Below are 55,610 nucleotides of genomic sequence, written 5' to 3' on the forward strand. Positions count from 1 at the left end.
GGACCAGCTTGTTGATCGTTTCGATCATGTGCACCGGAATACGGATCGTGCGGGCCTGATCCGCGATCGAGCGCGTGATCGCCTGACGGATCCACCAGGTCGCATAGGTCGAGAACTTGTAGCCGCGGCGGTATTCGAACTTGTCCACGGCCTTCATCAGGCCAATGTTACCTTCCTGAATAAGATCAAGGAATTGCAGACCACGGTTCGTGTACTTTTTGGCGATCGAAATCACCAGGCGCAGGTTGGCTTCGACCATTTCCTTCTTGGCCTGCCGTGCCTCTTTCTCGCCCTTCTGAACCTGCTGCACAATGCGGCGGAATTCAGAGATATCGAGACCAACATACTGACCGACTTGCGCCATATCGTTGCGCAGTTCTTCGACCTTGGCAGTTGAACGTTCGATGAACATTTGCCAGCCGCGGCCCGGCTTTTCAGCCATATCCGACATCCAGTTCGGGTCCAGCTCGCGCCCGCGATAAGCGTCGATGAATTCGCGGCGGTTGATACGGGCCTGGTCGGCCAGTTTCACCATCGAACTGTCCAGCGACATAATCCGGCGGTTGATGCCATAAAGCTGGTCAATCAGCGCTTCGATCCGGTTGTTGTGCAGATGCAAACCGTTCACCAGTTCGACAATCTCGGCACGCAGTTTCTGATAGGTCTCTTCGTCCTTTGCGCTGAACGTGCCGTCTTCGTTCAACGTAGCCGAAATCCGGCTGTCCTGCATCTCTGACAACATCGAGAAGTCGGTCGAGATACGTTCCAAAGTAGTCAGAACCTGATCTTTCAGCGCCGCTTCCATCGCGGCCAGAGACATGTTGGCCTGATCATCATCGTCGTCGTCATCATCGTTGTTCAGCGGGTTGCCATCCGCATCCAGCTCTGGGCCGGTGTCTTTGGCCGACTTCGCCGCCTGCACCGTCGACGTATCAACCACCGGTTCTTCAACATCGCCATCTTCGTCCAGCTGGTTGCCGAACGTGGTTTCCAGATCAATGACATCCCGTAGAAGAATGTCTTCGGACAGCAATTCGTCATGCCAGATGGTGATCGCCTGGAAGGTCAGTGGGCTTTCGCACAGACCGGCAATCATGGTGTTGCGACCGGCCTCGATCCGCTTGGCGATGGCAATCTCGCCCTCGCGGCTCAGCAGTTCAACAGACCCCATCTCACGCAGATACATGCGGACGGGATCATCAGTGCGGTCCAGCTTTTCGGTGGCGGCCCCGGCCAACACAACCTCGCGGTTGCTATCGGTAGTGGTCAGTTCGGTCGAGCTTTTGTTCTCTTCCTCTTCGGCTTCTTCATCTTCGATAATGTTGATGCCCATCTCGGACAGCATCGACATGACGTCTTCGATCTGTTCCGAGCTGACCTGATCAGGCGGCAGAACCTGATTGAGCTGGTCGTAGGTGATGTAACCTTTCTCGCGGGCCTCGGCGATCATCTTCTTGACGTTGGCCTGGCTCATGTCCAGCGAGATTTCCTGTTCCTGCTCGTCGGATTTGCGGTCTTCGTTTGTATCCTTGGCGGCCATTCAATGCTCCTGCAGGGATGGGTGATTCGTTTGAACCGAATCATTAGCGCGTTGAAGTGATTCGGCCACCCGTTTACCCGTTTTTCTTTTCCAGTGCCTTACGAAAACACCATTTTACCGACGTTTCCGTTCAAAATTGATGCCGGACATGATTGCCTTGAACGCGTCTTTCTCGTCGCGGTTGATTCGCGCGCCATTGTCGGCAATGTCGAACACGGCTCTGTCCTCGTTCTGGCTGCGGCTTGTGCGGTTGCGCTCTTCGGCGGCTTGCGCCAACCGATATGTCAGCGCCTCATCGGCCAGATCAGACAATTCCTCTGCCGCTTCGGCAATCTCGGCATCCAACCCCTGGAGCGCTTTGATCTTTGCGAGTTCCTCGGCCAGCGTCATCTCGGCCTTTTCAACGTCGCCCGGTTTGTACACGCAGGGGATCACTGCGACATGGCGAAGGGCCAGCAGGTTTTCAAGGGGCTGGGGGCCTAAAGACTCCATAATATGGTCTTTCAGGTGGTCCGGGTCATCGATCGCATGACGCAGGACAACGTCGCGCAACGCTGCGTGATCTGGATCGTGACACTCCATATCCTCAAGCTGGTGCTCGAACTGCACGACAACTTTTGGGTTGAGGATGGCGATGGCCAGAATGGCTGCCTCGCGCAGTTGGATATCAGCCGTCTCGGACGAGGCCAGGAAAGATGAACGCGCACCCGGCGTTGCCGATTGGGGCGGCTTCCATTTCCCACGCGGTTGCCACTGTCGGTTCTGCGGCTGGCGTTGGGGACGGAAAAGCTGCCAGCGCAAATCCTTGATCTCTTGCCCATAATGCGAGCGGATCGACGGGTCGCGGATCAGCTTAATCTTGTCCCGAAGGGATTTGTCCAGCGCCGCCTTGCGCTCTGGGCTGTCAAAGATCTTTCCCTCAGTCTCCCGCTGCCAAAGCAGTTTGACCATCGGAATGGCACCTTCCAGTACAGTCTGAACAGCGCCCGGCCCCTCTGCCCGCAACAGATCATCAGGATCTTTGCCTTCGGGCATCAGCGCAAAGCGCAGGGATTTTCCCGCTTCGAGCAACGGCAAGGCCAAATCGACCGCCCGCATCGCAGCGCGTAAACCTGCCGTGTCGCCATCCAGCGCAATGACCGGCTCATTGGAAACGCGCCAGAGCAATTGCAGCTGATGCTCGGTGATCGCGGTGCCCAAGGGGGCAACCGACGCGCCAAAGCCCGCCTCGGCCAGCGCGATCACGTCCATATACCCTTCGGCCACGATCAGCGGCTGCCCTTTCCCTGCCGCCTGCCGCGCGGGTCCATGGTTGTACAGGCTGCGCCCTTTGTCGAACAATTCGGTCTCGGGCGAGTTCAGGTATTTGGCGTTGTCATTTGGGTCCATAGCCCGCCCACCAAACGCGATGCAACGCCCGCGCGGATCGCGAATAGGAAACATGATGCGGTTGCGGAAGGTGTCATACGGCTTCTTTCCCTTGTTCGAGGGCTTGACCAGCCCTGCCCCAAGGATCAGATCATCGGCCACATTCTTGCCGCGCAGATGATCCCACAAGGCCTGCCAACCATCCGGGGCAAAGCCAATCTCCCACCGATCCAGTGCTTGTGCATCCAGACCACGGCTTATCAGATAATCACGTGCAGATGCCCCCGCCCCGGTCTTGAGTTGCAGGCGGAAGAATTGCGCCGCCTGCTCCATCACATCGGCCAATTGCGACCGGCGGTCCTGCTTTTCTTGCGCTTTGGGATCACGGGCGGGCATGGGCATTCCAGCTTCACGCGCCAAAATCTCAACCGCTTCTATGAACGAGACATTCTCGGTCTCTTTCACAAAGCTGATGGCGTCACCTTTCGCATGACAACCGAAGCAGTAATAAAACCCCTTTTGATCGTCCACGTGGAACGAAGCTGTCTTTTCATGGTGAAACGGGCATGGGGCCCACATATCGCCCTTGCCCTGATTTGACTTGCGCTGATCCCACATGACTTTGCGCCCAACGACCTGAGACAGGCTTAGCCGGGTGCGCAACTCATCCAGAAATCCGGGGGGCAAAGACATGGATCAAACCTGCCAGAAATGACAACCCGCGCCAAGGGGACGGCGCGGGCTTATCCACAGAGAATTGGCTTGGTTGTGGATTATTGCTGCAGACACAGCTCCAACCACGCCGCGCCCAGGTCCTTCTTGCGCACATCGCGCATCTTTTGTTCATAGACCCAAGGCGCAATCAGCGGAATGGCCGCGTTATAGTTTTCCGGCCACGTTGGCGAATTGTCCGTAATCGCCTGCGCGACGTCGCGCTCTTTGACCTTGTCCAACCGCGCCTTCTGGATCGCGGCCACCACATCGGCCTGATATTTACAGCTTTGCTCGGCGCTGTCCTGAGCCAGTGAAGGTGTGGCAAGCAAGGCCGCGACGATGGCGATACGCAACATGGGGTTCTCCCGGATTCGTTTCTTTCGGCACAGTTTACCCGTCAGAACTTTGGGCTGCCATCATCCATTTCGACACTTGACATCACGGCAGCGTCAGAGCGGGGCAGCCGACCTGCCCCACTCAATTTAAGATCAGAGCCCTTTGGCGCGATAGCTTTTCGCAACGCGGTCGATGGCCACGATATAGGCCGCCGTCCGCAGATCCTCGACATCATCGCGGCTGTGCCAGACCTCGCGCATCGACTGGTATGCAATGCGCATGGTGTCATCCAGACCGGACCGAACCAGCTCCAGCTCATCGGCCCCCTTCAGATATTGCGACTTAAAGTCGGGCGACATGGTCCAGGCATCACCCAAATAGCGGTCCAGCCTCTCCAGTTCGCTGACGATCAACTCATGCCGGGCTTCTTCCTGACGGCGCTGCATCCGGCCAAAGCGAATATGGCTGAGGTTCTTGACCCACTCGAAGTAAGAAACGGTCACACCACCTGCGTTGGCATACATGTCCGGTATGATCACCGTGCCTTTCTTACGCAGAATTTCATCCGCACCCGCCGTCACCGGCCCATTGGCTGCTTCGATGATCAATGGGGCTTTGATCCGTTCGGCATTGGACAGGTTGATCACCCCCTCCAAAGCAGCCGGGATCAGGATGTCGCAATCCGATTCCAGCACGCTTGCACCTTCGGCCGAATGCGTTGCATCGGGATAATCCTTGACGCCGCCATGTTTGACGATCCACTGCCGAACGGCTTCGACGTCGATACCTTCGGGGTTATAAAGCGCGCCGTCCCATTCGATGATACCAACAATGATTGAACCGTCCTGCTCACTTAGGAACTTGGCCGCGTGATATCCCACGTTGCCCAATCCCTGCACGACGACGCGTTTGCCGTCCAGTTTGCCCGACAGACCGGCTTTCTGGACATCTTCGGGATGACGGAAAAACTCGCGCAGCGCGTATTGAATGCCGCGTCCCGTCGCCTCAACCCGACCAGCAATGCCGCCCGCGTTCAAAGGTTTCCCGGTCACACAGGCGCGCGCGTTGATATCAGTCGTATTCATCCGTGCGTATTGGTCGGCCATCCATGCCATCTCACGCTCGCCCGTTCCCATATCCGGGGCCGGGACGTTCTGGGACGGGTTGATCAGGTCACGCTTGGCCAACTCATAGGCAAAGCGCCGGGTGATCTGCTCCATCTCATATTCTTCGTATTTGCGTGGGTCGATGCACAATCCGCCTTTCGATCCGCCAAAAGGCGTTTCAACCAGAGCGCATTTATACGTCATCAGAGCGGCCAGCGCCTCAACTTCGTCCTGGTTCACCGCTGTTGCGTAACGAATGCCGCCTTTGACAGGCTCCATATGCTCGGAATGCACGGAACGATACCCCGTGAATGTGTGAATTTCACCGCGTAAGCGTACACCGAACCGAACGGTATAGGTCGCGTTGCAAACCCGGATCTTTTGCTCCAATCCCGGCGGCAGGTCCATTAGGGACGCCGCCCTGTTAAACATCAGATCAACGCTTTCACGAAAGCTGGGTTCTTTGATGCTGGTCATACAATCCTCCGATTAGGTATCAGACGCGACGTCATGTCGTTTTGTCGCACCAGTTAGAACAGGCTGCAATCAAACAATGCACTTTTTTTCATCATTTCCGTCATAAAGTTCTGATCGGCTGAGGATGAGTCGCCCACTCTTTCTCAAACCTTAACGGATTGTTTTCAATTCATTGACAGATGGCGCGTGGCGGCCGTCTTTATAGCTGAAACGTGCGCAAAAAGGCCAAAACCAAGCCTTTTCTGCCTAATTCGCGCCACGATTGAAGGCTAGTGTTAACGCAAAGTTCTTTTCTTGACCGCATGAAATAAACGCGGGGCGGAGTCATCACAATGAACACATTTTCAACTCAGAAGAATGGTTTGAAGCCGAAGCTTCAGCCTACTTATATTCGTAAGTTTGCCAAAGAAGAAGACGGCACGTTTACTATTTTCGTGCTGTTCATGGTAGTCTTGATGCTTGCGATCACCGGCATGTCAATGGATGTCATGAAATATGAACGCGACCGTGCAAGCCTTCAGTCCACCCTGGACCGTGCTGTGCTGGCGGCCGCCGACCTTGACCAGAAACTTCCAGCCAAAGAGGTTGTCGATGCGTACATGGACAAGGCCGGGCTGGGCAATCTTGAAGCCGTTACCACGGTTACAGAAGGTTTTGGCTCCAGAAGCGTAACGGCAACGGCCGATGCTGTCATGCCAACGCGTTACCTACGGTTTGGCAAGGTTACAGAATTGGCGATGCAAGCGAATAGTGCGGCTGAAGAATCGATCGGCGCGGTGGAAATTTCGCTAGTTCTCGATATTTCTGGGTCCATGTCTCGCGTTTCGGCCACGCCTTCGAAAACCAAGATCGCTGTGCTGCGCGAGGCCGCCTCGGAATTTGTCCGTCTGATGTTAGACAAACCAGGGGAAGGTCAAATTTCAATCTCGATCGTCCCATATGCAACTCAGGTAAATGCTGGTGCTCCAATTCTGGACAAGTTTACTAACGTAACGCAGGAGCATAGCTATTCGCATTGCGTAAACTTTATTCCGGAGCAGTACAGCGATGCTGACTTGCACGTAGGTGATACGTTGGAACGCACGGCTCATTTCGATCCCTTCACCTATTCTGAAGGTTCAATTGACCTGCCCGTTTGCCCAGTTCGCGCAGGCAGCGCAATCACACCTGTGACGGACAATATGAATAAGCTCCTTGGGCAAATTGCATCGCTCACGCCGGGCGGGAACACATCAATCGATATCGGAGTGAAGTGGGGAACTGCCCTTTTGGACCCCAGTACTCGGTCAATTGTACAGCAACTATCGACAGAACAAGACCCGGCATATGCACCGTCAACGATCGTTCCAAGCAAGTTTTCGGTGCGCCCGACAGACTATAATTCGGACGTCTTGAAAATTATCATTGTCATGACCGACGGGCAGAACACAGACCAATATATGCTCAATCCCTCGTTGCGCGAAGGTATGTCGGACGTTTGGTACAATTCCGAAGCAGGCGAATATACCGTTTACCATTCTCAAGGCCGTCCGAACTTTTTCTGGCCCCAGCAAAACGTGTGGGCGGATCACCCCTTCGGAAACCCCGAGCCTGAGACACCTTTGAACGAGGAAACCGGGACGGCGGTTCGCTTGACCTATCCCGAACTGTTTAACCGTACCTCATTGGCCTGGAACGCCAGATACAATTACTACTGGCAATCCAGCGGTTGGGCGGAATGGTATTCCAAAGCTTACTCCAAGGTAGAAACTTCGGCAAAGAACCAACACACAAAACACGTGTGTGGCGCAGCGAAAGACGAAGGTATCATTGTCTATGGAATCGCATTTGAAGCACCGCGTGCTGGCTTCAGAACGCTCCAAGACTGTGCCAGTTCGGATAGCCACGTCTATGACGTTAGCGGTCTAAATCTTGAAAAAGCATTCGAATCAATTGCCTCATCCATCCACAAATTGAGACTGACCCAATGATCCGGAAAATGCTGTCAAAGCTCGGCCCCTTCCGGCGATCCGAGACAGGAAATGCAACGATCGAGTTTGTCATGCTCGTTCCGGGCTTCCTAGCTCTTCTTGTGGCAGGAACCGAGCTGTCGATCATTACAATGCAGCACGCTGCCCTTGAACGTGGTGTAGATTTGGTCGTACGGGACATTCGACTGGGTACAGGCACCAACTGGAATCATGATGAGATCAAGAACCGGATTTGTAATGTTTCCGGTATCAAGGACTGTTCAGGCAACCTGCGGCTGCAGATGGTCCAACAGGACGCATTTGCAGGCATCGTTCTTTCAGATGATGTCCCCTGCACGGACAGTTCCGAAGATCCCAAGCCTGTCTTGGATTTCAAAAGTGGCCAATCCAATGAACTAATGATTTTGCGGGCCTGCCTTCGCATTGATCCAGTTCTTGAGACGTCGGCCATTGCAAAAGTTGTCCCTGACGGGTCCGGCCACTACGCGGTAACCGCGACAACAGCATTCGTACAGGAGCCGATTTAAGATCATGTCTGTACTCAAAAACCTGAAAAGCCGCGTCAAAGCCTTCAAGAACGACGAAAGTGGGATTCTGACGGTAGAAGCACTCATGATTTTCCCGCTGATGCTTTGGACAATCACGTTCACCTTCACGGCTTTTGAAGGATTTCGTCAAAGTGCGTCCAACCTGAAAGCAGCCTACACGGTCAGTGATCTGATCTCGCGCGAAACGCAGGCTGTGACAGATGTGTACTTTGACTCGCTGCACGACTTGGCAGGGAAGATGATCAACAACCGGTCTGAAATAAAGATGCGGGTTTCGCTGATCGTTTACGACGCAGACGATGACCGCCATTATGTGCGTTGGTCAACCGTGCGCGGCTTTGATAAGGAATGGAACGACAATAGCATCCAGGGTATCGAAAACCGCCTGCCTCCGATGACTAATCAGGACACGGTAATTTTAGTTGAGACTTCCAACGAATACATTCCAACATTCAAACCGGGTTGGGATTTTGCGACGGGTATCACTTTTGAAAACTTCATTTTTACCCGCCCCCGCTTTACCAACGAAGTCGCTTGTAACCTAGCGAAGACACCTTTCGTCTGCGATAAGAACGCTTAAAGCTTCCGACATAAACTTGGCTTCGGCGGCAGCTGTCATGCCGCCCACGCCAACCCTGCGGCCCACGCGCCACCACAGACCGGGCGCCCAACGGTTCGGCATTTTGTGGCGCATACGAACCAGAAAACCATTTGACGGTTTGAATGCGAAGACACCCCGATCCACGGCCTCGATGTTTTCCACTTTTGCAATGACTTCACCGGACCCCGAACGTATCTCGGTCTGAGTCAGTTCTATGCAGTCTTCGGTTGCGCGCCAGACTGAATATGCCAGCCAAAGCGACGCTCCGCCGATTGCAAACAGGAAGATTTGCCACACCGGTTCGGGTGGCGATACCACGGCGACGTAAGTCACCAAGACCCCGACCGTCGTCAGCATCCCTACCCCGGCCCAACGTCTGGGCGTGGATGCCTGAATCGTTGCCAGCACTTCGTCCTGCATGGAAGCCTCCTGTTTCATCCCACTCGACTTAGCTACTTTGAACGGGAAACAACAGAGGTTTGCGTGCGCCGCAAATTCGCACAGGTTTGGTTTATTTTCGCAAATTGACTGCATGAGCGCAGAACTTAAATGCTGCTCAAACGAACCGGAGGTTACCATGTCTCTCAGACCTACATTGGAAACGCGCAAGGCTATTCCCACGATGGAAGGGGCCGGAGTAAAGCTGCATCGTGCATTCGGGTTTCAGGATCCATCGGAACTGGATCCTTTCCTGCTGTTCGACGATTTTCGAAACGATCAGCCGCAGGACTATCAGGCCGGGTTTCCCTGGCATCCGCATCGGGGGATCGAAACGATCACCTATGTTCTGGCTGGATCGGTCGAGCATTCCGATTCATTGGGCAACACTGGCACCTTAGGTGCTGGCGATGTGCAATGGATGACGGCGGGCTCAGGTATTTTGCATCAGGAAATGCCGCGCGGAAACGCCTCGGGCCAGATGCACGGATTCCAACTGTGGGGCAACCTGCCTTCAGACCAGAAGATGACCACCCCTCGGTATCAGGATGTTCAAAGCAAGGACATTCCCGAAATCACCGATGACGACGGCACGACCGTGCGGGTGATTGTCGGAGAATTCTGGGGCAAAACCGGGCCTGTAGATGGTATCGCGGCAGACCCGCAATACCTGGACATCTCTGTCCCGGCAGGTGTGAAAAAGACGTTTCGGATCGACACCTATCGCCGGGCTTTCGCCTATGTGTTTCAGGGCCAGGCCGCCTTTGCCGACGCATCGCAGCCGGCAGGAGTGCTCTTGGAGAAAGAGGTCGCAGGGCAAGAGGTCAACATCCGCGACATGTCCGGCGACAGAACCCTTGTTCGTTTTGGCACCGGGGATGAAATCACGGTTCAGGCAGGCCCGGAAGGTGTTCGGTTCCTGTTGATCTCTGGCGCTCCAATCGATGAGCCAGTCGCATGGCATGGTCCCATCGTGATGAACACCCGGACCGAACTGGAACAGGCGTTTCGGGAACTGCGAAACGGGACGTTCATTCGCCCCGCGCACTAGCATAATGGCGGTCTGACCTTGTTAGGCCGTCACCGCTTTGTGCACCATGCTCCAATAGATCTGTTCGACCTCATCCAGCGACAGTCGGCCACCGGATCGGTACCAGGTCATCACACCGTTCAACATGGCAATCACGGCAAGCGTTGCAATCTTGGTATCCGGTATCGCAAACTGACCGGCCTGTTGTCCGGTGTGAAGGATGTTTTCCAGTGCGTTTTCGTACTGTCGGCGAAGGTCTTCAATTTCAGCAAAGTTCTCAGGCGTAAGGTTTCGCAACTCCATATACGCGATAAAGACTTCATCGGGGCGTTGCAGGTGGAACCGGATATGGAACCCCACGAACTGGCGCAGTGCTTCTTGTGCGTCTTGGCCTTGCTGCAAGTCTACAAATGCCGAAAGCAGTTCTTGCATATGTTCCCGCATCAACCGGAACAACAAGTGTTGCTTGTCAGGTGTGTAGTTGTACAACGCCCCGGCCTGCACGCCGACTTCTTTTGCGATTTGCCGCATAGAAACAGCCGCATAGCCGTGACGCGCAAACAGGTTCAGTGCGGCCTTGCGAATGCGTGGGCCGGTTATGTCGGAATGAGAGCCTTGAGTTCGTGCCATGCACCCACAATATATGAACAATCGTTCAGATAGAACCCCGCTTGATCGACGGTGCCAAAACGTGCATCACAATGGGGAACGTAACACCAGAAAAAGCGCACCCAATGAAACTGCTGCCATTACTGCCGTTTGTTCTTCTTTGCGCCGGATGCGCAGATTTCCCCGAGTTGGAAGGCAGCGAAGCGGTCTCGGTCAAAAAAGCCCCCTACCCGCGCCTTGTTCCATTGCAAGAAACACTAGGGCCTGCCATTGATCCGGTCAGCGAGGCTGCAGCGGTTGAAGAAGACCTGACACAGCGCAGCGAAACATTGGCGCAAAAGGCAGAAGCGCTGCAAAACGCACCCACCAACTAAAGCGCGGTATTTCCCCCCTACAATTGCCCGGTGACGGATTGCACCCTTGGTCCGAACCCGATAAGGCAGCGCTGATCGGACAAACGTCCGAATTCAGTTAGATTCCGGCGGAAAGGGACACACGACATGACACAGGCACTGCGGCTGGGAATTGCGGGCTTGGGAACAGTCGGCGTCGGTGTCGTCAAGATTGTCCGCCGCCATGCCGACTTGCTGAAAGCGCGCACAGGCCGTTCGATTGAGATCGTGGCAGTGTCTGCACGAGATCCCAACAAAGATCGCGGTGTAAACCTGTCGGGTTATGCCTGGGAAACCGATCCAGTCACGTTGGCGAAACGCGACGATATCGATGTTTATGTCGAGTTGATGGGTGGCGAAAACGGCCCTGCCAAAGCTTCGGTCGAGGCGGCCTTGGCCTCGGGCAAGGATGTTGTCACTGCCAACAAGGCATTGTTGGCCATCCACGGTCAGGAGTTGGCAGAACAGGCCGAGGCCGCGGGTCGTGTCATCCGCTTTGAGGCTGCAGTTGCTGGCGGCATCCCGGTGATCAAATCCCTCACCGAAGGTCTGGCCGGAAACGAGATCACCCGCGTCATGGGCGTGATGAACGGCACCTGCAACTACATCCTGACACGGATGCAATCGCAGCGTCAGGGATATAATGCCCTGTTCGATGAGTGCGCCGAACTTGGGTACCTGGAAGCCGACCCCAATCTGGACGTGGGCGGTATCGACGCGGCGCATAAACTGGCATTGCTGGCCTCAATCGCCTTTGGCACCAAACCGAATTTCAACGGCATCGAGATTGAAGGTATTCAGCAAATCAGCCTCGACGATATCGATCAGGCCGAGGACATGGGCTTTCGCATCAAACTGCTGGGTGTCGCGCAGCGCACCGCGCGCGGACTTGAGCAACGTATGCAACCTTGCCTCGTACCCAGCGACTCGCCGCTAGGTCAGTTGGAAGGTGGCACCAATATGGTGGTGATCGAAGGCGACTCGGTCGAACAGGTCGTGTTGCGTGGTCCCGGAGCAGGCGAAGGTCCAACAGCCAGCGCCGTGATGGGCGACGTTTGCGATCTGGCGCGTGGACTGCAAATCCCGACCTTTGGCCGGCCTGCCACCTCGCTCGAGGCCGCCAAACCGGCCGTCACCGGACTGCCTGCGCCCTATTATTTACGGCTGGGCCTGTTGGACAAGCCAGGTGCACTGGCCAAGGTGGCTGCCATTTTGGGCGATGCCGGTGTTTCGATCGACAGGATGCGCCAGTATGCCCATGCTGAAAGCACAGCGCCTGTACTGATCGTCACTCACAAAACCACCCGCGCCGCACTGGACGTTGCACTGGACGGGTGCCGAAACACGGATGTGGTGGCAGGTGAGCCTGTTGCTTTGCGGATTGAAGAGGTTTGATCTTGCGGCCTGCATGAAACGCAAGCTATGCCGGTAGAACCGGCTTTACTGATCAAGGGATACTGAACAATGAGTGCTGCCAGAACCGATTTTAACGACCGCCTGCTGTCTCTGGGGCTTGCAAGGGTGGCGGAACAGGCTGCACTGGCCTCGGCCTCGCTTGTTGGGCGTGGCGATGAGAAAGCCGCCGATCAGGCAGCCGTAAACGCCATGCGCGAACAGCTGAACCTGCTGGACATTGCCGGTGTTGTGGTGATCGGTGAAGGTGAACGCGATGAAGCACCGATGCTGTATATCGGTGAAGAGGTCGGCACCGGAAGCGGCCCCGGTGTGGACATCGCGCTGGACCCGCTGGAAGGCACCACGCTGACTGCCAAGGATATGCCCAACGCGCTGACCGTGATCGCAATGGGCCCTCGTGGATCGATGCTACACGCGCCGGACGTTTATATGGACAAGCTGGCTGTTGGTCCGGGTTTGCCCGAGGGCGTGGTCGACCTGGACATGTCCCCGCGAGAACGGGTGGAAGCTCTGGCAAAGGCCAAGGACTGCAAACCGGCCGACATCACCGTTTGCATTCTGGAGCGCCCCCGCCACGAAGCGATGATTGCCGAGGTACGCGAAACCGGTGCCTCGATCCGCCTGATCACCGATGGTGACGTGGCTGGCGTCATGCATTGTGCCGAAAGTGAAGTGACCGGCATCGACATGTATATGGGTCAGGGTGGCGCACCCGAAGGTGTTCTGGCTGCCGCAGCCCTGAAGTGTATGGGCGGTCAGATCTTTGGTCGTCTGGTGTTCCGCAACGATGACGAACGTGGTCGGGCCGCCAAGGCAGGCATCACCGATCTGGACCGTGTGTATGCGCGCGATGAGATGGTGACTGCGGATGTCATTTTTGCCGCAACGGGTGTGACTGGCGGTTCGTTGCTGCCGCGCATCAAACGCGAACCGGGTTGGGTGGAAACCACGACGCTGCTGATGCGGTCGAAAACCGGGTCGGTGCGCCGCATGTCCTATCGCACACCCACATGGCCACACGACGAGGCGTAACGGCTTGCGCCATTGCCTTCGGCGAGAGTATTTCTGAAAAGATGAAGAGGCCGGATCCGCAAGGGTCCGGCCTTGGCGCATAAGAGGCGGGACATGAGTTTTCTTGGGGTTGAGCAATCGTTGACAGGGCGGCGTTGGGTTGGTCCCACCGCCGAGGTAGAGCGCGCCTCTGAGATGATGGCACAACAGACCGACCTGCCACGCGCGGTGTGTCAGGTTCTGGCCCGGCGCGGCGTGCCGGTTATGGAGGCACGCAGCTTTCTGGACCCCAAGCTCAAGGAATTGCTGCCTGACCCTCGTGCGATGAAAGACATGGAGGCTGCGGCGGCACGCTTTCTGGCAGCTGTTCGACATGGCCAGAAGATCGCCGTGTTTGCGGATTACGATGTCGACGGCGGCAGCTCTGCCGCGTTGCTGCTGGTCTGGCTGCGGCAGATGGGCCTGCAGGCGACGCTGTATGTGCCCGACCGGATAGACGAGGGGTACGGCCCCAATGTGCCCGCCATGCGGGACCTTGCGGCGGCGCATGACCTGATCATATGCGTCGATTGCGGGACGCTCAGCCATGATCCGATCGCAGCGGCCAAAGGGGCCGACGTAATCGTGCTGGATCATCACCTTGGCGGCGAGACGCTGCCGGATTGCGTCGCTGTCGTGAACCCCAACCGTCAGGATGAAAGCGGTGATCTGGGCTATCTGTGTGCGGCGGGCGTTGTGTTTCTGATGCTGGTCGAAGCCGGACGCCAATTGCGCGAAGCAGGCACAAAAGGGCCGGATCTGATGTCCATGCTGGATCTGGTGGCGTTGGCCACTGTGGCCGATGTTGCACCTCTGATCGACGCCAATCGCGCTCTGGTTCGGCAAGGCTTGAAGGTGATGGCGCAGCGGCAGCGCCCCGGTCTTGTGGCCCTGTCCGATGTCTCACGCATGGATACGGCGCCGAACAGCTACCACCTTGGTTTCCTGCTTGGCCCCCGCGTAAACGCAGGTGGGCGGATCGGTCAGGCCGATTTGGGTGCGCGATTGCTGAGCACCGAGTCCCTGCACGAAGCACAGGCCTTGTCCGAACGTCTGGATGCTTTGAACACGGAACGTCGTGACATTGAAAACGCGGTTCGCGCCGCTGCGATGGAACAGGCCGAGGACCGCGGTATGGACGCGCCATTGGTGTGGGCAGCAGGTGAAGGCTGGCACCCCGGCGTGGTGGGGATTGTGGCCTCGCGCCTGAAGGAAACCGCCAACCGTCCGGCCATCGTGATCGGCTTTGACGGCGAAGAAGGCAAAGGTTCCGGACGATCGGTTTCGGGCGTTGATCTGGGGGCTTCAATCCAGCGCCTCGCCACCGAAGGGCTGTTGGTTAAGGGCGGCGGTCATAAAATGGCGGCAGGTCTGACGGTGATGCGCGACAAGCTTGAACCTGCCATGGAACGTCTGAGCGAATTGCTGGCCAAACAAGGGGCCGGTCAGAGTGGCCCGGCCGACCTGAAACTGGATGGCACGCTCATGCCCGGTGCGGCAACGGTTGATCTGATCGAACAGGTTGAACAGGCAGGCCCATTCGGGGCTGCGGCCCCTGCCCCGCGCTATGCTTTGCCGGATCTGCAGGTGCGCTTTGCCAAACGTGTGGGGGAAACGCATCTGAAGCTGTCGCTCGCCGATGGCATGGGTGGTGGGCTGGACGCAATTGCCTTTGGTGCCTTTGATGGACCGATGGGTGAGAAGCTGTCAAATCATGGTGGTGCGCGCTTCCATTTCGCGGGTCGGCTTGAGGTGAACACATGGGGTGGACGTCAATCCGTGCAACTCAGGCTGGAGGATGCAGCAGAGGCCAATTGACACTCTGCGGCAGTGGCCCAAAAAACTTTCACATCCCTGCATTTTTCCGCTTGCGGGGGTCACGGTGAAACCGTAAAAGGCCCTCCACAAGCCAGCGTGGCCCGTTCGTCTATCGGTTAGGACGCCAGGTTTTCAACCTGGAAAGAGGGGTTCGATTCCCCTACGGGCTACCACTTGTGCTTGTGCCAGTACCATATGGCCCGTTCGTCTATCGGTTAGGACGCCAGGTTTTCAACCTGGAAAGAGGGGTTCGATTCCCCTACGGGCTACCATTTACTTCTCTAAATTTCGAACTTTTCGCGACACAGATCTTCGATCTGCGTCCAGATCGATTTGTATTCCGGCGTGTTTTCCGCCGCATAGTGGAAATTCTTCATCAATCCGGTCAGCTGCGTAAACACTTGTCGCACTTCGCCCTTGTCCGAGAAGGCGGCCGTGGATTGTGTGACGCCATAGACAAGTTTGAACGTCATTTTCTGCCGCTCCAGCGGTACGGTCGCATCAACCTTGTCGAAGGCGTCCTGCTGCAGATAGACCATATCGACAAACAGCGCCTTTTGCTGCGTAACAAAATCGTCGATTGTGACGCCCTCTTCCCCCGTGACCTGCATCATCTGATCAACCTGTTCGCCCTTTTCGATCAGGGCGAGAAGGGCGCGCACTTTGTCTGTCCAGCCTGGTTCGGCATTCTTGTCGTACCAGTCAGACAACTGGTCCGTGTACCGAGACCAGCTGAGCATCGGATCAACGGCTGGATAAAAGCGCTTATAGGCGCGCTCGGACGACAGGCCGAGGAAGCACTTGACCGTGGACAGTGTGGATTGCGTCACCGGCTCGTCAAAGTTGCCGCCAGCAGGTGAAACCGTTCCGATTAGCGTCAGGCTGCCCAGATCACCGTCATTGGTTTTCAAAGCCCCTGCGCGCTCGTACAACCCTTTGATCGAGCTTTCCAGATAGGCGGGGAATCCTTCCTCACCCGGGATCTCCTCGAGCTTGCCAGAGGTTTCACGCATGGCTTGTGCCCAGCGGCTGGTACTGTCCGCGATCAGCAGCACGTCATAGCCCATCTGACGGTAGTATTCGCCCAACGTTATGCCGGTGAAGATCGATGCTTCGCGCGCAGCAACGGGCATGGAGGACGTGTTACAGATGATGATCGTTCTGTCCATCAGGCTGCCGCCCGTGGTTGGATCGGTCATCTTCGGAAATTCCGCGATGGTCTCAACCACCTCACCCGCGCGCTCACCGCAGGCCACAACGATCACGATATCCACTTTCGCATTCCGCGCGATCAGGTTCTGCAGCACGGTCTTGCCTGCCCCGAAAGGCCCAGGAATACAGGCGGTTCCGCCGCGGGCGATCGGGAAGAATGTGTCGATCAGACGTTGCGAGGTCAGAACGGGTTCGGTCGGATACAGGCGCTCTGACAAGGTGCGTTTCAAGATGTTTTCCGGCAATGGCCGCCGAACCGGCCATTTCTGCGAAAGTGTCAAAGTATGCTCGCCGCCGTTTTCGTCTTCCAGACGGGCCACAATGTCATGGATCGTGGCCGCACCCTTTTGCACCCAGACGACCTTGTAAGAGCCGGACCAATTGAACGGCAGCATGATCTTGTGGCTAAAGTGGCCCTCGGGCACTGTCCCGATACTGTCCCCGGCAGTTACTGTGTCGCCAACCTTGACCGAGGGCGTAAAGGACCATTTTGCCAGCTCATCCAACGGTGCCACATCTGCGCCGCGCGGCAGGAAGGTGCCGAATTCGGCGGCCACTTTGGGCAGAGGCGACTGCAACCCGTCAAACACCTGCCCCAGAAGTCCCGGCCCCAGCTCAACCGACAGCAACTGACCCGATTGCTCAACCAGATCGCCAACGGCCACCCCGTCGGTGCTTTCATAGACCTGTACGTCCGCGGTGTCGCCACGCACACGCAGCACCTCGGCTTTCAGACGTTCCTGACGCCCACCGGGGCCGGGACGTGATGGCAGGATGAATACAACTTCGTTTTTGACCAATTGGCCGGGCTGACCGGTCACGTCCGGGTTGGCCTGTATCTTCACAAGCCCTTCCTGAACCGAGACGACACGCGCGGTCGACGTTTGCTTAGCTGAGGTTGGGGCCGTCATGCGCTTGCTCCCTCAAAATCGATATCGGCGACATCGGCCATCGCCTGCTGCGCCAGTTTCTCAAATCTCTTGGCCGCTTCCGTGGCGCTGCTTTGCGCCCAGCGGTCAAAAATGTTCCAGATCAGGACGTAGATCGCGACCGCCTCAAAATCGAACATGTGGCGAGCTGCATATCGCTTGAGTTGCTTGTGGCTGATCGACAAAAGCAGACGTTCCAGACCAAGCGGATCTCCGTCTTCGAGCAATTGGTGCGCCTCTTTCAACCATGGCATCGGGGTATCAAGCCCAAATGTAGGATCGGCCCAGTGGGCTGGAATATGGCGGCTCCATCGTCCCACGCCGAATGATCCTGAAGGCGCGGGGTCTCCGCGTTTTCTCAGGCGCAGTGCTGCAACTACCGAGCGTAGCTCCATGCGTTCCATAAAAAGCTTGCGCAATGTGGGTTGCGGGATGTTTTGCAACGCCTGTTTGCAGCGCTGGATCGCCTGAACGTCTGTGACATCCATGTCATAGGCACTCCAGCTCAGCGTATGCTCCAGCACATTCAAGACCTCGGCATCTTTTGCTGTCAGAGCCGTCAACCGACGCTCGAGCCTGATACGCGACAGCGGCGGCTGTTTGGCAACGAACAACCGTTCCGATCCCGGAAGACTGCACATCAACGCGATATAGGCGTCCTGCCCTGACATCTCAGCGGATGACCCCTTCCAGCACCGCACGGAACCGGGGTTGCAAATGCTCCATCAACAACGAAGCGACAGCCTTGTCGGTCAGGTCCAGCACGACTCCCTGATCTTCCGCCCGAACGCGAATACCTTCCTGAGTGTTGTCTGCCACGTGCAGTTCAACATTCTCGCGAAGCATCTTCGCCGTCAGTCCAAGAACGTACTTCGTCAATTTGCCCGATTGAATGTCATCAGCGTTTTGCTTGATGTCTTCCTGCGTGGCGACCTTGGTGGGCAAAATGACCTGAACCTTGCCGTCAAGGTTGGCACCTTCCCCGGCCCGGCCGACAACCTCAAGTATCATTTGCTTGAGAAGCTCAGGATCGGACATTTCTTTGGTGACAAGACGTTCAACATCTTCCTTGAAGCGATCCGTCAGGCCGGCCTTCATGGTCAACACGGCATCCCGCATCGCGGTGTTCAACGCTTCTTCACCCGCAGACCGATAGTTGTCGGATTCTGTGCGCGCCTTCTTTTTGAACTCTTCAGCTTCGCGCTTTGCATCCGCTAAAATGCGCGCAGCCTCGGCCTTGGCATCGTCGCGCAGCTTCTCGGCTTCGGCCTGACCGGCAGCTACCCCATCATTGCGCAGCTTGTCGATCAGGGCGTCAACGCCATGCGAAATCGTTCCGTTCTGTGCCATCAGCTGATCCCCGCACTAATGACCAAAGCGAACACAAAGGCAAAAACACCAAAGCCTTCGATGATCGCTGCCGGTGCAAGCGCGAGGCCAAATATCTCGGGCTTTTCCTTGGTGGCGTTGATCGCAGCGGCACAAGCCCGGCCCTGCCAGATGCCGCAATACATAAGGGCAATTCCAGACAAAATGCCGATGCCAAACAGACCTCCTGCGTTTTCCGGCGTCACGTCACGGTTCAGGGTGAACATGATGACAATTCCATAGATCACCATCGTTGACGGAAAGGCTGAAACACCAACAAAACGGCCATAGCCACCTTCGGTTTCTGTCATGGCCCCGATGCTGGCCATCCCGGCAATCGAGCACCCTATGGCGCTTGACGCAGCCCCCAACGCCATTGGCGCGTAGATGCCCAGCCAACCCAGTGTGAGAACAAGCTCATTCATTCCTGAACCTCCTTGCGGGCAAACGGACGAAAGACGATGCCTTCATCCGGCAGACCCCATTTAAAGAATTCGATGTAATTGAGACGTAAGCCGTGGACGACGCCGCTCATCATGGCGAGGGCGAAATTCAAGACGTGACCGATGATCAGGATCAGCAACCCAAACAGAATGCCCGGCCCTTTGAGCGCGTGCATGACGGAAACGGCCAAATCGTTGAACGTGATCGCCAGTGAGGCCGAAGCAAGGCCCAGCGCGAACAGGCGCATATAACTTAGCACGTCGCCAAAGGCGCCCATCGCCCCGGCAAGGCTTTGAAATCCTTCGATCAGCCGCCAGATCCAATCTGTCGGCTTTCGGATGATCCTTTCGCTGGAAAACAAAACAATCGCGACAACACCAACGATCAGAGTAGATGTGCCGGGCACAGGTGATTTGCCGTTCATATAGCTGAGCCATAGGGCAAACCCGCCGATCAGAGCAGCAATCCAACCCAGATTGGCGATCGCCTTGCGTTGCCCCCACGCGGCACGGGCCGCCAGCGCGTTGGCCAGAACCAGATGCAAGACACCAACCACAATCGAGACCATCATCATTGCGCTGAAATTGTTCAAATCCAAAACCTTGAGCTTTGCCCAAATCGAGCCAGCAGACGGGGACGCCCCAAAATAGCTCCCAACCATGACGCCGTACAGAATCGTAGCCCCCGAAATAATCAGACCAAAGCGGCGCCAGGACCTTAGTCCAGCTGTGCCATCCATCCGTTTCCAAAACGCCAGCATCCCCAGCAGGATGACAGCGCCATATCCGGCATCCGCGACAATCATGGCAAAGAAGATCGCGAAGGATGCCGAGACGATGACGCTGGGGTCCCAATCCTGATATCCGGGCACCTGATAAAACAGCGCCAGATCGACCGCAGCGCTGCGCTTCTCAGGCTGCTCCAACAATGTCGGAGGCGTGTCGTCCGGGCCCGGTTCTTCAATCAATGCAGCTGACCCTTTGGAATGCGCCATGTCCAGAACTGCGTCGATCCGATCCTCAGGCACCCACCCCTGCAACGCAAACATGGCTTCTGCGTCGCGTATTTTCTGCTTTGCATGGGCCAGTTCGGCGGCGCTCTCGGCGACGGACAGGTTCTGACGCATAAGGGTCAGATAGCGGGTTTGCGCCACACGCTCAGCCTCGAGCGCCTCCAGCGCGATTTCAGCCTCTTCCAGCTGCGCTTCAAGCTCGTGAATGGGCAACGAGCCAACATGCGTGCGCGGGATCGGAAGAATATCGTCGTCAGGTTCATCGGGCGAGATCAGCACAGCGTAAAGAAATCGGTGGTCCTCTTCCAATATGGCCCAGGGCAGTTTGACTTCTGACAAAGCCTCACGATGCTTCAACGGAAGCTGATAGAACCACAGACGATTACCAGCCAAAACATCTGTTGGCGGGAAGTCCAAATCGCCCCACGGCCGCACCTGAGCGATACGGTGTGCCAGAAAGTCCCGTTGGTCCATCGTATCCCGAGTGCGCTGCATGAGGTCAGTCACTTCATGCACGAAACGGTCCATGTCAAAGTCGGGGTCTCGCTGAATCTGACGCCGTGGTTCAGGAACTTCTGCAAGGAAACGCAACGCTTTATACGCTTCTCTTGCACCACGCTCGCTGATCTTTTCAGGTTCATTCGGTGGCGGAACAAGCGGAAGAACGTGCATACAGCCGAGGTCCTGTAACGCCTCAAGCGTGTCCGCCTTATGTGTTGCCGGACCTACCAGAGACATCTTTTTCAAACGCGCCACACTCATGCCAAAGCCTCCTGCGCGTGTTTGCGCTTTGAAATCTTCGACCGCACCACCGCCTGCATCTGTTCGTCGCTCAGATAGATGCGAATCTTTTTGATATTGGCTTTGGCGCGCGGGATCAGAACCTTTTCGAATAGGTTGACCCGCTGCGTAATCGTGGCCACTGCCTTGTCGAAAATGCGTACACGTTCTTCGGCAATTTTGACCCGCAGGCGCGCTTCGATCATGTCGTGCAGCAACTGCGCGGCGGTATCAACCCAATGGGGTTTGGCAAGTACGGAATACGGACGGACGACAACTTCGATCCGGTCCAGGTCGGGCATCTTGACGCCCACTACGTTGACCTCTTTGACCTTGTAATCCCTAAGCTCAACCAGCCCATCCAGATCAATGCCCTGCTGGGCCAGCATCGGAAGCTTTTCGCCAACCTGCTGCGCAAGGGCCTGCACCTCATCCTGAAGACGTTTGACATCCTCGCGCGCCTTCACCCGTTCCGCCATTAATTGCTGGCGCTTCAGGTCCAGCGACGGCAGAAACCGCTCATAGCTTTTCAGCTGTGTCTGCTGGCGCGCCAGTGACGATTTATTCAGCTGCAACCGCGCCATCGGTATCCTTTGGGAAATACTTGTCGATCAAGGCCTGTTTCATTAGCAACTGTTCCGGAGCGAAACATTCGGCCAGCGTTTTCCAGCCCAGATCCAGCGCCTCCTCCAGCGGGATCGAAACGTTGATGTCCATGAACCGCGCACTGAATAAGGCGCCAAATTTCAACAACTGATGGTCATAGTCTGACAGATCAAACGCCATCGCCTGTTTTTGCGCAGCGTCGCGACTTTCGGAGTAGAAACGGATCATCGTGTTCATGATCTGACCGTGATCTTCGCGCGTGGTCTTGCCGATCACATTCTGCTTCAGGCGCGACAGGCTGCCAAAGGGATCAATCACACCCGAGTGCAGATAGATCTGCCCTTCAGTGATATAGCCGGTATTGTCAGGTACGGGGTGGGTTACGTCATTGCCGGGCATTGTTGTCACAGTCAGAACCGTGACCGATCCGCCCTTGGCATAGTCACATGCCTTTTCATATCGGCGCGCCAACTGGGAATAGAGATCCCCCATATATCCGCGCTGCGACGGCACCCTTTCCTGGCTGATCCCCACCTCTTTCATCGCGTCGGCGTATGCTGTCATGTCAGTCAGCAGGACCAGGACACGCTTACCCTCTTCCACCGCAAACTTCTCGGCCACGGCCAAGGCCATGTCGGGCACCAGCAAACGTTCAACCAGAGGGTCCATCGCCTGATTGACGAACATGACAGAACGCGAAAACACGCCCGCATCCTCAAACGAAGTTCGGAACGTGTAATAATCATCAAAGATCAGCCCGAGCCCGCCAAAGACCACGATATCCGCGTCCGCCTGAATACCGATTCGGCTCAGGAAGGCGTTGAATGGCTCGCCCGAAACCGAAAAGATCGGGATCTTCTGGCTTTCAACCAGCGTGTTGAAAACGTCGATCATCGGCACATCGGTGCGGATCATTTTGTTGGGCACTGCTCGTTCAGCCGGGTTTACCGTCGGTCCACCGATGTCGATTCGCGGCTCGGAAGACAGATCTGGGCCACCGTCTATCGGCACCCCAGCGCCATCAAAGACCCGCCCCAGAATATTGGCCGAATACGGTGTTTGCATGGGGTGGCCAAGAAAGGTCGCTGTCGCCTCGGTCGAGATTCCCTTGGTGCCGGAAAACACCTGAAGCGTGACAACATCCCGGTCGATGAAGATCGCCTGCGCCAGCGTTATACGGCCATCAACGGTCTCGATGACGGCGAGGTCGTTGAACCGAACAGCAGGGTTTCCGTCACTCTCAACCGGCACCCGAACCTTGATCGTGTCCCCAACAATTTCCAGAACTCGCGTGTACTTCAACAGGCTTCGGGACATCATCTATCCTCGCTGGTTCAAGTTGTTTTTTTAAAAGCGCGCCGCGTCGTTCACCGGCATTTTTTATAATAGTAGCTCCAGCTTACAACGAATTCACAAATTGGCAAATGAGTTCTATTTCACCCTTCCTCGGATGCTTGATCGTCAATTACTAAAAATTTAGTTTGACACATACGCAAAAAATCGCTGATGCTGTCCGGCATCCGGTTTACGCCGGAAACCACAATCTTTGGGAGGAGACAGATGCGGAGACATCTACTTTCCGCAGTGGCGGCGGCTGCCGTCATTGCGGGGCACGGTCCTGCTTGGGCCGACGAAGCCGCAGCACAACGTTGGATCGACGACGAATTCCAGCCATCGACCTTGTCGAAAGACGAACAGATGGGTGAAATGCAGTGGTTCATCGAAGCTGCACAACCCTATGCTGGCATGGAAATCAACGTCCTGTCCGAGGGCATCCCGACCCATTCTTACGAGTCCGAGGTTCTGACCAAGGCATTCGAAGAAATCACTGGAATCAAGGTCAACCACCAGATCCTCGGTGAGGGCGAAGTGGTTCAGGCCGTTCAGACCCAGATGCAAACGGGCCGGAACCTGTATGATGGCTATGTCAACGACAGTGACCTGATCGGTACGCACTCGCGTCTGCAACTGGCCTACCCGCTGACCGACATGATGGGCGGCGACTGGGCGGGTACGACCTCGCCGACGCTGGATCTGGATGACTTCATGGGCATTCAGTTCACCACTGGTCCGGACGGCAAGCTGTATCAGCTGCCCGACCAGCAGTTTGCGAACCTCTACTGGTTCCGCAAGGACTGGTTCGATGATGAGGCCAACAAGGCCGCATTCAAGGAAAAGTATGGCTATGATCTGGGCGTTCCGGTCAACTGGTCGGCCTATGAGGACATCGCCGAGTTCTTCACCAATGACGTGAAAGAAGTCGACGGTGTGACGATCTACGGCCACATGGACTACGGCAAGCGCGCGCCTGACCTGGGCTGGCGTATGACCGACGCCTGGCTGTCGATGGCTGGTGCTGGCGATGTGGGCGAACCCAATGGCATCCCCGTCGACGAATGGGGCATCCGCATGGAAGCGGGCACCTGTAACCCGGTCGGCGCTTCGGTGTCGCGTGGTGGTGCAGCGAACGGTCCAGCGGCGGTCTATGCGATCCGCAAATGGGACGAATGGCTGCGGGCCTATGCGCCTCCGGGTGCGGCGTCTTATGACTTCTACCAGTCGCTGCCCGCGCTCAGCCAAGGCAACGTGGCCCAGCAGATCTTCTGGTACACTGCCTTTACCGCCGACATGGTGAAGCCGAAGTCTGAAGGCAACAACACCGTGGACGACGAAGGTACGCCGCTGTGGCGGATGGCACCCAGCCCGCATGGCCCATACTGGGAAGATGGCCAGAAAGTTGGGTATCAGGACGTGGGTTCTTGGACGTTCCTGAAATCGACCCCCTCAGATCGTGCGCAGGCAGCTTGGCTTTATGCCCAGTTCGTGACGTCCAAGACTGTCGATGTGAAGAAGTCCCATGTGGGTCTGACCTTCATCCGCGACAGTTCGGTCAACCACGAGTCGTTCACCGAACGTGCACCCAAGCTGGGTGGTCTGGTCGAGTTCTATCGTTCGCCTGACCGTGTGGCATGGTCGCCGACCGGCATCAACGTTCCTGATTATCCGAAGCTTGCCCAGATCTGGTGGCAGCAGATCGGTGACGTGAACTCGGGTGCCTTCACCCCGCAAGAGGCGATGGATCGTCTGGCTGAAGAGATGGACATCACCATGGGCCGTATGCAGGCCGCAGATGAGGCTGCCAACGTCTATGGCGGTTGCGGACCGCGCCTGAACGAACCACAGGATCCCGCCTTCTGGCTGGAAAAAGCAGGTTCACCCAAGGCCAAGCTTGAGAACGAAAAGCCGCAGGGCCAGACCGTCAACTATGACGAACTGGTTCAGCGCTGGCAGTCTCAGTAAGCTGTTGAAACCGGGGGTGCCGTTTGCGGCATCCCCACACCAAGGCCAGTGCGGTGCACTGAAGGACCGGAATCCACGGACATGATTGAACTTCAAGACGCGACCAAACGGGTCGGTAACGTCATCCATATTAAGCCCACGAACCTGGCGCTACAAACCGGCCATTTCAATGTGCTGCTGGGCGCGACGGGATCGGGCAAGACCTCTCTTATCAAGATGATGGCCGGGCTAGACCCGATCGCCTCGGGCAAGGTCCTGATGGATGGTCAGGACGTCACACGGCTGAACACGCAAAAGCGGCAGATCAGCCTGGTGCACCAGTTCTTCGTGAACTACCCGCATATGACCGTATTCGACAACATCGCCTCGCCGCTACGTGTGGCGGGCATGGCGAAATCTGAGATCGAAGGTCGCGTGGAAGAGGCCGCCGATCTGCTTCAATTACGCCCCATGCTGCACCGCCGCCCTCATGAGCTGTCAGGCGGGCAACAACAACGAACGGCACTGGCCCGCGCAATTGCGAAAGAGAGCCGCGCCGTGTTCCTTGATGAGCCGCTGGCCAACCTTGACTACAAACTGCGTGAAGAACTGCGCGAACAACTGCCTGATTTGTTCGCAGGCCGTGGCGCAGTCGTGGTTTACGCCACTTCAGAACCCGAAGAGGCCCTTTTGCTGGGCGGTTACACTGCATTGATGGAAGATGGCCGTGTGACCCAATTCGGTCCAACCGCAGACATATACCGCAACCCTGAAAACATCGCCGCCGCGCGGGTGTTCTCGGACCCGCCGATCAACGTGGCGCAAATCACCGTATCAGACGCTCGGGCGCAACTGGCAGGCGGTGGTGGTTGGGCAGTTTCTGACATGGCCGATGGAAAGTATATGGTCGCCGTGCGCCCTCATCGCGTGACGCCGTTCCGTACGTCTGACGCTGATGTGGAGCTGACGGGCCGCGTGATCGTGACGGAACTGTCCGGTTCGGATTCCAGCGCGCATTTCCAACATGGGGATGACGCCTGGGTTTCATTGGCTACCGGTGTACACCCCTATCAGGTCGGCGAGGATCACAGTTTCTACATGAACCCGGCCCATTGCCGGTATTTCGACCAAGACGGCAAGAGGGTGGTCTGACATGGCACAGATAAAGCTTTCAAACCTGCGACACAGCTATATGCCCGCACCGAAGGGCCCCGAGGACTATGCGCTCAAGGAAATCGACGTCACATGGCGCGACGGTGGGGCCTACGCTCTGCTCGGGCCGTCGGGTTGTGGCAAATCCACGCTGCTGAACATCATCTCGGGCCTGCTGATGCCCTCCGAAGGGCAAATTCTGTTCGACGGTCAGGACGTCACCGCCCTGCCCCCGGATCAGCGCAACATTGCACAGGTGTTCCAGTTCCCAGTGATATACGACACGATGACCGTGGGTGAGAATTTGACCTTCCCGCTGAAGAACCGAGGCGTTGACCCCGCGACGATCAAGCGTCGCGTCGATGAGATTGCCGAGATGCTGGACGTCACGGACATGCTGAACACCAAGGCTTCGGGTCTGAGCCCGGACAACAAGCAGAAGATTTCGATGGGGCGCGGTCTGGTCCGTGACGACGTAAACGCGGTGATGTTTGATGAACCGCTGACTGTGATCGACCCGCATCTGAAATGGAAACTACGATCGAAGCTGAAAGAGCTGCACCAGCGCGTCAAAGCGACGATGATCTACGTGACCCACGACCAGACCGAGGCGCTGACCTTTGCAGACGAAGTGGTCGTGATGCAGGAGGGAGAAGTGGTTCAGATCGGCACACCGGTCGAACTGTTCGAACGCCCTCAGCACACATTTGTCGGTCACTTTATCGGTTCGCCCGGAATGAATGTCCTGCCCTGTGAGGCAAAAGGCGACCGTGCCTTGTTTGAAGGGCACGAGGTGTTGCTGGAAGGCCCATCCCACGGCGACGGCGGTCGCACTGATCTGGGTATCCGCCCCGAGTATGTGGGCTTCGGCGACACGGGCATCCCGGCGCATGTAACCAAGGTCTCGGACATTGGCCGTCACTTTGTGGTCAGCGCGATGGTCGGCAACACCGCCCTTAAGGCCGTTACGGAACACGAGGTCCCTGAACCCGGGTCGCAGGTCTTCCTGCAATTCAAACCAGAACAATCCCGCGTCTACCGTGACGGCTGGATCGCAACTCAGGAGCGGGCGCAATGAGAACGGAAAACCAAAGGGCATGGTTCTTTGTCCTGCCGGTGCTGGCGCTGGTCGCGTTCAACGCACTTGTTCCGATGATGACGGTGGTCAATTACTCGGTGCAGGAAACCTTCGGCAACAACCAGTTCTTCTGGGAAGGACTGGGCTGGTTTGAACAGATTCTGCGGTCCGACCGGTTTCAGGCTGCTCTGGGGCGGCAATTCCTGTTCACCTTCCTGATCCTGATAATCGAGGTCCCTCTGGGCATCATCGTGGCCCTGTCAATGCCGCGCAAAGGCTTTTGGGTGCCGGTTTGCCTGGTCCTGATGGCCCTGCCCATGCTGATCCCTTGGAACGTGGTCGGCTCGATGTGGAACATCTTTACCCTGCCCAAGATCGGCCTGCTGGGATACTTCCTGAATGATGTCCTTGGCATCAACTATGACATGACGCAACAGCCATTGTCGGCCTGGATCACCGTCATCGTCATGGATGTCTGGCACTGGACTTCACTGGTGGTGCTGCTGTGCTATGCGGGCCTCGTCTCGATCCCGGACGCCTACTATCAGGCGGCCAAGATCGACGGCGCCAGCCCGTGGTCCGTGTTCCGCTACATCCAACTGCCCAAGATGAAAACCGTCCTGACCATCGCCATTCTGCTGCGCTTCATGGACAGCTTCAACATCTATACCGAACCCTTCGTTCTGACCGGCGGCGGCCCCGGCAACTCCACCACCCTTCTGTCGATCGACCTTGTGAAGATCGCGTTGGGACAGTTCGACCTTGGCCCCGCGGCGGCGATGAGCCTGATCTATTTCGCTATCACGCTGCTGGTCTCTTGGGTCTTCTACACTCTGATGACAAAGGATGACGCGCAATGAAGAAGCGGTCCCTTATCCCGATCCTCTATATCGCGTTCCTGATGCTGCCGATCTATTGGCTGGTTGCAATGTCCTTCAAGACCACGAACGAGATCCTGTCGGGTTTTTCCCTGTTTCCCCAGACCTTCACGCTGGAGAACTACATCACCATCTTCACCGATCCGACATGGTATTGGGGTTACATCAACTCGATCATCTATGTGACGCTGAACACTGTGCTTTCGGTCTGTGTCGCCCTGCCCGCTGCCTATGCGTTTTCGCGCTATCGGTTTCTGGGTGACAAGCAGCTGTTCTTCTGGCTGCTGACCAATCGGATGGCCCCGGCGGCGGTCTTCGCGCTGCCCTTCTTTCAGCTCTATTCCTCCATCGGTCTGTTTGACACGTATCTGGCAGTGGCGCTGGCCCACACACTGTTCAACGTGCCGCTGGCGGTTTGGATTCTGGAAGGCTTCATGCGCGGCATCCCGAAGGAGTTGGATGAAACAGCCTATGTCGACGGCTATTCCTTCCCGCGCTTCTTCGTGACGATCTTCTTGCCCAACATCAAAGCAGGCGTCGGCGTCGCGGCTTTCTTCTGCTTCATGTTCTCGTGGGTGGAAATGCTGCTGGCCAAAACCCTGACTGCGGTCGAGGCAAAACCCATCGCAGCCGTGATGACACGCACCGCATCCAGCGCAGGGTATGAACTGGGCCTGCTGGCTGCTGCCGGTACCCTGACCATCATCCCCGGCGCGATCGTCATCTGGTTTGTCCGCAACTACATCGCGCGTGGTTTCGCGATGGGACGCGTGTGAGGTTCAATATGCGTAAACTTCTTCTTCTCACCCTCCCCTTCCTGCCCACCATGGCCTTCGCCCAGCAAGCCGGTTGGGGCAACGTCGGACAGCAAGAGGAAAAAGGGTTCTCTTGGACCGATCCGCTCTGGCCCGATTTCTGGATGGCATGGACGCCAGCAACTCTGGCCTTGTTCGTGGGTATCTTCTCGGCCATTGCCGTGATCGGTCTGCTCGAAGGCTTCAAGTACCGCGACGGGATCGAACGGCGTGGTGTGCTGGGGCTGACAACCACGTTGGGCGATCGGCTGTTCATCACCTTGCTTGGCTCGGCATATATCTTCCTCGCCTGGTTGGGAATTGTCGGACAACCTGTCTGGACGCCGCTTTTCCTGTCCGTCGGCTGGGGTATCTTCGTCTTCTGGAAAGTTTAAGCTTTGCGAAACAGCGAAAGGATGCTTGTCTGTCAGGCATACTAAACATGACGGCACCGAGATCGATGCGAAAGAAAAAGACGACAAATCTGCTGACCGAGGTCGAACTGGAGTTCATGAACGAGCTCTGGGCCCTCGGGGAAGGCTCGGTGCGCGATGTCCTGGACCGCCTGCCCTCAGAACGCAATCTGGCCTACACATCCGGTGCCACGATCCTGCGTATTCTGGATGAAAAGGGTTTTGTGGAAAGCCGTAAGGCAGGGAAGACCCTGATCTATACGCCGCTTCTGGAAAAGGACAGATATCAGGCCCGTTCGCTGCAAAACCTGTCCCGCACATTGTTCGACGACACCCCAGCCACGCTGGTGGCGCGGCTTGTCGATGATGCCGGGCTGAGCGAAGCCGATCTTGAGGAAATTCGAGCACTGGTAGAGAGGAGACTGCAAAATGACAGCGGTTAGACCGGTTCTCGACGCATATATCGAACTCAACATCGTGCTGGCCTTGTCGGCCATTATTTGGTTGCTGGCGCGTGCTGCCCTGACCCGCACCAGCCTGCGCCATGGCTACGTCGCACAATTGCGCGCACTCAAGGTTCTGTGCGTTTGCATTCTGGTCAGCCCTTTTCTTGCATTGGGCGTATCATATCTGGCCGCTTACGCATGGCCGGGGAGCGCTGTCGCCCTTGGTGATATCGCGGTGGCAGCCTATCTGCGCGGCGACATCGCCATGCCTGCCACACAGTTCGAAGCCATGCTGAATACCCGCGAAAGGTGGGTCGATTTTGCTTTGTCAGGACAACAGCCCGCGATCACGGTGCTTGCCACTCTGTTCACTCTTGTAGCGGCTGTGTTCGCCGGTCGCGCCTTTCGGGACGCAATGATGATCCGTCAGACGGTCAAATCCAGCTTCCTTTGGCGGCAATCGGCAAAAGTGGATATACGCCTTTCTGATCGTATTACTGTGCCATTTGCGGTACGCGGGCTACGCCGCCGCCATGTCGTTCTGCCCAGCCATCTGCTGGACACACCACGCGAGTTGCGCTTTGCGCTGGCGCATGAGTTTCAACACATTCGGGCCGGCGATGTAGAATGGGAACTGGGTTTTGAACTTCTGCGCCCATTGCTGTTTTGGAACCCCGCCTACTTGATGCTCAAGTATCAGTTCGGCCGGTTGCGAGAACTTGCCTGTGACCAGTCTGTCGTCGCGCGCAAAAGGATCGATGCGCGTGAATACACAACGTGCCTGTTGGACTATTGTGCGCGGACAGTTTCAGCCCGAAATCCGCGCGTTCTGAATGTCGCTTTCGTAACCGGTGGGAGAGCCAAGCGTGTGCTGCGTCAGCGTGTGATTGCATTGACCGATGCACAACCCGCCGAAGCTCCCCTGCCCGCGTTGTTCCTTGGCATGTCACTGACCTTCGCCACCCTTCTGGCGCTGGGGGCAGCTTCGATCCAGCAGACTCAAGGCTGGAGCCATGATCGCCTGATGCTGTCGACCGTGGTCAATCTGGAACGTCTTGAAGCGCGCAATCAGGGCAATTGATGCCGTCGCTTTACCAGCCACGACGCCCGAACAGAGAGTGGATCCGACCTTGATCCACAAACGGCTCGGGCGCGTGAGCACGTCCCAAACGCGCCACCACACGCTCGACCATAACCCAGCTGATTATGGCAAAAATAACGCCTCCGAAGGCCTGGCCCAGCAGAACACCGGACGCCCCTGCAAGATTGGACCCGATGGTTGCAAACACCCACGTTCCAATCGTGTGACGCCCCCAATTGATCCATGTGGAATAGACCGGATGTCCAAGATTGTTGAAGCTGGCATTTGATACAAAAATCACACCATTAAAAAACGATGCCAGCGCCAGAGGCCCACAGAACAGGTAAATCAGAACCCGGGTTTCACCTTGCGCCGCAAACAAATCCGCAATCGGAGCCCGCAGCAGAAACAAGATCGCGGCCATGACCAGAACATATAGCGCAGTAAATTTGATCCCGGCCAGAAAGGCGGCGCGCACGCGATCGAGTTTCTCTGCCCCGAAATTCTGTCCGATGATTGGCCCAATTGCGCCCGATAGGGCAAAGATGACCGAAAAGGCAACTGGCAGCAGCCGCCCTATGACGGCCATACCCGCCACCGCATCCGTTCCATATTGCGCAATTTCTCGCACCACGATGGCATTCCCGATCGGTGTGGCCACATTCGTCAGAACGGCAGGAATTGCGATGGCTCGCACGGGGCGCAAGTCCTGCTTCACTTGTTTGAGCGACGGGCGCGCAAACCCTTGATGCACCCGCAGCGCAGGCCATAAGGCCGCCCCCAACATGCAAAGCCGCGCCAGTACCGAGGCTATCGCGGCCCCATCCAGTCCCAGCCCCACGGCAAAAATCAGGATCGGGTCCAAGACTGCATTCACCACACCGCCGTAGATCGTGGCCATCATCGACCGCCGCGCATCGCCATGGGCGCGCAGCACGGCCATAGCCGCCATCGCAATCGACATGACGCACATTGTCGGCAGGATGATCGAGACATAACGCATCGCCAGCCTCAGAACCTCATCTTCCGCGCCAAGCAGTGACAGCAGATGGCTGAGGTTCAACAAGACCAACACCGGAACGACCAACCCAACGATCAGACCCAGCACCGCCACACTGGACGCATAGTGCCGGGCCTGTTCGGCTCGTCCCGCCCCAAGTTCACGCGCCACCAGCGCACCGGCGGATATAGAAAGGCCGATATTGATCGCATTGGTGAAAAACAGCAGTGTTCCAGCATAGCCCACTGCCGCCGCCAGCGCGTCGTTGCCCAGCATCGAAATGAAGACCATGTCCACAAAGTCGACGGCAAAGATGGCCATCAATCCGATACTCGTCGTCAACGACATGCGGGTGACATGCCGCATCAGACTGCCGCTGAGGAATACGGCTTCGGTTTGGGATTGGTTGGACATTCTAACCTGTCATGCTCTGTGTTCTACCGAGCCAGCATCACAGATCACCGCCACGCGTCAACGGTTTCATCCCAAGCTTTGCTGATGAGGTCGGCCGCCTGACACGGCCTATCGTCCTGTTTTGGCATCCACAGCCCCGCAAGGGCGTGTTAGAACAGCCGAAACACTGATGATCCAAGGCGAAAGCAGAGCATGAAACTGGAATTCCACCACATCAACTTCGTGGCTGATGACGTTGATCGTATGCATGATTTTTACACAAATGTGCTGGGTCTGGATGATATCCCGCAGGACAACTTCCCGCGCACCGAGGCCAACAGCAAGAGAGGCTATGACGGCAAAATCCGCTTTGCGACAGAGGGCAACATGCAGATGCATCTGGCCGAACGCGCCTTTGACGTGGCCTTCAAGAACGGGCGAGTGATCAACCCGGTCGAGCGTGGCCATATCGCCTTTCGCACCGATGATCTGCCCGCTTTCCTCAAAATGCTGGATGAGCGCGGGATCCCCTATTCCGACTACGGCACCACTTTCGCAAAAGAGTGGCACCAGGTGTTCTTTCACGACCCCGAAGGCAATGTGATCGAAGTCCACCAGCAAGTCGTTCAGGACAATTGACCAGCACGGGGGCGGCGCTTACCGCCCCCACCCGGATTTCGTCTTAGACAAATCTGTTGACGTAGTTTTCCAGAACTTCCTGACGACCGGAGCGCGGTTGCGGGTTTATCCCCTCGGCCAGCACCAGCGCGGCAATCTCGTCCAGGCCAGTGGTCAGCATCGCTTGCGCCTCGGGCGTTTTCCAGCCCGAATACCGGTCAGCCAGCATTTGCTCCAAACCGCCGTCTTCAATCATCGCGGCCGCCGCTTTCAAACCCCGGGCGCAGATGTCCATCCCACCCACATGCGCGGCGATCAGATCTTCGGCATCGATGGACTGCCTGCGCAGCTTGGCGTCGAAATTGGTACCGCCTGAGGTAAACCCGCCTGCTTTCAGGATGTGGTAATAGGCCAACGCGACTTCGGGCGTGTTGTTGGGGAACTGATCCGTGTCCCAACCCGATTGATAGTCGTTTCGGTTCATATCGATGGACCCCAGCATCCCTTCGGCTGCAGCCACGGCAATCTCATGTTCAAAGCTATGCCCGGCAAGGATCGCGTGCCCTTGTTCAAGGTTCAATTTGACCTCATCCTCAAGCCCATACTTGCGCAGGAACCCGATGCAGGTGGCAGCGTCAAAATCATACTGGTGCTTTGACGGTTCCTGCGGTTTGGGTTCAACAAGGATCGCGCCCTTGAACCCGATCTTGTGCTTGTATTCGACCACCATGTTCAGGAACTGGCCCATATGGTCCAGCTCGGCCTTCAAGTCGGTGTTGAGCAGCGTCTCATAGCCTTCACGCCCGCCCCAAAGCACATAGTTCTCGCCGCCCAGCTTATGGGTGGCATCCATGCAGGACTTCACCGTGGCGGCAGCAAAGGCAAAGACATCCGGGTCAGGGTTGGTGCTGGCACCGCCCATCCAGCGGCGGTGGCTGAACATATTGGCAGTGCCCCACAACAGCTTGGTGCCCGACACCTGCATCTTTTCGCCGATATAATCGGTGATCTCGTTCAGTGTCCGCAGATTATCCGCGAAATTTCCTTGCTCTGGGCGAATGTCGGCGTCATGCCAGCAGAAGTATGGTTGGCCCAGGATATCGAACATCTCAAAGGCGACATCAGCCTTCATCTTGGCCCGACCCATGTCGTCCTGCGGATGCCAGGGGCGCTCGAAGGTGGGGCCGCCAAACGGGTCTCCACCCTCCCACGCGAACGAGTGCCACCACGCTACGGCAAAACGCAGGTGATCTTCCATGCGCTTGCCCATGACAATCTCGTCCGGGTTGTAGTGGCGAAATGCGAGCGGGTTCCTGCTGTCCTCGCCCTCGAATTGGACCTGTTCGATACTCTGAAAGAAACCGCTCGTCATTTCGTTCACCTCACTCTGTCTTTTCGCCGGGCTTTTTGCCCAGAATGATCATCGACAACAGATCGTCATCGGTGACGTCTGGGATGTCCACGGTGCCAACCAGTTGCCCGTTCTTCATGACCGAAGCCCGGTCGCACAGCTCCATCACCGCGTGCACATCGTGGTCGATCAGGAAAATCCCGATCCCCTGCGCCTTTAGCTGTTGGATCAGGTCCGCCACCATCTGCGTTTCATGTGGACCCAGTGCTGCCGTGGGTTCGTCCATGATCAGGATGCGTGCATTGAAATACACCGCGCGCGCAATGGCCACCGATTGTCGCTGACCGCCCGACAGGGCCGAGACCGGATCGTTGAACTTCTGAAAGTTCGGATTCAGCTGCGCCATGATCTTGCGGCACTCGGCCTCCATCGCGGCGTCGTTGACCAAACCAAAAGGTGTGACCATCTCGCGCCCCAAAAACAGGTTCGAGCTTGCATCCAAATTATCCGCCAGTGCCAGCGTCTGATAGATCGTCTCGATATTGTTCGCCCGAGCATCCCGGGGGTTGTTGATCTCAACCTTATTGCCGTCGATCAGAATCTCGCCATGATCCATCTGATAGGCGCCCGAAAGCACCTTGATCAGGGTGGATTTACCTGCCCCGTTGTGGCCCAGAAGGCCCACAACTTCGCCCGGATAAAGATCGACCGAAACGTGGTCTACCGCCTTGATCCCCCCGAAGGAAATCGAGATATCGCGCATTTCCACCAAAGGCGGCTGGCCGGACCCACGACCCGAAGTTCGCTTCTGTGTTTCTTGAGCTTGCATCATTTCGCCCCCAGACGTTTGCGATAGACGATGTCGATATAGACAGCCAAAACCAGAACGGAGCCGACGACGATGTTCTGGAACGGTGCATCTACGCCGACCATGGCCATGCCTGATTGCAGCGCCTGCATGATCAATGCGCCAAGGATCGCGCCATAGATCGTGCCAATACCGCCAGACAGCGCCGTTCCACCAATCACGGCGGCGGCAATCACGCGCAACTCATCCAGCGTACCGATATCGTTCGAATGGTTGGCCAGACGGGCCGAGGCCACAACCGCCGACAACGCACACAGGAACCCCATCAGGGCAAAGATTTTGACGGTCATCATGCGAGTGTTGATGCCCGACAATTCTGCTGCGTCCGGGTTGCCGCCCGTGGCAAAGATATAGCGGCCAAAGCGGGTTTTGCGGGCCACAACGGTCAATGTCACGGCCACAAGGATCAGGATCAGGACCGAGATCGGAATGCCGTAGCCGACAACCAGCCCCTCGGGCATGGTCTCACCCTGCGCTTCGAACATCCTCTCAAGACGGCGAGTCGGGATCGCATAGCTGTTGACGATGAAGACATAGCCCATAATGGCAATGCCGATGATCGCGGCCAGCGTTGTTTCGGCCCACATAGGTTTCACAGGAAACCCGTGGGCAGCTTTGGATCGGCGGCCGCTCCACAATGCCCAGATCGCAATTGCCGTAGCCGCAAGGCCGACCAGCAAGCTGACTGTTGTGCCCAACGTCCCGTTTGTCCCCCCAAACATCAGGAAGGTACTGTCCAGCGGTCCAATTGTCTGGCCATCCGTCATGTACCAGGCAACGTTGCGCCAGACCAGAAATCCGCCAAGCGTCACAATAAAGGCCGGTATGGTCAGATAGCCCACCATCCAACCGTGGAAAGCACCGATCAAAGTCCCCACCACCAGGCCAACTACCAGAGTGATCGCCCATGTCGCCGGGTGGTTCAAACCTATTCCCAGCACGTTTGGCAACAGCTCTGTCTGGGTCATCGCCATGACGGCAGATGTGGTTGCCAGCAAAGCTCCGACCGACAGGTCGATGTGGCGCATCACGATGATGAACACCATGCCACAGGCCATGATGGCGACCGAGACGGTCTGTATCGACAGGTTGAACAGATTTCTGGGCGTCAGAAAACGGCCATCCGTAAAGATGTTGAAGCCGATGCACAGGATGATGAAGGCGCCGATCATGCCCAATAGCCGCATATCCAGTTCCAGCTGCTGGAACAGGTTGGTCTTTGCTTTTTGGGGTACCGGCTGAGACGAAGTTTCGGTCATATCCGATCTTTCATGTTCAGCTATGATCTCTGGCCCACCCTTGCAGGCCAGAGACGTTTTGGTTTGGAACTTGGTTTAGTTACAGGGCGCAGGGCCGTTTTCGACGCCCTGGCACAGGTCTTCCAGCGGAATCCAGCCAGCATCGACCACAACGGTCAGGTTTTCTTTGGTGATCGGCACAGGTGCCAGGAAGACCGAATTCATCTCGGTTCCACCGGGTGAGGTCCAGCTGATCGCGCCTTCAACATCCGCAGGGCTTGTTCCACTGGTCAACGCAACCGCGATTTCACCGGCAGCTTTGCCCAGCTCACGTGCGTCTTTCCAGACCGAGACGGTTTGCGTACCTTTAGCAACGCGGTTCAGCGCAGCGTGGTCGCCATCCTGACCCGACACCGGAATGCCGTCCATACCTTGCGCGGTCAGTGCTGCAACAACACCACCAGCTGTACCGTCATTCGAGGCCACGACCGCGTCAACGTTGTTCTCGTTCGCGGTCAGGATCTGTTCCATGTTGCGCTGCGCATTCGCTGGCAACCAACCGTCGGTGTAAGCCTCGCCCACAATTACAATGTCGCCACTGTCAACGGCACCCTGAATGATCTCTTGTTGACCACCGCGCAGGAAATCCGCGTTCGGGTCGGTGGGAGAACCCTTGATCATCACGTAGTTGCCTTTGGGCATCGCGTCGAACACCGCACGCGCCTGCATCCGGCCGACTTCAACGTTGTCGAAGGTCAGATAAAACGCACGGTCGTCTTCGATCAGGCGGTCATACGCGATGACTGGAATTCCTTCGTCAGCAGCGGCCTGAACCGCCGGACCAATGGCCTGAGAATCCTGCGCGAGAATGATCAGCGCATCAACGCCCTGGGCAATCAGGCTTTCAACATCCGACAATTGTTTGGCCGACGACGATTGCGCATCCGACGAAATGTATTCGGCACCGCCTGCCTCAAGCGCGGCTTTGATCGCGGCTTCATCGGTCTTCCAACGCTCTTCCTGGAAATTCGACCAGCTAACGCCCACAACAGGTTCGGCAAAGGCGACCGTACCCATCAATACCGCTACAGCGGAAGCGCTGAGAATTCGTTTCATGATTTCCTCCCGGTTTCATTGAGCCATCGTTTCATGATTCGTGGCCCCGATAACTCTGAGTAGCATATTTATTTCAGTCGGTAAAATATTTATGCTATCCGAAAGCATGAAAACCGCCTAGGTTTGGGAAATGACCAGAATCGCGAGGGCAAGATGCTGAAAAGCAAAGCTTCTTCAAACGCCACGGACCAAAGGAACACCACCCGGCTGCGTGTGCTGGACCAGATTCGCGCGACCCGTGCCATTTCGCGAATCGATATTGCCACCGCGCTTGACACCAGCCCCGCAACGATCACGTCCGCCACGGCAGACCTGTTATCCGCCGGCTTGATCCAGGAAACCGAGGGGGAGCCACAGTCAAAATCCGCACGTCGCGGCAGGCCGCGTGTGCTTCTGAAACTGCAAGGCGGCTGCCACATTATCGCTGGCGTGAAAGTCGCGCGGCATCAGATCTCGGTCATTTTGGTGGACTTCGAAGGTACAGAAATCGGGTCCTATACCCACCCCTTGGACGAGGCGCGTATGGCACCCGAGGCTTTTACGCGGATGATCCGCTCAGCGCTCGACCTTGCCTGTGGCGCAGCAAACCATTCGCTCACAGATCTGTCGGGCGTCTGCATCGGTATCGCCGGGCTGATTGATGCAGAGAAAAACTTTGTACATTGGTCATCATCTTTGACTGAGCGAAATGTGAACCTGAGCCCATTGCTGTCCAAGGCTCTGCCCTGCCCCGCATTTATTGAAAACGACGCCAATCTGGTGGCAAAGGCCGAACAGCTTTTTGGTCTGGGCAAAGGGTTGAAGACTTTTTTGGTCGTGACCATCGAACACGGCATCGGTCTGGGTATCGTGTTTGATGGCAAGCTCTATCGCGGTGAGCGCGGTTGCGGGGCAGAGTTCGGGCATCTGAAAGTTCAACTGGACGGCGCGCTGTGCCAGTGCGGTCAGCGCGGCTGCCTTGAGGCCTATGTCGGCGAATATGCCCTGATCCGTGAAGCCACGATTGCAAGCCAGATGACCGACCCCAAAACGCTTTCTGACATTCTTTCAGCGGCTCAAGCCGGAGACACACGGTCAATTTCCGTTTTGTCACGCGCCGGGCAGATGTTTGGCATGGGCCTGTCAAACCTGATCAACCTGTTCGACCCCGAGTGCATTATCCTGTCCGGCACAAGAGGCAGTTTTGAGTATTTGCATTCAGAAGAAGTCATGGCCCGCGTCAAAAGCGGCGTCGTCAGCGTCGACGCACCGTTGCCCGAAATCAAAGTGAATCACTGGGGCGATTCAATGTGGGCCAAAGGGGCGGCCGCTTATGGAATCGAACAAGTGTCGATCCTGAAAGTCAGGGAATTGGCGGCAAATGCGAACTAGTCTGGCTTTTCTGCTGACCGCGGCGACAACCGTTGCAGCGGATGCACCTTCTCCGCAGTTTCTTGGCGTTGACGTCCCATCCCACGTCTATGACGGCGGGTGGGAGCATTTTGTCGGCGGTGGGGTCGCTGTTTTTGACTGTAATGGCGATGACCGTCCCGAGATTTTCGCCGCCGGAGGCTCCAACCCCGCCCAATTATTTGTAAACGTATCCGAGAAAGACGTTCGGTTTCGGACAGACACGCCCAGCGCGCTGTCCCTAACGGGTGTAACCGGCGCATACCCGCTGGATGTGGATGGCGACGGGCAGCTTGACCTCGCGGTTCTGCGCGTGGGTCCGGATCTGTTGCTACGCGGCGGGGCGGATTGCGCGTTCGAACCCTTCAACACGCTGAACTTCGATTCTGAGGATCATTGGACCACGGGTTTCTCGGCCACTTGGGAAAGCGGGCAAGCTATGCCGACATTGGCGTTTGGCACATATGTTGACCGCAGCGATCCGGATGGACCATTTGAAACCTGCGGGCCAACCTTGCTGTACCGACCGGATGGCAACTCATATGGCGCTCCGATCCATCTGGAACCCGGGCACTGTTCCCTTTCAATTCTGTTTTCCGACTGGGCGCGGTCGGGGCGCGCGGATCTGCGTGTCAGCAACGACCGCCACTACTATGTGCGCGATGGGCAAGAGCAATTATGGGCGATGGAGGACATACCGCGTCTTTATGGGCAGGCGGACGGATGGCTGCCCTATTCGATCTGGGGCATGGGCATAGCCTCACGCGATCTGACCGGAGACGGGTTTCCGGATGTTTATCTGACCTCGATGGGAGATCAGAAGTTTCAGACCTTCGATCCGTCGACTGCGGGGCCGACATGGCGGGACGCGACCTATGATCGGGGGACGACGGCACACAGGCCGCATACCGGTGGCGATGGTCGTCCCTCAACCGGCTGGCACGCCCAGTTTGGCGATGTGAATAACGACGGCCTGGACGATATTTTTGTCGCCAAGGGTAATGTCGAACAGATGCCCGACGCTGCGCAAACCGATCCAAACAACCTGCTGATGCAAAACGACAATGGTCAATTTGTCGAAACAGCATCAGAAGCTGGCGTGGCTTCTTTGGCAAAGTCCCGCGGCGGTGCGTTGGCCGATCTGAACGGGGATGGCTGGCTGGACATGGTGGTGGTCAATCGCGGCTCATCGCTGGAGGTGTTTCAGAACGCGCCACAGGATGGCAATTGGGTGATGGTGGACTTGAGGCAATCGAAGCCCAACCGCTCTGCTGTTGGCAGCATCATCGAGGTCAAAACGGACGCCGGAGTGCAGACCCGTGAAGTCACAGTTGGCGGCGGCCATGCCAGTGGCATTGCTGGATTTCACCACTTTGGTCTGGGCGATGCGGATAGTTTGCAGATCAGGGTGATCTGGCCCGACGGTGAAGCAAGTGATTGGCAGACCGTCAGCTCAAATCAAGAGATACACCTTACCCGCTGACTATTGGTCAACGGGCAAACCGCTCGGAACCGTGCTGGGCACGCCCAAACGCACTGCCGGGTCCTCCAGAGTGCCGAGGAAACTCAGGATGGCGCTGATGTCTTCGTCGCTCAGGCTGATCGGCACCAATACGTTAGAAGCAGAAATTGCCTCGACATGCGCAGGGTCTTGCATGGACTGGGCATCCTCTACCCCATCAAATTCAGGCAGAGCGGCTTTCTCGACCGAATACCTGCGTAAAGCTGCTACCGGGTCCAAATGATGGCGCACCACATCCTCAAGCTGCGCATATGCGCCGCTGTGCCCGTAAGGTGCAGTCAATGTCACATTCCGCAGCGACGGTGTTCGAAAGGCAAACGCATCCCCTGCATCCCCTGTCACGCGCAACCGCCCGTCATCACGCACATGGCTTTCGAACCGGGCCGCTTTTCCTGGGCCGATCTGAGGCAAGGCGATGGAATGGAAACTGTGATCCGTCTGGAACCATCCGGAATGGCAGCTGCTGCACCCCGCCTCACCATAAAACAGAGTCATGCCTAATTGTGCCGACGCGGGCAGAGTCGTCTCACCCCGCATCGCGCGATCAAAAAGGCTGTTATCTGCCCGCCATTCAAAGGCAATGAAATCCGCAATAGCATTGGCGATGGCGGTAAAGGTGATCTCTTTCCCGGGCGCAATTTCTTCAAACCGCTCTGAATAGTCTGGTATCGCGGCCACACGTGCAGCGATCAGGTCCCAGGCCCCGCCTTCTTGGGTCAACAAGCCCAGCCGCACAGCCGTGCTTACTTCGTTCTCGGAATAGTGCCCTGCCATTTCGTCGGGTGAAAGCACCGGAAACATGGCCTGCGCGGCCAGGGCTGATTGAAAGCCGGGCCGCATATCCGTTCCCAACGGTGTTCTGATGCCGTTGGGTTGTGACGGATCAGCCTCAAGCCGCCCATCATGGAAAAAGGTCGTGAACTCCAACGCGCCAAGGTTCCACAGCCCCGGAGAGTTTCGCGGGATCCGCTGTTCGGGCGTGTTGTCCTGAGTGATCTTGCGTTCAGCCCCAAGCCCCACGCCGCCCTCACCAATCCCAAGCGAAAGACCGTCAGACGTGCCCAGTTTTGGATGATGGCAAGTGGCGCAACTGATGTTTTTGTTCCCTGACAGGATGGGGTCATAAAACAACAACTGCCCCAGCTCGACACGTTCCAGGTCTGGCTCAACAAATTTCGGAATCGGTCCAAGATCCTGCGCCTGAACCGCCGACACCGTTAGCCAAAGGCCCGCAGCAGTTGCCGAAATCTGACCTCTCATGCTCGCCCCTCGACAATCTCTAGCGTAAGTTTCTGATGATAGGGCTTTTCCGGCGTGCAGATCACAGAGGGAAAGGTAGGGTTGTTCACCGCGTCTGTGTATCCGGCGGGTTCGATGCAAAGCGCCGCCCCGGGTCTGAACGGATCAGACAAATGCGCCGCAGCATAGACCTGCGCGCCCGGTTGATCTGAATAAACATTCATTCGCAAACCCGACGGTGTTTCGACTTCCGCAACCGGCATGGTCACGTCTCGTCCGCTTTCAAAAACAAAGTAGTGGTCAAGATGGCCAGCTTCTTGCCCTATTACACGATTGTGCGAGAAATTCAGGTTTTCGGCATCAGTGTTCAGAATTCGGCCGGTTGGTATCGCGCTTTCGTTCAATTCCAGAGAGTGAGTGGCTTTCAGTTTAAGGCGGCACTCCAGAATGCCCTGCGGGCAGCCAAGCGAGTAATAATTGTGCTGGGCGATACTGATCGGCGCGGGCCGATCTGGATGTGCGGTGATCGTGTAGGTCAGGCACGGATAAGCCAGCTCAACCCCTATCTCGAACCGGACCGCACCGGGGAACCCTCCATCACCGTCGGGTGAATACATCGACAGAACCGCTTGATTTGGAGCAATTTTATCGACGGTCCAATTCACTTGGGACAGGCCAACCGGGCCGCCATGCAATGTGTTGTTGCCTTCATTCGCCGTCAGTCGGTGGACTTCACCCAGCAATGCGAACGTCGCCCCGCTGACACGGTTGGCCACGCGCCCCACAATTGCACCCAAATAAAACGGGTCCGTCAGATAATCCTGTAGTGCATCATAGCCCAGTATCAACGGCGTTTGCCCGATCCACCACCCTTGGGTGATCGCACCATAGCTGAGCAAGGAGACAGACATGTCACCGTCTTCCAACACAACCCGTTCTATGGTTTCGACACCTTGTCCCGCCATCATGACGCAGAGAACGGCGACAGGGCTGCGTAATACTGGCGATACCGCTGATAGGCATTCTCATAACCGTCGCACAGATCTGTTCTGGGCGCGATGATCTCAGCAGTTTCCGGAGGTATCATGACATCTGCCGGGTCTGCCCCTTGAGATGCGCAAGCCGCCAGGCGCGCCGCGCCAATCGCAGCGCCGAACTCACTTCCCTTTGGCAGAGCAAGCGGAGTGTTCAGGACGGTCGCCAGTGTCTCCAGCCAGAACCGAGATCGTGCCCCACCCCCCACAACCAAAAGGCTTTCAGGTGTTGTTCCTGTACCTTTAAGCGCCTCAAGGCAATCGCGCATAGCAAAGGCAACGCCCTCCATCACGGATTGCGTCAAAGCCTTCGGATCCGAGGCGATATCCAGACCAAGGAATGCCCCTCGAATCGCACTGTCGTTGTGCGGGGTCCGCTCCCCCGACAGATAGGGCAAAAACACCGTACTCGACGGCCCATCGACCCTGTCTGGCAAGGCTGACGCCAACGCCCCGACAGACTGATCCAAGTTGCGGGACAGCCAATTCAAGCTGTTCGTTGCCGACAGAATCACGCCCATCTGAATCCAACGTTCAGGCACTGCGTGACAAAAGCAATGAACCGCTGTTTCCGGCGCGGGTGCATAGCTTTCCTTTGCTACCAGCATCACCCCGGAGGTACCCAACGACAGGAAACCCGTCCCCTCGTTTATGCTGCCAATGCCGCAGGCTGCCGCCGCGTTGTCGCCTGCCCCTCCGGCAACAATCACAGGCCCGGACAAACCCCAGTTCTGCAATATCTCGGGCCGCAACTGGCCTCCAATCGCGCTGCCCTCAACCAGTTCGGGCATCTGATCGCGACGCATATGACCATGCCCAAGCGCTGTGTCAGACCATTCGCGGCGACCAACATCCAGCCACGCGGTGCCAGCACTGTCGGACAAATCGCTGATAGATTCACCAGTCAGCCACAAACGCAAATAATCTTTTGGAAGCAGAACCTTGGAAACCTTTTCGAATACCTCTGGCTCATGTCGCCGCACCCATTCAAGTTTGGGCGCGGTAAAGCCCGGAAACACGATATTCCCCGTGATCGCGCGCATCTCTGGGGTCCCGTCCAACGCGGCAGCTTCCGGCGCGGACCGCGTGTCATTCCACATGATACAAGGCCGCAAAACGTTGCCACTCGAATCCAGAAGTGTCGCACCATGCATATGCCCGCTGAGACCTATGGCCCGGACAGTGGAAAACGCATCCCCATTCGCGGTACGCAATTGGGCAACCACCTTTTGGCATGCTTCCACCCAATCCGCCGGCGCCTGTTCCGACCACCCGGACTGTGGTGTTGAGGTTTCAACGCCTGCATCAGCCTCGGCAAGAACCTGGCCACTTTCATCGACAACAATTCCGCGGAGACCGGACGTCCCCAGATCCAGACCAAGATACACTTGCTGTCTCTCCCTCCCCTTGTTGCAAAACCCGTGCTGCAGGAAATCACCCGCCAATCAACACGTTAAAGTTTGCGCTAACATATTAAGCCAAAATGTAAGGGAGAAACATCCTTTTATGCATCTTTTTCGGGGTCATACCGAGTGAAGCACACGTTCATCCCTCGTTTCGTTCAGGTGAACGCACGAGGTGACGATTTTTTGCTCAGGAAAAAGGCAGTGGCGGGGAGACAGGGATTCGAACCCTGGGAACGCTCTCACGTTCAACGGTTTTCAAGACCGCCGCATTCGACCACTCTGCCACCTCCCCGTCGAAAGCAGGGTCTAAGGCCAAGTTCAACCAGAGGCAAGTCGAAAACGGGAAATCTTGCCGAAGGCTTTTCAGCGGTCTTTCCATGACACTTCAGCCACGTTATGATCTGCAGGAAAGACCGTCACAGGCTGGCATCCAGAACCAGCAGACCGGCAGCGGGGTTCGTGAAACGAGGCCCCTTCAGGCAAGGGATAAGCAGATGAAGCGAGCGATCGAGACACGCCCGGGGCCGAAACGGCTGGCGTATCTGGCGTTGAGTTTGACGATATTGGCCGGATGCGAAGAAGCATTGGGCACGGCACAGTCCGAGGAAAAACCTCAGGACACTGCGGGCAAAACCGAGCTTTTCCCCCAAGTAACCAGTGGCAAGCAGCGTGATATTGAGGCACCGGATGTGTTCGACGTCACCGAAGCAGGGCTTTGGGATGGGCGCCCTTCGCTGGGTGGGATCTGGGTTGCGCACCCTGATGTGACCCAGCCCGAACGCGTGGTGATCAAGAACACCACCAATAACAAAACGGTAACAGGCGCCCTGTTCCGCCGCGAACGCAACTTGCCCGGCCCGGCGCTTCAGGTCTCGTCCGCCGCAGCGGAACAGCTTGGGTTGCTGGCGGGTTCTCCGACAAAGCTCAGCGTTGTGGCCTTGCGCCGTGAAAAGATAGAAGAAGCTCCGCCTGAAGAAGCGCCTCAGGCCGAGGAAACGTCAGAAGAAACCGCCATTGCATCGGCGGATACCGCAACCGATAGCCAAGCCACGGTTGATCCGGAACAGCCAGCCAAACGGAAGTGGTGGCAGAAGAAAGAAACAGCCGTTGCAGCAGCCGGCACCGCCGCAGTTGCTGCGAGTGCGTCCAGCTCGGATGATACACAAGCGGAAAGCACCAATACACAGGCGGAAAGCACCGATACGTCCAGCGAAACGGATGAGACTGCAACCGCGGCCGATGAGCAGGCCGAGACGCAAGCTGAAAAACCGGCCAAGCGGAAATGGTGGCAGAAGAAAGCACCGGCTGCTGCGGCAGCAGGAACAGCGGTCGCAGCAGCAGATGCAGCTACAGACGGCGCGGAAGTTGCGACCGAGGCTGCAGCGGTTGTACCCCCTCCGTCCCTGACAGACGCGCCGGTCGAGGCACCTGCAGAACAGCCCGCCAAGCGGAAATGGTGGCAGAAGAAAGACCCTGCCGCGATCACCGAAACACCACTGGATCCGATCGAAGGCGCTGCGGCGGCGATTGATGCAACCGAAACCACCCCCGCAGCAGTCGCGGCCACAACATCGTCGACGCCCTTGAGCAAACCGTTTGTTCAGATCGGAACCTTCAGCGTCGAGGCAAATGCCAACTCTGCCGCCCAAAAGGTGCGCCGGAACGGCATGTCGGCAGTTGTCCGGGAACTGAAAACCGCAAATAATACCGTCTGGCGGGTGCTGGTAGGCCCCGCCGCAACCCGGGCCGAACGCAAAGCCATTCAGAAGGACGTAAAAGACCTTGGCTTCAAAGACGCGTTCACCGTGTCCGACTGATACAGGGAGACGCAGCGTGCTATCCTCATTGCGAACATCCGTACTGGCCTTTGGAATTGCCTTGATGGCAATTCCTGCCCATGCCTTTGATACATCCGCCCGTGCGGCTTATGTGATTGATCAAACCACCGGCACCGTGTTGTTGTCGAAAGAAGCCGACCAACCCTTACCTCCGGCGTCGATGTCCAAGCTCATGACGCTCTATGTCGCGTTCGAAGCGCTGCGGGACGGGCGATTGACACTGAACGAAACACTTCCCGTATCAGAGCACGCGATGAGCTATGGTGGCTCGACTATGTTCCTGAACACTCAGGACAGAGTTACGGTTGAGGATTTGCTACGCGGCATCATTGTTTTGTCGGGCAATGACGCCTGCGTTGTCATCGCCGAAGCGCTTAGCCCCGATGGAACCGAGGCCGGGTTCGCCCGTTACATGACCCAGCGCGCGCAGCAGATGGGCATGAATAATTCGAACTTTGCGAACTCGAACGGGTGGCCTGCAGCCGGGCATATGATGTCGGTGCATGATCTGGCCGTTCTTGCGGATCGGTTGATCTCGGACTTCCCCGAATATTACCCCCTCTTCGCAGAAGAAGTTTTTGAATTTGATGGCCGCGCGCCGTCGAATGCCCGCAACCGAAACCCGCTGCTCAACCTGAACATCGGCGCGGACGGTTTGAAAACCGGCCACACGCAAGAGGCAGGGTATGGTCTTGTCGGCTCTGCCAAACAAGGTGATCGGCGAGTGATCTTCGTTCTAACCGGCCTCGACACCACACGACAGCGCGCAGAGGAGGCTGAGGCCGTGGTTAACTGGTCGTTTCGAAATTTTGTCGAGAGGACGGTTGCCGACGCGGAAACGCCGATAGCCCAAGCCAAGCTGTGGATGGGTGAGAAAAAGACCGTGGGGCTTGTTCCCGACGGTGATCTGAACGTGCTGTTTCCGGTTCTGGGGACTCAGAATGTCGAGGCCGAAGTTGTGTATGACGGCCCCATCAACGCGCCAGTCCAAAAAGGCCAGCAACTGGCGGAACTGGTGATCAAACCCGAAGGGCTGCCGGAAATCCGACGCCCGCTTGTGGCCGCCGAGGACGTGGCCGTTGGTGGGTTTGTCGTGCGCATGTTGACGGTCGGCGGCATCGTGTTGAAAGACGTGATCAACAACCCGCTGGAGTCGATGTGACCAAAGCGGGGTTATTTCTGACCTTCGAAGGCATTGACGGATCAGGCAAGTCAACTCAGGCGCGGATGCTGGCGGAACGCTTGCGCACGCAGGGTCATCAGGTTGTGCTGACACGCGAACCCGGCGGCTCTCCGGGGGCTGAAGAAATTCGCCGACTGGTGTTGGAAGGCGACCCGGATCGTTGGTCTGCCGAAACTGAACTGTTGCTGTTCACCGCAGCCCGCCGCGACCATCTGGAACGCACCATCCAGCCCGCCCTTGCGGCGGGCAAAGTGGTGATCTGCGACCGTTTTGCCGACAGCACGCGGATGTATCAGGGCCTGTCGCGCGGCGATCTGCGCGGTCTGGTGGATCAATTGCACAGCCTGATGATCGGGCGCGAACCGGACATGACGCTGCTGATCGATATGGACCCGGAAACGGGCTTGTCGCGCGCAAAAGGCCGGCAAGGCACCGAAGAGCGGTTCGAAGATTTCGGCCCCGATCTGCAAAAGAAAATGCGCGCAGGTTTTCTGGCGTTGGCTGACGAATTCTCGGACCGGTTTCGCATCGTGGACGGCAACAGAGACATGGACAGCGTCGCAAAGGATGTGACAGACATCGTTCAGGCAGCTTTGCGGTAAACGATGAGCGACGATACCCCTTCTCCGGATCAGGTGCCGGGTGCACCGCACCCGCGTGAAACCGCGCGGCTTTTTGGCCAGGACGCGGCAGAACGGGCATTTCTGACTGCCTACAATTCCGACAGGCTGCATCACGGTTGGTTGCTGACCGGGCCGCGCGGCGTCGGCAAGGCGACACTGGCTTGGCGGATCGCGAAATTTCTGCTCACGACACCTCCGACAGATGACGAAGGGCTGTTTGGCGCGCCACCTCCGCCAGTGACGCTCGACATTGATCCCGATCACCCTGTGGTTCATCGCATTCAGGCGGGGGCGGAACCGGGTTTGGCGGCAATAACCCGGTCGCTGAATGATCAGGGGCGGCTGCGCGGTGAGATTGTCGTGGACGATATCCGCAAGCTCGGAAAGTTCTTCGGACTGTCTTCTGCCGATGGTGGACGTCGTGTCGTAATTGTGGATTCGGCAGACGAAATGAACGTCAGTGCCGCCAACGCGCTGCTGAAAATGCTGGAAGAGCCGCCCGCGCGCACCACCTTGCTGTTGGTGTCGCACCAACCTTCGCGCTTGCTGCCCACGATCCGCTCTCGCTGCCGGTCCTTGCGCCTTGGACCGCTGGGTGCAGACGACATGCAGGCCGCCCTGTCGCAAACTGGTACCGACCTGCCCAACCAGACCGGTTACCTCGCCGCATTGGCTGCTGGCTCGGTGGGGGATGCGGTGCGCCTGATCAATCTTGGCGGGCTTGAAATTTATGCTGAACTGATTGCCATTCTGGGCACCCTGCCCCGTATGGATCGGCAACGCGCACTGGCGCTGGCCGAGGCCGCAGCCCAGCGCGGCGCGGCAGAACGGTTCGAACTGTTGCTGACGCTGATCGATGTCGCCCTGTCACGGTTGGCCGTGACCGGGGCGACCGGAGCTCCGCCCGTCCCGGAGGCTGCGCCAAACGAAGGCGAAACGCTGGCGCGTCTTTCAGCTTCTCCCGATCATGCCCGCCGCTGGGCCGAGGTTGCCGCGACAATCACGGCCCGCGCACGGCACGGTCAGGCGGTGAACCTTGACCCTGCCGCTCTGGTCCTAGATACGGTGTTCAAGATACAGGAAACCGCCGGTCAGAACAGATGAGCGACACCCCCCAGATTACCGACAGCCACTGCCATCTGGACTTCCCGGATTTTGACGGCCAGTTGGACGAGATCATCGCGCGCGCAGCTGAGGCTGGCGTGACCCGTATGGTCACGATCTGCACCAGGTTACGCAACGAACCCAGCGTCCGTGCGATTGCCGAAGCCCACGCACCCGTGTTCTATGCTGCCGGTACGCACCCGATGAGTGCGGCGGAAGAGCCGATGGCTTCGGTCGAAGACTTGGTTGCCTTGGCCCAGCACCCGAAATTCGTCGGTATCGGTGAATCTGGTCTCGATTATCACTACACCGCCGAGAGTGCCGAGGTACAGAAACGGTCTCTGCGCATCCATATCGAAGCGGCCCAGCGCACTGGGCTGCCCCTGATCATTCATGCCCGCGCGGCGGATGACAATATGGCCCGAATTCTGGCCGAGGAATATCGCAACGCAGCCTATTCTTGCGTCATGCACTGTTTCTCGTCTTCTGCTGAATTGGCCAAAGCCGCACTGGATCTGGGCTTCTACCTGTCCATGTCCGGTATCGCCGCTTTCCCCAAAAGCCAGGAATTGCGGGACATTTTCGCAAGCGCGCCAGTGGACCGCATTCTGGTGGAAACCGACGCGCCCTATCTGGCCCCGCCGCCCTATCGCGGCAAACGCAACGAGCCCGCCTATACGGCCCACACAGCTCGAAAAGGGGCTGAAATCTTCGGCATGGATTACACTGCCTTTGCCGCCCAGACCCAGGCAAATTTCGACCGCCTGTTTACCAAAGCCGCGCTGTACAAGGCCGCTGCATGACCGGGATGCGCCTTACAATTCTGGGTTGCGGTTCCTCGGGCGGCGTACCACGGCTGGGCGGGCAATGGGGTGATTGTGACCCGTCGAACCCGAAGAACGTGCGCCGCCGCTGCTCGCTGCTGATTGAACGTGATGGGCCGGATGGGACGACCTCGGTTCTGGTCGATACCACGCCGGATATGCGCAGCCAGTTGCTGGACACTGGCACCGGGCGGTTGGACGGTGTGGTCTATACCCATTCGCACGCGGATCATGTGCACGGGATTGATGACCTGCGCATGATCGTGTTCAACATGAAAACGCGCGTGCCGGTCTGGGCGGACGGTGACACACAGAACGCCTTGCTGGGACGTTTCGGATACGCGTTCATTCAGCCCGAAGGCTCACCCTATCCACCGATCCTGGATCTCAAGTCTATCAACGGCCCGTTTGAGATCGACGGCCCCGGTGGCCCCATTCCACTTCGCCCGTTCAAAGTGAACCACGGATCGATCGATTCCCTTGGGTTCCGCATCGGTCAAATTGCCTATCTGCCGGATGTCGCCGAAATTTACGACGACGCCTGGCCCGAGATGGAGGGGCTGGACTGTCTGATCATCGATGCCCTTCGCCGCACCCCGCACCCAACGCACGCGCATTTGGACAAGACACTGGGGTGGATCGAACAGCTGCAACCGAAACGCGCGATTTTGACCAACATGCATATCGATCTCGACTATGCGACGGTTGACGCAGAAACGCCCGACCACATCACCCCCGCCTTTGACGGGATGGTGATCCATCAGGCGCTCTAAGCCCCTGCCCCGCGCGCCCAAGATATCGCAGCGCGCCTGCCGCACGGGGGCCACATGCTACAAAGCCTGATCGATGTCATTCTTCCGGTCTTCCTTGTGATCGGTGCCGGATACACGGCGACCCGCACAGGTTATTTCAAACAAGAGCATGTCGATGGGTTGATGAAGTTCACCCAAGGCTTTGCGATTCCCTGCCTGCTGTTTCTGGCCATCGCGCATCTGGACCTCAGCGCCAGTTTCGATCCCCGGCTGCTGGCCAGCTTCTATTCTGCAGCTGCGTTGTGCTTCACTGCGGGCCTCTTTGGGGCAAGGATCATCTTTGGCCGTGATTGGGAAGATTGCGTCGCCATAGGCTTCTGTTGCCTGTTCTCGAACTCGGTCCTGCTGGGCCTGCCGATTACCGAACGTGCTTATGGTCCCGAGAACCTGACCGGCAACTACGCGATCATCGCCTTCCATTCTCCGTTCTGTTACGGCGTTGGAATCACAGTGATGGAGGTCGTGCGCAATCGCGGTAATGGCGGGGTGCATATGGCACGCTCGGTTCTGTCTGCGATGTTCAAGAACGCGCTGATTCTGGGAATTGCGCTTGGTTTTCTGGTCAACCTGACAGGTTTGGTCATCCCTGCGGTGGTCGACGAAGCCCTTGGGCTAGTCACCCGCGCGGCCTTGCCTGGTGCGTTGTTTGCCTTGGGTGGGGTGCTGGTCAAATACAAGCCGGAAGGCGACCTGCGTACCATTGGTTTTGTTTGCTGCATCTCGCTGATGGTGCATCCCAGCCTGGTGTGGATATTCGGCACATCCACTGGCCTGCCACAGGATCTGTTCCGTTCAGGCGTGTTGAATGCTGCCATGGCGCCGGGATTCAACGCCTATATCTTTGCCAATATGTATGGCCGCGCCAAACGCGTTGCCGCGTCGTCCGTTTTGATCGGAACGGCCACTTCCATTCTGACCGTCTGGCTTTGGTTGACGCTTCTGGGCTAACTGTAGTGTTGACTTCAGGTCGTGCCGAAACACCTATCGCAGACCGCAGCAGGAGATCCGAATGTCACACGCTATTATCGTCGCCCATGGCCAGCCATCCGACCCGGATCCGGCCGAAGCCGCACTGGCTGCATTTGCGGCGAAGGTGGACGCGTTGACTGATTCTGTGACGGTGCATTCGGCAACGCTGGCCAAGCCTGGCGCGTTAGAGGTGAAACTGGACAGCCTTCCGGAAAACGCGGTGATCTATCCGCTTTTCATGGCGAAGGGATGGTTCGTGACCAGTGCCTTGCCGAAACGGGTCGGGGACCACGCCGCGCAGATTTTGGACCCTTTGGGCATTGATCCCGATCTGCCCACACTCACTGCGCTCGCCATAAGAGCAAAACTGCTGGAAGAGCATTGGGATGCGTCTGCGACTGATCTGGTGATCGCTGCGCACGGTTCCGGCCGCAGCCGGAACCCATCGACCGTGGCCAATGAGTTTGCCACTCAGCTTGCCAAGAAGATCGCGTTCCAATCGATCCGCGTTGGTTTCGTCGAAGAACCACCTTCGATTTCCGAGGCGGCCCGCGATGCATCAGAACAGGCGATTTGCCTGCCGTTCTTCGCCTGTGCCGGAGGGCATGTTCTGGAAGACGTACCCGAAGAACTGGAGCGTGCCCAATTCAAAGGTATTGTTATGCCTGTTGTGGGAGAGCTCGCGCCCATCCAGAACCAGATTGCAAAAAAGGTCACTGAGGCATTCGAGCCGGTCTGAAATCCCGCAAACACTCAGGATCGCGCGTTGGTCAGTGTCGAATAGAGCCGATGACACGAGCGGCCATCCCGTTTCGCTTGATACAACGCCAGATCGGCCCCATGCAGTATATCGGCGGCCTTCAGCGCCTGAAACTGAGTGGACAGGGCCGTACCAATACTGGCTGAAATACTGCATCGCTGGTTCTGGAACATCATCGGCTCAGTCAGTCGCGAGATCAGACGATCCGCGATGGATTCCAATGTATCTTCCTGAGTCAGGTCTTTGAAAATAATGACAAACTCGTCCCCACCCACGCGGGCAACCGTGTCCTCGCCGCGCGTTTCCTCCAACATGATCTGCGCCGCCTGTTGCAGGACGAAATCACCAGCCGCGTGGCCCAGCCTGTCATTTACGGATTTGAAGAAATCCAGGTCCAGATGCATCAAGGCAAAGGTGGAACGGGTCGAGATCAAATGTGCCAACTCGTTGTCCATAGCCCTGCGGTTCTTTAATCCGGTCAACGTGTCGGTATAAGCCTGTTCCTCAGCAGCAAGCATGGCACCTTGAAGCCTGAGGTTCAGCGAACGCGACGCTTCCATTGCGGCGGACTTGGCTTCGACCAGGTAGAGCAACTCGATAGCCAGATCAGTTCCTGAGAAGTCGGCACTTGTCAGCGCATAGTCCCGAACCGCATCCAGAATTGAAATCCCGAATGACAAGTTGATGACGGCACCACCGGAACGCGCCAAAGGGGCGACCAACCCTTTGAGCGTTGTGCGCGGCTCATCATGAAATTTCAGGTGCAGTTTTGCCCCGGCCATCGACATCAAGGCGGGAACGGTCGTAACCGTTCTGGGACGGATCAGTTCAAACACATCCAAAAACCCCAGCCCCACCAGCGGCAGTTCAGGCCGCAGTTTTTGCAGGGTCGGGCCTGCTTGTTGGATGCACCCGTTTTGGTCCACCAGAAGAAACATCGGGCAAAGCGTTTCCAGAAGACCAGCCAGTTCCTGTGTGTCCGTCATCCGTTCCGGGCCCCCAGATCAAAATGCCGACCTTCTGCAAAGGCGCTTTCAACCAACATGATGGAAATGACGTCGCTGTCATGCTGTTGCCCTTCATGCGACAGCATCACCAGCGCGCCGTAATCGTCGGCCATGGCACGTAAAATCCCGACCATAACACTGGAAAACCCGGGAAGACCCGGAGAACAACATAGCTGGTATTCCATGGCTGAAAGCTCTCGCAATTCCAGGGTCGGCAAAGTCAAATCTGACACTGCCAGACGTACGCGATCCGCCAGATCATCCAGCGAATGCAGGAACTCAACATAATTTACGCCGCCAAACCGGAGAAGACGACGCAACCCTTCCATACTGGGATGGGAAACAAGATATGTCCCCACATCTTCGAGAATCTCCGCCTGTGGCCGATTGAGGTCGCCGCTGAGCGCGTCAAGCACCCGTGTCGTCATGTCATCGTCATAAACGAGCATGGCTTCAAACTCGACGAACCCAAGCCGCGCGGCATCGGTCACGCGCAACCAACAAGATTGCCCATAGGTCGCGCAGACAAAGGATTGTATCGCCCGATTGATCAGACCATGCATCGGAAACCCCAAATTGGTGTCCCCGGCACTCTGGGCTGAAAACTCTTAACAAAAAGCCAAAATCCACCCTGAGTTGCAGCAAATGCAACCAGGTATCATCCCGACATTTGGTCCGAGCTCAAAAGTCCGTCGGCGCGCCACCTTCAGCTTTGCGACGTTCGACAAAATCGGCCAGCTCGTCACGAATAGCGTCGTCCAGAGGGGGGGCTTCAAAGCTCGATACGATCTCTTTGAACATGTGGTGGGCGCGTTCGGCAGTCCAGATTCCGCCTGCGACCTCCCACCCTTCATAGTTTTTCCAATCACTCAGGAAGGGTTGATAGAATGCGGTGGTGTAACGGTCCTGCGTATGCTGAGTGCCGAAGAAATGACCGTCATTTCCCACAGCCCGGATTGCGTCCAGCGCGATTTCGTCCGGACCGGTGGCGGTCAGTTCCGGATTCATATACCGTTGAATTTGCTGTAGGATTTCACAATCCATGATGAACTTTTCCGGACTGGCAATCAGACCGCCCTCCAGCCAACCGGCGGCATGATAGACCATGTTGGTCCCCGATTGCACAGCAGCCCAAAGCGAATTCGAGGTCTCCCACACCGATTGCCCATCCGGCACATTTGCGGCGCAAACTCCCGATGAGCGCATGGGCAAGCCGTAGAACCGCGCCATCTGGCCGGTCATCTGGGTCGAACGCATGTATTCCGGTGTTCCAAAGGCGGGCGCACCGGTTTTCATATCCACATTCGACGTAAAGGTGCCGATTACGCAAGGAATTCCGGGGCGCACATATTGGAACAGCGCTATAGCACACAGCGCCTCGGCCAATGACTGCGCAACGGCCCCTGCCATTGTCACCGGTGCCATTGCACCTGCCAATGTAAAGGGCGTAACCACTATGGCCTGCCCGCGCCGGGCCAGCCGAAGACAGCCATCGATCATCGGATGGTCATGCTTCAGCGGTGAAGTCGAATTGATATTGGTGTACATACGCGGTTCGGCTTCGAACTCTTCGTGGCTCAGACCGCCGGCAATTCGTACCATTTCCATTACATCTTCAACGCGTTCCTTACCCAGCGAATAAGCATGCATCGCCTTGTCGGTCAGGGTTAGTTTGTCATACAGCACATCCAGATGGCGGACACTCGCATGGATATCTACCGGCTCAACCGGGTACCCGCCCGCGAAATGGATACAGTTGAAGTACTGCGTCAATTTCAGAAGATTCCGGCACATCTCGCGATTGCCAGGCACCTTTTTCCCGATCTCCATGTCCCAGTAATTCGGCGGAGACGAAACATTGCCAAACAGAATGTTCTTGCCACCAATCTCAATCTTGCGATCCGGGTTGCGGGGCGTGATTGAAAACTGGCTGGGGGCTTTGGCGACCATCTCCATGACAAAGTCGCGACCCATTCGGACATTGTCCCCGTCGATGGTGCAGCCTGCCTCGCGCAGGATGCCAATCGCCTCTTTGTTGTAGAATTCGATCCCGATTTCTTCAAGGATACGCATAGCCCCGTCATGGATCGCTTCGATACCGGCCTGATCCAAAGGTTCAGTGGGACAGTCAATATTAACAGGCGGATCCCAGGGCATCTGATCGATCGCCGCGCTTCCTCTGCGCGCTGCTGCCCCTGCGCGCCCTCCTCCTCGGCGCTTTCGTGTCGTCGTCTCGGCCATCGTTGCCTCCGTTCTTGCTTTACACAAGCAAGCCCCGAAGGCATGACTCTGGCCGCTCTGTCTGCGACAGAAAATGTCGGTTTTTTATTTTGGACTGTCGATTACCGAGTTTAGCCTAGCGATTTTTTGCCAGCCACTCGGGAATATGCCCGATATCCGGCAAGACTACATCCGCCATTGGGGCCAGGGC

52 protein-coding genes and 3 tRNA genes (2 of these 55 only partly in view) are annotated in these 55,610 nt (G+C 57.1%); 29 read left to right on the top strand and 26 right to left on the bottom strand.

Features of this window, described 5'->3' with window-relative positions:
- The 4 genes from rpoD to AC2FJZ_RS02385 form a co-directional block, all read right to left on the bottom strand.
- Positions 1-1,540 carry the 5' portion of an RNA polymerase sigma factor RpoD gene (gene rpoD, locus AC2FJZ_RS02370; protein WP_496775946.1) on the bottom strand. 449 nt of this gene lie to the left of the window's left edge, so the window shows 1,540 of its 1,989 coding nt (coding positions 1-1,540); it begins with the start codon at positions 1,538-1,540; its stop codon lies beyond the left edge, outside the window.
- A 114-nt stretch (positions 1,541-1,654) separates the two neighbouring features.
- The gene (gene dnaG, locus AC2FJZ_RS02375; RefSeq protein WP_496775947.1) at positions 1,655-3,601 is read right to left on the bottom strand and encodes a DNA primase; all 1,947 of its coding nucleotides are present in this window, start codon (positions 3,599-3,601) and stop codon (positions 1,655-1,657) included.
- Positions 3,602-3,681: 80 nt separating this feature from the next.
- Entirely contained in the window at positions 3,682-3,978 is a 297-nt protein-coding gene (locus tag AC2FJZ_RS02380) for a hypothetical protein (protein WP_050602700.1), read from the bottom strand.
- 132 nt (positions 3,979-4,110) lie between these two features.
- A complete protein-coding gene (locus AC2FJZ_RS02385) occupies positions 4,111-5,541 on the bottom strand; it encodes a Glu/Leu/Phe/Val family dehydrogenase (RefSeq protein WP_496667926.1) in 1,431 nt (476 codons plus the stop codon).
- Between the two features lie 332 nt (positions 5,542-5,873).
- Between AC2FJZ_RS02385 and AC2FJZ_RS02390 the strand changes: the two genes are divergently transcribed.
- From AC2FJZ_RS02390 to AC2FJZ_RS02400, 3 genes are all read left to right on the top strand, one after another.
- A complete protein-coding gene (locus tag AC2FJZ_RS02390; protein WP_496667925.1) occupies positions 5,874-7,511 on the top strand; it encodes a Tad domain-containing protein in 1,638 nt (545 codons plus the stop codon).
- Positions 7,508-8,038 (top strand): TadE/TadG family type IV pilus assembly protein, encoded by a 531-nt coding sequence (locus AC2FJZ_RS02395; RefSeq protein WP_496667924.1) that lies wholly within the window; start codon positions 7,508-7,510, stop codon positions 8,036-8,038. The genes AC2FJZ_RS02390 and AC2FJZ_RS02395 overlap by 4 nt, the downstream gene beginning before the upstream one ends.
- A gap of 85 nt (positions 8,039-8,123) precedes the next feature.
- Positions 8,124-8,639 (top strand): TadE/TadG family type IV pilus assembly protein, encoded by a 516-nt coding sequence (locus tag AC2FJZ_RS02400; RefSeq protein ID WP_496667923.1) that lies wholly within the window; start codon positions 8,124-8,126, stop codon positions 8,637-8,639.
- On the opposite strand, the gene AC2FJZ_RS02405 is transcribed toward AC2FJZ_RS02400, so the two are convergent.
- A complete protein-coding gene (locus AC2FJZ_RS02405; RefSeq protein WP_496667922.1) occupies positions 8,601-9,080 on the bottom strand; it encodes a hypothetical protein in 480 nt (159 codons plus the stop codon). The two genes, AC2FJZ_RS02400 and AC2FJZ_RS02405, sit on opposite strands and share 39 nt — an antisense overlap.
- Before the next feature lie 157 nt (positions 9,081-9,237).
- Here AC2FJZ_RS02405 and AC2FJZ_RS02410 point away from each other — a divergent pair, with 157 nt between their 5' ends.
- A complete protein-coding gene (locus AC2FJZ_RS02410) occupies positions 9,238-10,149 on the top strand; it encodes a pirin family protein (RefSeq protein ID WP_496775948.1) in 912 nt (303 codons plus the stop codon).
- Positions 10,150-10,170: 21 nt separating this feature from the next.
- Here AC2FJZ_RS02410 and AC2FJZ_RS02415 read toward each other — a convergent pair whose 3' ends face one another.
- Positions 10,171-10,758: a TetR/AcrR family transcriptional regulator gene (locus AC2FJZ_RS02415; protein ID WP_496775949.1), complete on the bottom strand. Its 588-nt coding sequence runs from the start codon at positions 10,756-10,758 to the stop codon at positions 10,171-10,173.
- A 104-nt stretch (positions 10,759-10,862) separates the two neighbouring features.
- On the opposite strand from AC2FJZ_RS02415, the gene AC2FJZ_RS02420 reads away from it, so the two are divergent.
- The 6 genes from AC2FJZ_RS02420 to AC2FJZ_RS02445 all read left to right on the top strand — a co-directional run bounded on the left by AC2FJZ_RS02420 (position 10,863) and on the right by AC2FJZ_RS02445 (position 15,685).
- A complete protein-coding gene (locus AC2FJZ_RS02420; protein WP_496775950.1) occupies positions 10,863-11,111 on the top strand; it encodes a hypothetical protein in 249 nt (82 codons plus the stop codon).
- 126 nt (positions 11,112-11,237) lie between these two features.
- The gene (locus AC2FJZ_RS02425; protein WP_496667917.1) at positions 11,238-12,524 is read left to right on the top strand and encodes a homoserine dehydrogenase; all 1,287 of its coding nucleotides are present in this window, start codon (positions 11,238-11,240) and stop codon (positions 12,522-12,524) included.
- 69 nt (positions 12,525-12,593) lie between these two features.
- A complete protein-coding gene (gene glpX / locus AC2FJZ_RS02430) occupies positions 12,594-13,577 on the top strand; it encodes a class II fructose-bisphosphatase (RefSeq protein WP_050602710.1) in 984 nt (327 codons plus the stop codon).
- Between the two features lie 93 nt (positions 13,578-13,670).
- The gene (gene recJ, locus AC2FJZ_RS02435) at positions 13,671-15,413 is read left to right on the top strand and encodes a single-stranded-DNA-specific exonuclease RecJ (RefSeq protein WP_496775951.1); all 1,743 of its coding nucleotides are present in this window, start codon (positions 13,671-13,673) and stop codon (positions 15,411-15,413) included.
- A gap of 98 nt (positions 15,414-15,511) precedes the next feature.
- Positions 15,512-15,586, top strand: a tRNA-Glu gene (locus AC2FJZ_RS02440).
- Between the two features lie 24 nt (positions 15,587-15,610).
- Positions 15,611-15,685 (top strand) — tRNA-Glu (locus tag AC2FJZ_RS02445).
- A 9-nt stretch (positions 15,686-15,694) separates the two neighbouring features.
- Here AC2FJZ_RS02445 and AC2FJZ_RS02450 read toward each other — a convergent pair.
- Genes AC2FJZ_RS02450 through AC2FJZ_RS02480 form a run of 7 tightly spaced genes read right to left on the bottom strand, consistent with a single transcriptional unit; the run spans position 15,695 to position 23,081 of the window.
- Positions 15,695-17,536 carry a V-type ATP synthase subunit A gene (locus AC2FJZ_RS02450; protein ID WP_496775952.1) on the bottom strand — a complete coding sequence of 614 codons (1,842 nt, stop codon included), beginning with the start codon at positions 17,534-17,536 and terminating at the stop codon, positions 15,695-15,697.
- Positions 17,533-18,225, bottom strand: coding sequence for a hypothetical protein (locus tag AC2FJZ_RS02455; protein WP_496775953.1), 693 nt, complete (start codon positions 18,223-18,225; stop codon positions 17,533-17,535). Before AC2FJZ_RS02455 ends, AC2FJZ_RS02450 begins: the two co-directional genes overlap by 4 nt.
- A 1-nt stretch (position 18,226) precedes the next feature.
- Positions 18,227-18,904, bottom strand: coding sequence for a hypothetical protein (locus AC2FJZ_RS02460; RefSeq protein ID WP_496667913.1), 678 nt, complete (start codon positions 18,902-18,904; stop codon positions 18,227-18,229).
- Positions 18,904-19,347, bottom strand: coding sequence for an ATP synthase subunit C (locus AC2FJZ_RS02465; protein WP_050602715.1), 444 nt, complete (start codon positions 19,345-19,347; stop codon positions 18,904-18,906). Before AC2FJZ_RS02465 ends, AC2FJZ_RS02460 begins: the two co-directional genes overlap by 1 nt.
- Complete coding sequence (locus AC2FJZ_RS02470; protein WP_496775954.1) at positions 19,344-21,140, bottom strand: V-type ATP synthase subunit I; 1,797 nt, start codon at positions 21,138-21,140, stop codon at positions 19,344-19,346. The genes AC2FJZ_RS02465 and AC2FJZ_RS02470 overlap by 4 nt, the downstream gene beginning before the upstream one ends.
- Positions 21,137-21,742: a V-type ATP synthase subunit D gene (locus AC2FJZ_RS02475; protein ID WP_496667911.1), complete on the bottom strand. Its 606-nt coding sequence runs from the start codon at positions 21,740-21,742 to the stop codon at positions 21,137-21,139. The genes AC2FJZ_RS02470 and AC2FJZ_RS02475 overlap by 4 nt, the downstream gene beginning before the upstream one ends.
- Positions 21,720-23,081, bottom strand: coding sequence for a V-type ATP synthase subunit B (locus AC2FJZ_RS02480; protein ID WP_496775955.1), 1,362 nt, complete (start codon positions 23,079-23,081; stop codon positions 21,720-21,722). The genes AC2FJZ_RS02475 and AC2FJZ_RS02480 overlap by 23 nt, the downstream gene beginning before the upstream one ends.
- A gap of 243 nt (positions 23,082-23,324) precedes the next feature.
- On the opposite strand from AC2FJZ_RS02480, the gene AC2FJZ_RS02485 reads away from it, so the two are divergent.
- The 8 genes from AC2FJZ_RS02485 (at position 23,325) to AC2FJZ_RS02520 (ending at position 30,885) form a co-directional block, all read left to right on the top strand.
- Positions 23,325-25,064, top strand: coding sequence for an ABC transporter substrate-binding protein (locus AC2FJZ_RS02485; protein ID WP_050602718.1), 1,740 nt, complete (start codon positions 23,325-23,327; stop codon positions 25,062-25,064).
- Between the two features lie 81 nt (positions 25,065-25,145).
- Positions 25,146-26,195, top strand: coding sequence for an ABC transporter ATP-binding protein (locus AC2FJZ_RS02490; protein WP_496667909.1), 1,050 nt, complete (start codon positions 25,146-25,148; stop codon positions 26,193-26,195).
- Between the two features lies 1 nt (position 26,196).
- Positions 26,197-27,273 (top strand): ABC transporter ATP-binding protein, encoded by a 1,077-nt coding sequence (locus AC2FJZ_RS02495; RefSeq protein ID WP_496775956.1) that lies wholly within the window; start codon positions 26,197-26,199, stop codon positions 27,271-27,273.
- Positions 27,270-28,133: a carbohydrate ABC transporter permease gene (locus AC2FJZ_RS02500; RefSeq protein ID WP_496667906.1), complete on the top strand. Its 864-nt coding sequence runs from the start codon at positions 27,270-27,272 to the stop codon at positions 28,131-28,133. Before AC2FJZ_RS02495 ends, AC2FJZ_RS02500 begins: the two co-directional genes overlap by 4 nt.
- Positions 28,130-28,927, top strand: coding sequence for a carbohydrate ABC transporter permease (locus AC2FJZ_RS02505; RefSeq protein WP_496667905.1), 798 nt, complete (start codon positions 28,130-28,132; stop codon positions 28,925-28,927). The genes AC2FJZ_RS02500 and AC2FJZ_RS02505 overlap by 4 nt, the downstream gene beginning before the upstream one ends.
- A gap of 8 nt (positions 28,928-28,935) precedes the next feature.
- A complete protein-coding gene (locus tag AC2FJZ_RS02510; RefSeq protein ID WP_050602723.1) occupies positions 28,936-29,340 on the top strand; it encodes a DUF2160 domain-containing protein in 405 nt (134 codons plus the stop codon).
- A gap of 65 nt (positions 29,341-29,405) precedes the next feature.
- Positions 29,406-29,801 carry a BlaI/MecI/CopY family transcriptional regulator gene (locus tag AC2FJZ_RS02515; RefSeq protein ID WP_050602724.1) on the top strand — a complete coding sequence of 132 codons (396 nt, stop codon included), beginning with the start codon at positions 29,406-29,408 and terminating at the stop codon, positions 29,799-29,801.
- Positions 29,788-30,885 (top strand): M56 family metallopeptidase, encoded by a 1,098-nt coding sequence (locus AC2FJZ_RS02520; RefSeq protein ID WP_496775957.1) that lies wholly within the window; start codon positions 29,788-29,790, stop codon positions 30,883-30,885. Before AC2FJZ_RS02515 ends, AC2FJZ_RS02520 begins: the two co-directional genes overlap by 14 nt.
- A gap of 10 nt (positions 30,886-30,895) precedes the next feature.
- Here the strand turns inward: AC2FJZ_RS02520 and AC2FJZ_RS02525 are convergent, their stop codons facing one another.
- Positions 30,896-32,299 (bottom strand): MATE family efflux transporter, encoded by a 1,404-nt coding sequence (locus AC2FJZ_RS02525; protein ID WP_496667903.1) that lies wholly within the window; start codon positions 32,297-32,299, stop codon positions 30,896-30,898.
- A gap of 192 nt (positions 32,300-32,491) precedes the next feature.
- On the opposite strand from AC2FJZ_RS02525, the gene AC2FJZ_RS02530 reads away from it, so the two are divergent.
- A complete protein-coding gene (locus tag AC2FJZ_RS02530) occupies positions 32,492-32,917 on the top strand; it encodes a VOC family protein (RefSeq protein WP_496667902.1) in 426 nt (141 codons plus the stop codon).
- Between the two features lie 43 nt (positions 32,918-32,960).
- On the opposite strand, the gene xylA is transcribed toward AC2FJZ_RS02530, so the two are convergent.
- From xylA to xylF, 4 genes are all read right to left on the bottom strand, one after another.
- Positions 32,961-34,268, bottom strand: coding sequence for a xylose isomerase (gene xylA, locus AC2FJZ_RS02535; RefSeq protein ID WP_496775958.1), 1,308 nt, complete (start codon positions 34,266-34,268; stop codon positions 32,961-32,963).
- Between the two features lie 10 nt (positions 34,269-34,278).
- Positions 34,279-35,076: an ATP-binding cassette domain-containing protein gene (locus AC2FJZ_RS02540; RefSeq protein ID WP_050603012.1), complete on the bottom strand. Its 798-nt coding sequence runs from the start codon at positions 35,074-35,076 to the stop codon at positions 34,279-34,281.
- Complete coding sequence (locus AC2FJZ_RS02545) at positions 35,076-36,374, bottom strand: sugar ABC transporter permease (RefSeq protein ID WP_050602728.1); 1,299 nt, start codon at positions 36,372-36,374, stop codon at positions 35,076-35,078. The genes AC2FJZ_RS02540 and AC2FJZ_RS02545 overlap by 1 nt, the downstream gene beginning before the upstream one ends.
- Positions 36,375-36,449: 75 nt before the next feature.
- Positions 36,450-37,430, bottom strand: a complete 981-nt coding sequence (xylF, locus tag AC2FJZ_RS02550) for a D-xylose ABC transporter substrate-binding protein (protein ID WP_496776124.1) — start codon at positions 37,428-37,430, stop codon at positions 36,450-36,452.
- A gap of 192 nt (positions 37,431-37,622) precedes the next feature.
- On the opposite strand from xylF, the gene AC2FJZ_RS02555 reads away from it, so the two are divergent.
- Positions 37,623-38,840, top strand: a complete 1,218-nt coding sequence (locus AC2FJZ_RS02555) for an ROK family transcriptional regulator (RefSeq protein WP_496775959.1) — start codon at positions 37,623-37,625, stop codon at positions 38,838-38,840.
- Positions 38,830-40,341: a CRTAC1 family protein gene (locus AC2FJZ_RS02560; protein WP_496775960.1), complete on the top strand. Its 1,512-nt coding sequence runs from the start codon at positions 38,830-38,832 to the stop codon at positions 40,339-40,341. The genes AC2FJZ_RS02555 and AC2FJZ_RS02560 overlap by 11 nt, the downstream gene beginning before the upstream one ends.
- On the opposite strand, the gene AC2FJZ_RS02565 is transcribed toward AC2FJZ_RS02560, so the two are convergent.
- The 4 genes from AC2FJZ_RS02565 to AC2FJZ_RS02580 all read right to left on the bottom strand — a co-directional run bounded on the left by AC2FJZ_RS02565 (position 40,342) and on the right by AC2FJZ_RS02580 (position 44,351).
- Positions 40,342-41,640, bottom strand: coding sequence for a cytochrome-c peroxidase (locus AC2FJZ_RS02565; RefSeq protein WP_496775961.1), 1,299 nt, complete (start codon positions 41,638-41,640; stop codon positions 40,342-40,344).
- The gene (locus AC2FJZ_RS02570) at positions 41,637-42,587 is read right to left on the bottom strand and encodes an aldose epimerase family protein (protein ID WP_496775962.1); all 951 of its coding nucleotides are present in this window, start codon (positions 42,585-42,587) and stop codon (positions 41,637-41,639) included. Before AC2FJZ_RS02570 ends, AC2FJZ_RS02565 begins: the two co-directional genes overlap by 4 nt.
- On the bottom strand, positions 42,584-44,041 hold the full coding sequence (gene xylB, locus AC2FJZ_RS02575; protein WP_496775963.1) for a xylulokinase: 1,458 nt from the start codon (positions 44,039-44,041) through the stop codon (positions 42,584-42,586). Before xylB ends, AC2FJZ_RS02570 begins: the two co-directional genes overlap by 4 nt.
- A 220-nt stretch (positions 44,042-44,261) precedes the next feature.
- Positions 44,262-44,351 (bottom strand) — tRNA-Ser (locus AC2FJZ_RS02580).
- A 202-nt stretch (positions 44,352-44,553) separates the two neighbouring features.
- On the opposite strand from AC2FJZ_RS02580, the gene AC2FJZ_RS02585 reads away from it, so the two are divergent.
- The 8 genes from AC2FJZ_RS02585 to AC2FJZ_RS02620 all read left to right on the top strand — a co-directional run bounded on the left by AC2FJZ_RS02585 (position 44,554) and on the right by AC2FJZ_RS02620 (position 52,151).
- On the top strand, positions 44,554-45,876 hold the full coding sequence (locus AC2FJZ_RS02585) for an SPOR domain-containing protein (protein ID WP_496775964.1): 1,323 nt from the start codon (positions 44,554-44,556) through the stop codon (positions 45,874-45,876).
- Positions 45,877-45,940: 64 nt separating this feature from the next.
- Positions 45,941-47,059, top strand: coding sequence for a D-alanyl-D-alanine carboxypeptidase family protein (locus AC2FJZ_RS02590; protein ID WP_496776125.1), 1,119 nt, complete (start codon positions 45,941-45,943; stop codon positions 47,057-47,059).
- On the top strand, positions 47,056-47,682 hold the full coding sequence (tmk, locus tag AC2FJZ_RS02595; protein ID WP_496667891.1) for a dTMP kinase: 627 nt from the start codon (positions 47,056-47,058) through the stop codon (positions 47,680-47,682). The genes AC2FJZ_RS02590 and tmk overlap by 4 nt, the downstream gene beginning before the upstream one ends.
- 3 nt (positions 47,683-47,685) lie before the next feature.
- On the top strand, positions 47,686-48,807 hold the full coding sequence (locus AC2FJZ_RS02600; protein WP_496775965.1) for a DNA polymerase III subunit delta': 1,122 nt from the start codon (positions 47,686-47,688) through the stop codon (positions 48,805-48,807).
- Positions 48,804-49,610, top strand: coding sequence for a TatD family hydrolase (locus AC2FJZ_RS02605; RefSeq protein ID WP_496775966.1), 807 nt, complete (start codon positions 48,804-48,806; stop codon positions 49,608-49,610). The genes AC2FJZ_RS02600 and AC2FJZ_RS02605 overlap by 4 nt, the downstream gene beginning before the upstream one ends.
- Positions 49,607-50,404, top strand: a complete 798-nt coding sequence (locus AC2FJZ_RS02610; RefSeq protein ID WP_050602739.1) for an MBL fold metallo-hydrolase — start codon at positions 49,607-49,609, stop codon at positions 50,402-50,404. The genes AC2FJZ_RS02605 and AC2FJZ_RS02610 overlap by 4 nt, the downstream gene beginning before the upstream one ends.
- 54 nt (positions 50,405-50,458) lie before the next feature.
- The gene (locus tag AC2FJZ_RS02615; protein ID WP_496667888.1) at positions 50,459-51,391 is read left to right on the top strand and encodes an AEC family transporter; all 933 of its coding nucleotides are present in this window, start codon (positions 50,459-50,461) and stop codon (positions 51,389-51,391) included.
- A 61-nt stretch (positions 51,392-51,452) separates the two neighbouring features.
- Complete coding sequence (locus AC2FJZ_RS02620; protein ID WP_496775967.1) at positions 51,453-52,151, top strand: CbiX/SirB N-terminal domain-containing protein; 699 nt, start codon at positions 51,453-51,455, stop codon at positions 52,149-52,151.
- Between the two features lie 14 nt (positions 52,152-52,165).
- On the opposite strand, the gene AC2FJZ_RS02625 is transcribed toward AC2FJZ_RS02620, so the two are convergent.
- The 4 genes from AC2FJZ_RS02625 to AC2FJZ_RS02640 form a co-directional block, all read right to left on the bottom strand.
- Entirely contained in the window at positions 52,166-53,158 is a 993-nt protein-coding gene (locus tag AC2FJZ_RS02625) for a diguanylate cyclase domain-containing protein (RefSeq protein WP_496775968.1), read from the bottom strand.
- On the bottom strand, positions 53,155-53,742 hold the full coding sequence (locus AC2FJZ_RS02630; RefSeq protein ID WP_496775969.1) for a heme NO-binding domain-containing protein: 588 nt from the start codon (positions 53,740-53,742) through the stop codon (positions 53,155-53,157). The genes AC2FJZ_RS02625 and AC2FJZ_RS02630 overlap by 4 nt, the downstream gene beginning before the upstream one ends.
- A 118-nt stretch (positions 53,743-53,860) precedes the next feature.
- On the bottom strand, positions 53,861-55,420 hold the full coding sequence (locus AC2FJZ_RS02635; protein ID WP_496775970.1) for a trimethylamine methyltransferase family protein: 1,560 nt from the start codon (positions 55,418-55,420) through the stop codon (positions 53,861-53,863).
- 115 nt (positions 55,421-55,535) lie between these two features.
- On the bottom strand, positions 55,536-55,610 hold the end of the coding sequence (locus AC2FJZ_RS02640) for an HAD family hydrolase (RefSeq protein WP_050602744.1). The gene runs 621 nt beyond the window's last position; 75 of the gene's 696 nt are visible here — the last part of the coding sequence; its start codon lies beyond the right edge, outside the window — the gene reads right to left on this strand; its stop codon occupies positions 55,536-55,538.

The sequence above is a fragment of the Ruegeria sp. CDSA079 genome, from assembly GCF_059612245.1.

What these genes read in the sequence shown, in the direction of transcription:
- recJ (WP_496775951.1), top strand. Translation starts at nt 13,671, where the DNA reads ATGAGTTTTCTTGGGGTTGAGCAATCGTTGACAGGGCGGCGTTGGGTT.
- AC2FJZ_RS02425 (WP_496667917.1), top strand. Translation starts at nt 11,238, where the DNA reads ATGACACAGGCACTGCGGCTGGGAATTGCGGGCTTGGGAACAGTCGGC.
- AC2FJZ_RS02515 (WP_050602724.1), top strand. Translation starts at nt 29,406, where the DNA reads ATGCGAAAGAAAAAGACGACAAATCTGCTGACCGAGGTCGAACTGGAG.
- AC2FJZ_RS02630 (WP_496775969.1), bottom strand. Translation starts at nt 53,742, where the DNA reads ATGCATGGTCTGATCAATCGGGCGATACAATCCTTTGTCTGCGCGACC.
- AC2FJZ_RS02520 (WP_496775957.1), top strand. Translation starts at nt 29,788, where the DNA reads ATGACAGCGGTTAGACCGGTTCTCGACGCATATATCGAACTCAACATC.
- AC2FJZ_RS02590 (WP_496776125.1), top strand. Translation starts at nt 45,941, where the DNA reads ATGGCAATTCCTGCCCATGCCTTTGATACATCCGCCCGTGCGGCTTAT.
- AC2FJZ_RS02415 (WP_496775949.1), bottom strand. Translation starts at nt 10,758, where the DNA reads ATGGCACGAACTCAAGGCTCTCATTCCGACATAACCGGCCCACGCATT.
- AC2FJZ_RS02465 (WP_050602715.1), bottom strand. Translation starts at nt 19,347, where the DNA reads ATGAATGAGCTTGTTCTCACACTGGGTTGGCTGGGCATCTACGCGCCA.
- xylA (WP_496775958.1), bottom strand. Translation starts at nt 34,268, where the DNA reads ATGACGAGCGGTTTCTTTCAGAGTATCGAACAGGTCCAATTCGAGGGC.
- AC2FJZ_RS02505 (WP_496667905.1), top strand. Translation starts at nt 28,130, where the DNA reads ATGAAGAAGCGGTCCCTTATCCCGATCCTCTATATCGCGTTCCTGATG.
- AC2FJZ_RS02380 (WP_050602700.1), bottom strand. Translation starts at nt 3,978, where the DNA reads ATGTTGCGTATCGCCATCGTCGCGGCCTTGCTTGCCACACCTTCACTG.
- AC2FJZ_RS02390 (WP_496667925.1), top strand. Translation starts at nt 5,874, where the DNA reads ATGAACACATTTTCAACTCAGAAGAATGGTTTGAAGCCGAAGCTTCAG.
- AC2FJZ_RS02480 (WP_496775955.1), bottom strand. Translation starts at nt 23,081, where the DNA reads ATGTCCCGAAGCCTGTTGAAGTACACGCGAGTTCTGGAAATTGTTGGG.
- AC2FJZ_RS02570 (WP_496775962.1), bottom strand. Translation starts at nt 42,587, where the DNA reads ATGATGGCGGGACAAGGTGTCGAAACCATAGAACGGGTTGTGTTGGAA.
- AC2FJZ_RS02450 (WP_496775952.1), bottom strand. Translation starts at nt 17,536, where the DNA reads ATGACGGCCCCAACCTCAGCTAAGCAAACGTCGACCGCGCGTGTCGTC.
- AC2FJZ_RS02500 (WP_496667906.1), top strand. Translation starts at nt 27,270, where the DNA reads ATGAGAACGGAAAACCAAAGGGCATGGTTCTTTGTCCTGCCGGTGCTG.
- AC2FJZ_RS02490 (WP_496667909.1), top strand. Translation starts at nt 25,146, where the DNA reads ATGATTGAACTTCAAGACGCGACCAAACGGGTCGGTAACGTCATCCAT.
- AC2FJZ_RS02530 (WP_496667902.1), top strand. Translation starts at nt 32,492, where the DNA reads ATGAAACTGGAATTCCACCACATCAACTTCGTGGCTGATGACGTTGAT.
- AC2FJZ_RS02405 (WP_496667922.1), bottom strand. Translation starts at nt 9,080, where the DNA reads ATGCAGGACGAAGTGCTGGCAACGATTCAGGCATCCACGCCCAGACGT.
- AC2FJZ_RS02510 (WP_050602723.1), top strand. Translation starts at nt 28,936, where the DNA reads ATGCGTAAACTTCTTCTTCTCACCCTCCCCTTCCTGCCCACCATGGCC.
- glpX (WP_050602710.1), top strand. Translation starts at nt 12,594, where the DNA reads ATGAGTGCTGCCAGAACCGATTTTAACGACCGCCTGCTGTCTCTGGGG.
- dnaG (WP_496775947.1), bottom strand. Translation starts at nt 3,601, where the DNA reads ATGTCTTTGCCCCCCGGATTTCTGGATGAGTTGCGCACCCGGCTAAGC.
- AC2FJZ_RS02565 (WP_496775961.1), bottom strand. Translation starts at nt 41,640, where the DNA reads ATGAGAGGTCAGATTTCGGCAACTGCTGCGGGCCTTTGGCTAACGGTG.
- AC2FJZ_RS02555 (WP_496775959.1), top strand. Translation starts at nt 37,623, where the DNA reads ATGCTGAAAAGCAAAGCTTCTTCAAACGCCACGGACCAAAGGAACACC.
- AC2FJZ_RS02615 (WP_496667888.1), top strand. Translation starts at nt 50,459, where the DNA reads ATGCTACAAAGCCTGATCGATGTCATTCTTCCGGTCTTCCTTGTGATC.
- AC2FJZ_RS02525 (WP_496667903.1), bottom strand. Translation starts at nt 32,299, where the DNA reads ATGTCCAACCAATCCCAAACCGAAGCCGTATTCCTCAGCGGCAGTCTG.
- AC2FJZ_RS02395 (WP_496667924.1), top strand. Translation starts at nt 7,508, where the DNA reads ATGATCCGGAAAATGCTGTCAAAGCTCGGCCCCTTCCGGCGATCCGAG.
- AC2FJZ_RS02455 (WP_496775953.1), bottom strand. Translation starts at nt 18,225, where the DNA reads ATGTCAGGGCAGGACGCCTATATCGCGTTGATGTGCAGTCTTCCGGGA.
- AC2FJZ_RS02605 (WP_496775966.1), top strand. Translation starts at nt 48,804, where the DNA reads ATGAGCGACACCCCCCAGATTACCGACAGCCACTGCCATCTGGACTTC.
- AC2FJZ_RS02420 (WP_496775950.1), top strand. Translation starts at nt 10,863, where the DNA reads ATGAAACTGCTGCCATTACTGCCGTTTGTTCTTCTTTGCGCCGGATGC.
- AC2FJZ_RS02385 (WP_496667926.1), bottom strand. Translation starts at nt 5,541, where the DNA reads ATGACCAGCATCAAAGAACCCAGCTTTCGTGAAAGCGTTGATCTGATG.
- AC2FJZ_RS02485 (WP_050602718.1), top strand. Translation starts at nt 23,325, where the DNA reads ATGCGGAGACATCTACTTTCCGCAGTGGCGGCGGCTGCCGTCATTGCG.
- AC2FJZ_RS02600 (WP_496775965.1), top strand. Translation starts at nt 47,686, where the DNA reads ATGAGCGACGATACCCCTTCTCCGGATCAGGTGCCGGGTGCACCGCAC.
- AC2FJZ_RS02400 (WP_496667923.1), top strand. Translation starts at nt 8,124, where the DNA reads ATGATTTTCCCGCTGATGCTTTGGACAATCACGTTCACCTTCACGGCT.
- AC2FJZ_RS02620 (WP_496775967.1), top strand. Translation starts at nt 51,453, where the DNA reads ATGTCACACGCTATTATCGTCGCCCATGGCCAGCCATCCGACCCGGAT.
- xylF (WP_496776124.1), bottom strand. Translation starts at nt 37,430, where the DNA reads ATGGGTACGGTCGCCTTTGCCGAACCTGTTGTGGGCGTTAGCTGGTCG.
- AC2FJZ_RS02545 (WP_050602728.1), bottom strand. Translation starts at nt 36,374, where the DNA reads ATGACCGAAACTTCGTCTCAGCCGGTACCCCAAAAAGCAAAGACCAAC.
- AC2FJZ_RS02540 (WP_050603012.1), bottom strand. Translation starts at nt 35,076, where the DNA reads ATGCAAGCTCAAGAAACACAGAAGCGAACTTCGGGTCGTGGGTCCGGC.
- AC2FJZ_RS02635 (WP_496775970.1), bottom strand. Translation starts at nt 55,420, where the DNA reads ATGGCCGAGACGACGACACGAAAGCGCCGAGGAGGAGGGCGCGCAGGG.
- AC2FJZ_RS02460 (WP_496667913.1), bottom strand. Translation starts at nt 18,904, where the DNA reads ATGGCACAGAACGGAACGATTTCGCATGGCGTTGACGCCCTGATCGAC.
- AC2FJZ_RS02610 (WP_050602739.1), top strand. Translation starts at nt 49,607, where the DNA reads ATGACCGGGATGCGCCTTACAATTCTGGGTTGCGGTTCCTCGGGCGGC.
- AC2FJZ_RS02470 (WP_496775954.1), bottom strand. Translation starts at nt 21,140, where the DNA reads ATGAGTGTGGCGCGTTTGAAAAAGATGTCTCTGGTAGGTCCGGCAACA.
- AC2FJZ_RS02625 (WP_496775968.1), bottom strand. Translation starts at nt 53,158, where the DNA reads ATGACGGACACACAGGAACTGGCTGGTCTTCTGGAAACGCTTTGCCCG.
- AC2FJZ_RS02475 (WP_496667911.1), bottom strand. Translation starts at nt 21,742, where the DNA reads ATGGCGCGGTTGCAGCTGAATAAATCGTCACTGGCGCGCCAGCAGACA.
- AC2FJZ_RS02585 (WP_496775964.1), top strand. Translation starts at nt 44,554, where the DNA reads ATGAAGCGAGCGATCGAGACACGCCCGGGGCCGAAACGGCTGGCGTAT.
- AC2FJZ_RS02495 (WP_496775956.1), top strand. Translation starts at nt 26,197, where the DNA reads ATGGCACAGATAAAGCTTTCAAACCTGCGACACAGCTATATGCCCGCA.
- AC2FJZ_RS02410 (WP_496775948.1), top strand. Translation starts at nt 9,238, where the DNA reads ATGTCTCTCAGACCTACATTGGAAACGCGCAAGGCTATTCCCACGATG.
- AC2FJZ_RS02560 (WP_496775960.1), top strand. Translation starts at nt 38,830, where the DNA reads ATGCGAACTAGTCTGGCTTTTCTGCTGACCGCGGCGACAACCGTTGCA.